Source organism: Flavobacterium sp. P21 (assembly GCF_050632225.1).
Taxonomy (GTDB): Bacteria; Bacteroidota; Bacteroidia; order Flavobacteriales; family Flavobacteriaceae; genus Flavobacterium.
The window spans coordinates 2,074,348-2,132,018 of the sequence record NZ_CP192585.1 but is presented as its reverse complement, the minus strand read 5'-3'; the positions used below and the strand labels follow the sequence as shown (position 1 = coordinate 2,132,018).

Sequence of the window (57,671 nt, the reverse complement as noted above, 5' to 3'; positions counted from 1 at the left end):
AAAAACCTCAAAAAGCAAAATATGATTAAGAAATCCGTTTTATCCGTTTTAGTTGTTTTGGCAACGCTCTTTATTTCCTGCAAACAGGAACCCAAAGAAACTCCTGCACCATTAATTGACGTAAAAACTTTTTTCAAAAATGGAGAAAAAAGCTCTTTCCGAATTTCTCCCGACGGAAATTATTTTAGCTACCGTGCCGATTATAAAGGGAAAACCAATGTTTTTGTTCAAAAAGTTGGTGAAGAAAAATCGGTTCGTGTGACTAACGACACTTTGCGAAGCATTTTTAATTATTTCTGGAAAGGCGACCGAATTGTTTATGCGCAGGATATTGGCGGAGACGAAAATTTCCAACTATTTTCGGTAAAAGCAGATGGAACTGATTTAAAAGCTTTAACGCCTTTTCCGGGCATTAGAAGCGATATCACCGATGCTTTGATTGACATTCCAGGAAAAGAAAAAGAACTGATTGTACAGATTAATAAAAGGGTAAAAGAATACTTTGATCCTTATATTTTGAATGTTGAAACCGGAACTTTGACACTGCTTTACAACAATAAAGAAAACTTTGACGGCTGGGTCACAGACAACAATGGAATTATTCGTCTGGCTTCAAAAACCGATGGCGTAAACATTACTTGGAATTACAGAAATTCGGATAAGGAACCATTTACACCTTTGATTACCACAACTTACAAAGATATTTTTACACCAGCATCTTTTGACAAAGACAATAAAAATATTTATGCACTGAGCAATATCGGGAAAGACAAAGTGGTTTTAGTCGAATATGATCCCGTTGCCAAAAAAACCTAAAAGAATTATATGCTGATAGCAAATATGATTTGGACGGCATTAATTACGACCGAAAAAAACAAACGTTGGTTTCTGTTGACTGGGAAGCTGAAAAGCAAGAAAAACATTTCTTTGATAAAGATTGGGAAGAAATCAACAACAATCTGAAAAAACAAATTGAAGGTTATGAAACCGACATTGTAAGCTACGATGATGCCCGAACAAAAGCCATTGTTTGGGCCGGAAATGACAGAACACCGGGGAAATTTTATTTATATGATTTTAAATCGGCTCAAATTAAAGAAGTTGCAGATCCGTATCCTTGGATCAAGGAAAATCAAATGAGCCACATCAAACCAATTACTTATAAATCAAGAGACGGTTTGGAAATTCACGGTTACTTGACACTTCCGTTAGGAATTGAACCTAAAAATCTTCCCGTAATTATTAATCCGCATGGCGGGCCTTGGGCAAGAGACGGCTGGTATTACAATCCAGAAGTTCAGTTTTTGGCCAATCGTGGTTATGCTGTTCTTCAAATGAACTATAGAGGAAGCACGGGCTACGGAAAGAAATTTTGGGAATCTAGTTTCAAACAATGGGGAAAAACCATGCAAGACGATATTACCGATGGTGTTGAATGGCTCAAAAAGAAGGCATTGCCGATGAAAAACGAATCGCAATTTACGGTGGAAGCTACGGCGGTTATGCAACACTTGCCGGAATTACTTACACGCCCGACTTATATGCGGCAGCAGTGGATTACGTGGGCGTGAGTAATTTGTTTACGTTCATGAATACGATTCCGCCTTATTGGAAACCCTACTTACAGCAAATTCACGAAATGGTGGGCGATCCTAAAAAAGATAGCTTATTGCTTGCCTCTGCATCGCCAGCCTTACATGCCGACAAAATTAAAACACCTTTATTCATTGCACAAGGCGCAAACGATCCAAGAGTAAATAAAGCAGAAAGCGACCAAATGGTTGAAGCACTAAAAAAACGCGGTGTTGTTGTTGAATATATGGTGAAAAATGATGAAGGACATGGTTTCAGAAATCAAAATAATCGTTTTGATTTTTATGGTGCGATGGAAAAATTCTTAGATAAACATTTGAAGCAAAAGAAATAAAGTATACTTAATTTAAATTGAGTTATAAAAAAGTCGCAGGAAAATATTTTCTGCGACTTTTTAAAACTGGACTTTTAAACACATAAAGTTTGGACTTTATAACAAAACAAGTTTGTCACTTTTACACTGAACTTTGCAATATTAAAATTCAGAAAAATGACAAATTCAGAAAAAAGCAAAACGGTTTTGGTTACAGGCGGTTCAGGTTTTATAGCCGTTCATTGTATTTTAAAATTACTTAAAGAGGGTTATTCAGTAAAAACAACCCTTCGTTCGTTAAACAGGCAAGATGAAGTAAAACAAATGCTTAGAGTTGGTGGCATCAATGTGTTTGATAATCTTTCGTTTATTGAAGCCGATCTCTCACACGATAAAAATTGGGATCAAGCAGTTCGCGGTTGCGAATTTGTATTGCATGTTGCCTCTCCTACTCCAGTGATTCAATTTACTCATGAAGACGAATTAATTAATCCCGCCAAAGATGGTGTTTTAAGAGTCCTGAGAGCTTCAAGAAATGCCAATGTAAAACGAGTGGTTCTAACTTCTGCCTTCGGCGCAGTCGGCATGGGACACAAAAACCGCAAAACCCCATATACTGAAGAAGACTGGACAAACATTGACAGTAACATTCATGCTTACCAAAAATCCAAAACCATTGCAGAACAAACTGCTTGGGAGTTTATAAAAAATGAAGGTGGCAATCTTGAACTTTCAGCAGTAAATCCGGTTGGCGTCATGGGACCATTATTGGGCCCAGATTATTCGCATTCGCATCAAATGATCAAACAAATGCTGGAGGGTGATATCAAAGCTTGTCCAAAAATCAGTTCTTGTTATGTTGATGTGCGCGACGTTGCTGATTTACATTTGCTTGCTATGACACATCCTAAAGCAAAAGGGGAACGATTCTTAGCCACTACAGGAGATGTCTTATCAATGCTTGATGTTGCCAAAATTTTAAAAAATAAATTAGGCACTAATGCTGAAAAAGTTCCAACAAAAGAGCTTCCTAATTGGATTTTAAAAGCAAGCGCTTTAAAAAAACCTTCCTTGAAAATGCTGGTAACTTTACTTGAACAATACATGCAGGCAAGCGGAGAAAAAGCAAAAAAAACACTAAATTGGTCTCCTCGTTCAAATGAAGAAGCGATCTTGGCAACAGCTGAAAGTTTATTGAAATTACGTCTAATCAAAAAGTAAAAAGATGAAAGTAATCATAACAGGAGCTACAGGAATGGTTGGTGAAGGTGTTTTATTCGAGTGTTTAGCCAACGAAAATGTAACAGAGGTTTTGATGATAAATCGCAAGCATTACAATCTCGATCATCCTAAATTAAAAGAACTTCTTATTCCTGACTTTTTGCAATTAGAAAATTTCTCAGAACAATTAAAAGGCTATGATGCCTGTTTTTACTGTGCTGGTATAAGTTCTATTGGCATAAAAGAAGAAGAGTTTACCCAAATTACTTATAATACTACACTTTCTTTTGCAGAGCAACTATTCCAGTTGAATCCTGCTACCATTTTCATTTTTGTTTCCGGAAACAGAACAGATAGTTCTGAAGTAGGAAAAGTTATGTGGGCAAGAGTAAAAGGAAAAACAGAAAATGCACTTATGAAATTATATGGCAAAAATCAATATAATTTTCGCCCTGCAATAATGAAAGCAACTAAAGGACAAGTTAACGTAAAAAGGGTTTATAAAATCTTGGCACCAATAATTGCTCCATTTTTTCCTCAAAAGACATTGACACTTCGACAAGTAGGTCGTGCAATGATCAATGTAGTATTGAAAGGATATCCAAAACAAATTTTGGAAGTAGATGATATTGATCAATTGGCAAAACAATAAAATTCCAAAAAATGAAAGAAACTGCTATATCCGCCTGCTATGTGAGTCCTTCACTCAATAACGAGCAATTCGTTCCTGAACATTGTTTTATGTATCTTATTTCGGGTTCGATGTTGGCTTATGACGGAAACAAGGAATATAAAATTAAACCTGGAGATTTTGGTATTGCTAGAAGAAATCATTTGACAAAATATACTAAACAACCAGATAATGGTGAATTTAAAAAAATCTACATTTTGTTTGAACAGGATTTTTTAAGAGAGTTTAATGAAAAATATCAATTCAAAGTCGAAAACGAAAAACCTACAAATGGTATCATAGCTTTAAGCAAAAATGAATTAACTAAAAACTTTATTCAGTCGCTTATTCCATACTTCAATGAAAAAGGCACAATTGATGAACAGTTTTTAAATGTAAAACGCAGTGAGTTACTACTTGTATTATTAAAAGCAAATCCAGAACTGGCCAATATTTTGTTTGATTTTAGCAATCCCGAAAAAATAGACTTGGAAGCCTTTATGATTCGAAATTTCAAATTCAATGTAAGCATAGAACGTTTTGCGTATCTTACAGGGCGAAGTTTATCGGCGTTCAAAAGAGATTTCGAAAAAACATTTAATGCCACTCCTAGTCACTGGCTGGTTCAAAAACGACTCGAAGAAGCCTATCATCTAATTGATAAAAAAAACAGAGACCATCTGACATTTATCTCGATTTGGGCTTTGAGAATTTTTCTCATTTTTCATTCGCTTTCAAAAAATTGTTCGGACATTCGCCAACGCGACTTATTGAAGGAAAAAAGAATGAAAAATAAACAAAGCTTATATTGTTTTTTCTTCCTGCTTTTTATGTCTGTTTAAAATCAACAAAATTGTACCAAAATGGCATTTCTATTTGTAATTTTATTGGGGTTTGCAGTCTACCTATACACTATTAATGTAAAGACATTACTTGATAAAGAAAAGGAACCGCCAATATATCAGTATCGCAAACCTAATCCTGTCTCTTTCAAAAGTGCTGTTAAAAAAATCTACTCCAATTAAAGATTTTTATAAAGATGCCGAGTTTGTAAATAAAAATTGCACTCGTTTAGAAGATTTCATTATAAACGACGAACTTAATGGATACGATTTAAGAAAACTTGCTGACTTAAATGGAATTGATTTACAAATTCAGTCTGGCTGGTATCCTATGACTATTGCACTTCTTAAAGAATTAGACAATGACGGATGGGACAAAACTGTTTCATGCATCAAAGAAAAATATGCAGAGCTCCGATTTTATGCCGACCATAGACACAGAAAAATTCTTAATAAGTACGAAGAAAAATCAAGACGAATTTGTGAAACCTGTGGAAAGAGTGGCGATCAGAGAGGCAGTTCATTTATTTATGTTGCATGTAGAAAACATTATCTCGAAGATAGAGGTCAAATTATTATTGAAAACTCTGGTTTTATTTACAAAGGAACTTCCTATTTGTGGGATGATATTTTAAATATCATTTTTGAAAATAAAGACCATAACGATATGTATAAGTATTTGTTTATTGGATTCAAGAAACCAATTATAAAACATGAACGTGGATATCCCGATAATGTACTTAAAATAAATAATCAAACCGTTGGATTTGGAAATTTATTAAACAACTTACCTTTGACTCTTAAAAGATTTCAATACTATTACCCTTATATTGAAGAGAAATTCAGAAAAGTTGAATTTTGTGAAATTTGCGGTTATAAAGCTGTTTATTCCGACAAATGTGAATGTTGCGAATACACTCCTTGGAAAAGTTATAAAAATCGATGGAATGCGGAAGAAGCAGAAAAAAATGATTATATCTCCAGAAATCAAATTTATTGGATAGTCGACGAAGGAGAAATATTTGAACGAAGACAAAATAATTACATTAAAAATCCAGATCATAAAATTCTTTTTACTGAAAAACAACTAAAAGAGTATGTTGAATATTTGGAAGATGACGAATATTATGATGATTAAACACCTTTGCAACTCTGAACCTTTGCTTCTTTGCCCCCTTTCCAAAAAAATCCCTAATTTCGCTCTCCAACAAGAAATGAAAAATGAAGGTCTGTATTGCTGAGAAACCAAGTGTCGCACGTGAAATCGCATCCGTTTTGGGTGCCAATACCAAGCACGATGGCTACTACGAAGGCAACGGTTATGCAGTGACCTATACTTTCGGGCATTTATGCACCTTAAAAGAACCCAACGATTACAAACCGCACTGGAAAAGCTGGGATTTGAATAATCTCCCGATGCTTCCTGAAAAGTTCGAAACCAAAGTCGTTCAGAATTCGGGAATCCAAAAACAGTTTAAAATCATTAAAAGTCTTTTTGACAAAGCCGAAGTGGTGATAAACTGCGGGGATGCTGGACAAGAAGGAGAATTGATTCAGCGCTGGGTGATGAACGAAGCGCATTACAAAGGCGAAATTCAACGTTTATGGATTTCATCTTTGACAACAGAAGCTATCAAAGAAGGTTTTGAAAACTTAAAACCTTCCTCAAATTACGATAATTTATTTTACGCCGGTTTTTCTAGAGCTATTGGAGATTGGCTTTTAGGCATGAATGCCACGCGTTTGTACACCGTAAAACATGGCGGCTACAAGCAAGTTTTGTCTATTGGTCGTGTACAGACGCCAACATTGGCAATGGTTGTAGATCGTTTTAGAGAAATCGAAAACTTCAAACCTCAACCATATTGGGAATTACAGACTTTATATAGAGAAACACTTTTTAGTTATGAAGAAGGCCGTTTTTTAAATAAAGAAGATGGAGAAATTCTTGCAGAAAAAGTAAAAGAAAGTGATTTCGAAATTGTTTCTGTTGACAAAAAAACGGAAACGAATATGCTCCAAAGCTTTTCGATTTAACAGGATTACAAGTTTATTGCAACCAGAAATTTGGATTTTCGGCAGAAGAAACACTGAAAATCGCACAAACTTTGTATGAGCAAAAAGTAATCACTTATCCCAGAGTTGATACCACTTTTTTACCAGGAGATATTTATCCGAAAGTGCCAGGAATTCTGCAAAAATTAACAAATTATGCCGAATTGACTCAGCCCATTTTAGAGAAAAAATCAAGAAATCGCCAAAGGTTTTCAACGATAAAAAAGTAACCGATCACCATGCAATTATTCCAACCGGAATTCAAAATAATCTTCCATACAATCAACAGCAGGTTTATGATATAATTACAAGACGTTTTATTGCTGTTTTTTATGATGATTGTCTGGTTGCCAACACTACAGTAATTGGAAAAGCGACCGAAGTGACTTTTAAAGCAACTGGAAAAGAAATCTTGAAAAAGGGTTTCCGTGTGGTTTTTGAAGATCCAAACGCAAAGGAAAAAGAACCAGATTTATTGCCGAGTTTTGTTGTGGGCGAAAAAGGGCCGCATGAGCCTTCGTTTCTTCAAAAAGAAACCAAACCGCCAAATCAATTTACGGAAGCAACTTTATTGCGTGCCATGGAAACCGCTGGAAAACAGGTTGACGACGAAGATTTACGTGAATTGATGAAAGAAAACGGAATCGGGCGTCCGTCAACACGCGCGAATATTATTGAAACGCTTTTCAAACGTCAATATATTGTCCGAAATAAAAAACAGGTTTTGCCTACTTTAACCGGAATTCAATTGATTGATACGATTCAAAATGAATTAGTAAAATCTGCTGAACTTACGGGAACTTGGGAAAAACAATTGAAAGATATCGAAAAAGGAACTTTCACAGTCGCTGCGTTTATCCGAAATATGAAAAGAATGGTTGAGGCTTTGGTTTATGAAGTTCGAAGCGAAACCAAGCACGCCAATATTTCACATGCCGCAACAATTCAAAAACCTGTCGCAAAAGCAGAAAAAGAGAAAAAGAAAAGTTCTGGAATTTCGGCAGAAACTTGCCCGAAATGCCAAAAAGGAAATCTGATTAAAGGAAAATCAGCCTTTGGATGCAGTGAATATAAATCGGGCTGTGATTTTGTTTTGCCTTTTGTTTTTCATGACAAAAAAATCACTGAAGCTCAATATTTAAGATTGGTTCAGAAAGGTTCAACCGTAAACATAAAAGGTTTTAAAACCGATTCTGGAACTGTTGAAGGTTTAATTCGTTTTGAGGAAAATTACAAATTGAAATTAGAACCGAAGAAAACAGAAAAAAAGCTGAAACTAAAGAAAGTCCAGATGCTTTGACTTGTCCAAAATGCAAAAAAGGAACCATCCTAAAAGGCAAAACTGCGTACGGTTGCGCTGAATATAAATCGGGTTGCGATTTCAAAGTGACTTTTGACGAGGTTAGAGCAAAACTAAAAGATCAAAAACCTACTAAAGAATTAGTTTACGCTATTTTGAGTGAAAGCATTTAAGTTATTTCGCACAGATTTAAAAAGATTTTTAGTAGCTATTAATAAATTTTAATCTGCTTAATCTGCCAAATCTGCGAGAGACATAAATTATTCTTATTTTCAAATCAATCTCTAAAAATCGGTATTATTCGCGACAAACATTTTTTTCTTATTTTAGTACTTCAATACAAAATCAAAACGAAAGAATATGTTTCAGAAAATTACCCTAATCGCCCTAATTATAGCTTTTGTTTCTTGCCAGAAAAAAGAAACTATTGAAAAAGACAAAATCAAAAAAGCCGATTGGTTGATTGGAAATTGGGAAAATACGTCTGATGAAGGCGTTTTATCTGAAAACTGGCAAAAGCTTAACGACAGTACTTTTAGCGCCTCCTCTTATTTCATTAAAGGAAAAGACACGCTACATTTTGAAACTATTATTTTGGCTCAATTAGGCGAAACCTTAACTTATAAAGCAACTGTGAGAGGTCAGAATGAAGACAAACCTGTTTTTTTCCGTCAACTTCTGAAACAGATCAAAAATTAGTTTTCGAAAATCCGAAACATGATTATCCCCAAAAAATCACTTATACAAAAGGCGCAAACAACACTTTGACTGCTGAGATTTCGGGAAATTTAAATGGAAAACCAAGTTCTGAAAAGTTTGTGATGACTAAAAAATAACATTTTCTAATAAGCCATGATATGAGAATAAAAATCCTACTATTTGTAAGCTTTTTTGCAACATTAACCAGCTTGCAAGCACAAAGCATTATTGCTAAAATAAATTTTCAAAACAAAAATTTAATATTTGGGAGCTTAAATAAAAATTTATATTCCCTGAATATCGATACAAAAAATACAAATTGGATTTTTAATGCCGAAAATGAAATATACAGTCAAGCAGAAATTAAAGAAAATAAGATTTTCATTGGTGATGGAAATGCAATGGTTTATTGCGTTGGAGCTGACGGAAAACAAATCTGGAAAATAAATCTTGGTACTTACAGCCCAATAGCAAATAAACCAACGCTGGTAGATAATAATCTCTATGTAACATCGGCATCTAGTTTGTTTATTCTTGATCCTCGCGATGGTTCAACTCTTGGTAAATTCTATGCTGATGCGCCAATTAGCTCTCCTGTTTCATTTAAGGATAATTCAATTTTTATTGGTGACACAAAAGGAAAAATATACAAACTGAGTTTGCAAGGGGCTTTAGTCGAATCTTACCAATGTGCTTCTGCGGGTATTTTTGGAAAAATAATAGTCGATCAGAACAATCTTTTTTTGGCGACAACGATATGAATTTTTACAAATTCGGTTTAGACGAAAAGAAAGTTGTTGGAAAAACCACAACAAATGAATGGGTTTCTTTAACCCCAGCAATTGATGGAAATTTGATTTTCTTTGGCAATGATGGAGGCTTTTTTACTGTCTTGACAAAACAACAATGGCAACAAAATGGAAGTTTAAGGCAAATGCCAGTATTCGAACAGAATCCCTTGTAATGGGCAATAAAATCTTCTTTGGAAGTGATGACAAAAACCTTTACGTTTTAGATAAAGCTACAGGAAAACTAATCAAAAGATTTCCAACAAAAGACAAAATAAAATCAAGTCCAGTACTGATTGAAAACGCGATTTATTTTGCTGATGAATCTGGTGAAGTTTATAAAATAAGTACTGATTTAGCAACAATCAAATCGGTTTTTAAAACAACAGGAGCGAATTCAGACGCGCCGCCAAAAGTGATTGAAACTGCTAAGAAATAATTTTTCAATTATTATAATCAAATGAAAAAATGTTTCTTTTTAGCTCTATTTTCAATTTTGATAATTAGCTGTAGCAATAAATCCCAAACTATTGTAGAAAATATTATAGACAATTTTTCATTTAATACAACACTCTCAAACAGTACTCAAATAATCATAAAAGCCTACGATTCAACTGCCACATATAAGAGATCTGGCAACATAGAGACTTTTACTCCGACAAAAGAATTTAAAACAAAGAATAGGAAACAAATAGACGATTTTGAAAACATTTTCAAAAATGCCGAAAAAACAGGTTATTGTTGTTGTCCTGTAAGTTCATATTCCATTCATTTTTTTAATAAAAAAGAAGAACTTGGCTTGTTTTATGTCGATACTTTAGATTTTAAAGATAAAGTACGAATTTTTGAAGGGAGTTTTCAATTTTCTTATATCATTGAAAAACAAAAATGGAAAGATTATCTTATCGAATTAGAGAAATAAATCTATTTTTAAGATAAAGAACAAAAGGTTCGTAAAATTTTGTAGGGCCAGATTTTAATCCGGTTTCTGCAAAAATTATCCACAATGCATTTACATAAAGAAATAAAAAACTTAGAACCTCAGCATCTTAGAACCTTAGCAACTTAAAAAAAATCACTCATTCTCCCCGATCTTATTCACCATAAAAATCATCAAAACACCTAAAAGCGCCATAATTAAAAACGCCCATTTCATGCTTAAATATTCAGATATAAAACCAACCATTGGCGGTACAAGCAAGAAACCTAAGTAACCAATTGTAGAGATCGAAGTCAAAGCCGAACCACTGCTTAATTTTGACGATCTTCCAGCAATACTAAAGACTAAAGGAACAACACAAGAAACGCCAAACCCAATCAACATATAACCGAAAATAGTTGGATAAACATAAGGCAGGATAAAACAAATTCCGAAACCGACTGTTATCAATATCCCACTGTAAAGCAGAATTTTTTCGTGCCAAATTTCATTACGCCATAATCCCCAAAAATACGTCCGAGAGTTACTGCAGTTGCAAAAAATACAAATGCGGCACTGGTTAATTTTGGCGAAGCTTTAAGTATATTTTCGAAGTAAATTCCGCTCCAATCGTACATTGTATTTTCGCAAGCCATTGAAACGAAACAAATCAAAGCAAATTTGATCAAGTTTTTTTCTGGCATCGAGAAGAATTTCTTTTTCACCGGAACTGGTTCATTGTGAATACTCATTGGATAAAAACAAGCCGTAAGCGCCATCATAAAAACACTCACGCCCAACAAGTGATGCGAGGGCGCAATATGCTGTGTTACCATCACATAACCTAAACCTGCTCCAGAAAAAACAGCTATACTCCAAACGGCATGAAAACGAGTAATAATAGATTTTGGATATAATTTTTGCACTTCAAGCGATTGCGCATTGATCGACAAATTGAAGATATTTCGGGAAGCTCCAAAAATCAAAAGCACGATTACCAATTGCCAGACAAAAGCCACCAAACCAGGCAAAGCAAGCACAATATTGAACATAATTGCGCCTAAAAGCATAATATAACGACTGCTGTATTTATTCAATAATTTCCCTGTAAACGGCATTGTAAGCATTAATCCGATTGGGAAAGCAAATAAAACGGCTCCAAATTGAGCTTCAGACAAATGTAATTGGGCTTGTATATGTGGAATTCTGGAAACCCATGAAGAATAGCCAATTCCGGAAAGAAAGAAAAAACCGTGTTGGCAATGCGATATCCTTTAGGGGTATTTTGATACTTTTTTAAGAAAGGTAAAATCATGAAGTCTATTTTCTGTCTGCAAAATTAAAGCTTTTTAAACTTTATCTACTACAACTTTCAATAAGAATTCCCTTTAATTACACACAAAACCAACATTTAACAATTTCATCAACAATTGATAAATCATCTTAAAAATAAGCTCTTATGAACATTATTAATATTTATTCTAAATAAAAATTGTAAAACTGATTTTAAGCTTTATATTTGCCTTTAATTCAAAAGGCAGACAAATTGATACTTTTTTCATCAATTTAACCTCCACAAAATTTTCTAAACTATTAATCTTAATCTTAAATATTATGAAATCGAAAACTTTAAAAACAATTGCATTTTTATTTTTAATGTTGGTTGTCAGTCCTCAATTATTTGCTCACGCCCTTTGGATCGAGACTAAAGCGACAGGAACAAAAGGAAAAGCACAGGAAATATCTGTTTACTTTGGAGAGTTTTCAGAAAATGACATTACAAAAGCTGACAAATGGTTTTCAGATTTAAAAGATTTCACTTTAGTAGTTATCAGTCCGTCAAAAAAAGAAACTAAACTTACTTCAAAAGCTTTAGATAACAAATATCAAGCATTCTTTACTCCAGATGAAGATGGCGTTTACACAATTGTAATGCATCACACAGTAAAAGATGTTTACGGAACAATGAAATTAGATTACAACTCCAGTGCAAATGTTGTTGTTGGAAACAAAACTGCCGGAAATAGTATTGCTTCAAACAGCAACAAAATTGCTGTTTTCTCTGAAAATGCCGACACTGCAAAAAAAGACGTAAAAGTATCTGGTGTTGCATCTTATGATGGCGCAATAGCAAAAGAAACAAAAATCAAAGTAATTGCTCCAAACGGCTGGGAAAAAGAATTATGGACAAATGATAAAGGTGAATTTTCGTTCACTCCTATCTGGTCAGGTAATTATATGGTTGAATATGCACACACAGATAAATCATCTGGAGAACATAACGGCAAAAAATATGATGAAATCTGGAAAATGGCAACTTACCAGATTACCGTAAAATAACAATACCCCTTCATTTTTAAATTAGTCTTTAGTAAAAAGCCTTGCTTATTTTAAGCAGGGCTTTTTTTGTTTCAAAATAGCTTCTTTTAATTCAATCTAAATAAGAAACAGAATTAAAAAAAGCAAAATCTTAATCAAATCTTAAGACAATAATAAGAAAACTTTAAGAAATAAAATTCCTCTATAAATTTTGTTAAACCCTATACGTGACCTTATATTTGCAGAAAATTATTTTTATTAAATCTAAATAAGTCACATGAAACATAGTTTACTGCTTGCTTTATCTTTAATAAGTTTTGGAGCTTATAGCCAAGAATTTACAAGTACAGAAAATACCACAACTGTTAGTGATACTGTAAAAAACAAAAAAGGAGAAATCCTAAACGAAGTAGTTGTTACTAAAAACAAAGAGCCTAAACCAGTAACAGCAGTGCGTTCTGGTTTGAAGCCAATGGATAATCCACAATCTATTCAAGTTATTGGTTCAGAAGTTATCGAACAACAACAAGCAATCAGATTAAGCGAAGTTTTAAAAAATGCAAATGGGGTTTATGTAGGTTCTGCTCGTGGTGGTGCTCAAGAGTCATTTTTCTCAAGAGGATACGACATGTCTGCCAACAATATGTTTAAAAATGGTTTCCGCTACAATGCGGGTTCTATTCCAGATGTTTCAGGTTTAGATAAAGTAGAATTCTTAAAAGGAAGTTCGGCTTTATTATTCGGAAACGTTGCTCCCGGTGGAATCTTGAACTTAGTAACTAAAACCCCTCAATTTAAAAGCGGTGGCGAAGTTTCAATGCAATTTGGAAGTTATGCTTACTACAAACCAGCTTTTGACTTTTATGGAGGTTTGACAAAATCAATTGCTTTCAGAATCAATGGTTCTTATGAAAATTCTGAAAGTTTTAGAGATGTTGTAAAAAACGAACGCGTATATGTAAATCCGTCTTTGCTGTTTATTGTTAGTCCAAAAACTCAGATTACAGTACAAGGAGATTATTTAACTGCAGATTGGACTCCAGATTTCGGAACAGGAATCATTGGAAAAGAACTTGTTGATGTGCCACGTAATAACTTCTACGGCGCACTTTGGTCAAACGGACAAACAAAGTCGGCTAGTGCTTCGGTATTAGTAAACCATGATTTCAATAAAAACTGGAAATTGAATTTCAACAGCTCTTTTCAATCGTATGACAGAGCATCAAAATCTACAGCACAATTATCTACTGTTACTACAGCAGGTGACTGGACTAGACCATTGATACAAAATAAAAACTTAGAGACTATTTTAGGTGATCAATTAAGCTTGCAAGGAACCTTCAATACAGGATCTGTAAAACACCAACTATTTACTGGTGTTGATTGGGAAAATTCTTTTGCTACTGCAAATACTTATGTTTTCAATCCTGCAAATTACGATACGATCAATCTTTACAATTTCGATCCGTCAACACAAAGAAATGATATTCCGAATTCGACTCTTACAAGAATCGCTAAAACAGAAACAAACCGTTTTGGAGTATATGCACAAGATTTGATTTCATTTACTGAAAAAATTAAAGTTTTACTTGGAATGCGTTGGTCATGGCAAGAAGCAACTGTTTACACTTATGATGTAACAAAAACGCCAAGTGTAATGACACAAACGGCTCCACGTAAAGATGATGCCTTTTCACCAAAAGTAGGATTGGTTTACCAACCAATGAAAGACATGTCTGTATTTGCAAGTTACTCTAACTCATTTACACCAAATACGGGAACAACTGTTGATTTGCAACCTCTTGAAGCCTCAATTATTGATCAATACGAAGCTGGAATCAAAAAAGAATTCTTTAGTGGCGCTTTAAGCACAAATGTTACCGTTTACCAAATTAAAAACAGCAACTTAGCACAAACTGCAGAATTTAGAGCAGACGGAACTCCAAACACTGATACAACAATTAAAACGTTAGGTGGCGGAACAAAAAGCAAAGGAGTTGAGATTGACATTACTGCAAGACCTTTAGAAGGATTAAGCATCATTGGAGGTTACAGCTATAATGATATGCGTTACGTAAATACATCTGGAACAAACGGAAGTTTTGTTGAAGGAGATCGCGTTGTAAGAACACCGCAAAATACTGCTAACTTAAGCTTCTTCTATACTTTGCCAACAGGAGTCTTGAAAGGCCTTTCTTTTGGAGCAATTGCTAATTACATCGGAGATCGTTTAGCGGGATGGAATGATGATTATGTTTGGACAGAAAACAAACCTTCAACTAATCCAAAAACTTATACAATTACAATTAGAGATCGTGATATTCCATTGGAAGGTTATACTACAATTGATGCATCGCTTGGGTACACTTGGAAAAAATTCTCAATTCTTTGTAAATTATCAAACATTACAAACGAGTTAAACTATACCGTTCACGAAAATTACAGTGTAAATCCTATTGCGCCTCGTCAGTTCATGACAAGCTTGCGATACAAATTCTAAATTTTTGAATTAGATTTTAATTTATTAGAACTTTTTGAGCTCTTTAATTCTAAAAAGTATCAAAAGTTTTGGTTTAAATTTCAGCAAAAACCTCATTTATTGTTAAATGAGGTTTTTTTGTTTTTTCACAAATCACTCATTTTTTAATTACATTTACCCATCAACAACAAAACCCAATTCTATGTCAGATTCCAAACAAAACCAATTAAAAAAAACACTTGGATTAAGCTTTAACATAGCCGTATTAATTGGCGGTACAATTGGAGTTGGGATTTTGCGAACACCGGGATCGATTGCTGGACTGTTAGATAATTATTGGCTAATTCTTTTTCCTGGATTTTTGGCGGATTGTATGTTTTATTAGGAGCAAATTCGTATTCCGAATTAGCAACAATGCTCCCAAAAGCTGGCGGATCATACAATTATATAAAAAGAGCTTTAGGCGAGTATGCTGGTTTTTTATCGGGTTGGTATGATTATATCGTTAATGCAATTCCACCCGCATTTTATTGTATTGTAATTAGCGAATACACTATTATTTTGTTTCCTGAATTGGCTAATTATTCGACTGTAATTTCTATTTCTTTATTAATTGCGTTTGTTTTACTGCACTTAAGTGGTGTAAAAAACGGAAGCGTAATACAACAAATTACAAGTTTGTTAAAAGTGATTTGTTTTGTCGCTTTGGTTGTGGCTTGCTTTATGTATTCTGGAACTGAAATTCCACCAATCAAGACAGATAATTCGGTTTTTCAAATTGGACTAATCTTTGGATTTTTCAAATCATTACAGCTTATTATAGGAACTTATAATGGCTGGAATGCCGTTTGCTTTTTTGCCGAAGAAAATAACGATCCTGGCAAAAACATTCCGAAATCATTATACAGTGGCGTTTTACTTGTTGTGGCCATTTATGTTTTGGTAAATGCCGCATTTTTTCATGTTTTGCCAATTGAAACTTTAGCCAAATCAAATTTAGTCTACGCCGATGTTGCCAAAGTTCTTTTTGGAGAAAAAGGCGCGATAATCGTAACGGTGATTTCAATTTTCTCACTAATCAGCATTTTGAATGCTTTTATGATGATTCCGCCAAGAATCCTTTACGGATTAAGCCGTGACGGTTTTTTTATTGAAAAAGGAACAATGGTAAACAAAGGAGGAACACCAATTGTAGCTCTTTTGGTTTCATCATTTTTCAGCTTGTTTTTAATCTGTATTGGTTCTTTTGAAGTCTTGTTTTCTTTCGTCGCTTTTATCTCCATAATCGTTTGGGGACTTGCCTATTATTCGCTTTTAAAACTAAGAACTACTGAACCAGATTTACCAAGGCCATATCGTTCTTTTTGGTATCCGTGGACAACTATTATTGCCATAATTGCCTCTATCGCTTTACTGGCGGGATTTATTTACAGCGATCCTAAAAGCTTTATTATTATCGTTGGTATTGCAATTGTTTCTTATCCTCTATTTTTGGTTTTGAAAAACAAGAAAAAATAACACATTTTTTTATACAAAAAATACCCCAATATTGTCATTCCGAGGAACGAGGAATCTCCACAAGTAGCTCGACAAAGATTGTCGATTCTGATTGTGGAGTTTCTTACGGAGATTCCCCGTTCCTCGGAATGACAAACTGCATGTACAAAAACAAGAAACCCGACAGGTTTCGAAAACTTGTCGGGTTTGATTTTATAAACTAAGTTTGAGTCTTACTTCAAACCAGCCAAACTTTGCTCGATTGTAGCAATTTTTGCCAAAGCATCAGCCTGTTTTTGTTTTTCTAAATTAAGGACTTTCTCTGGAGCTCCGTTTACGAACTTCTCGTTAGAAAGCTTTGCTTCAACAGATTTCAGGAATCCTTTTGTATAGTTTAATTCTTCTGTAAGTTTTGCGATTTCAGCTTCAACATCGATATTTCCTGTAATCGGAATGAAATATTCATTTGATTTTACACGGAAAGACAATGCACCATCCACTTTTTCAGAAACATATTCGAAAGCCGAAACGTTCCCTAATTTCGTAATAATTGAATCAAAATAAGTAGAAACATTTTCGCTGTTGATTCCTTTTAATTCTATAGCATCTTTAAACGGAATATTTTTGTCTTTTCTGATGGTTCTGATTCCAGAAATTACTTCAATTGAGTTTTCAAAATCTGAAATCAATTTTGCATCAAACGGTTTTAATTCTGGCCAAGTCGAAACGATTAACGCTTTTTCTGGAGTTCTTTCAGCAATTAACTGCCAAATTTCTTCCGTTAAGAAAGGCATAAATGGATGAAGCAATTTCAAGTTGCTTTCTAACATTTCGATCGCTTTCGCGAAAGTAACGCTGTCAATTGGCTGTTGGTATGCCGGCTTAATCATTTCTAAGAACCAAGAACAGAAATCATCCCAAACTAATTTATAAATGGCCATTAATGAATCTGAAATTCTGTATTTCTCAAAATTATCTTCAATGTCAACTAAAGTTTGTTGCAACTTCGCTTCGTACCATTCGATTGCCACTTTTGATGATTCAGGTTGCGCGATAGTTTCTGAAACTTCCCATCCTTTAATCAATTTGAAAGCATTCCAGATTTTGTTAGAAAACGCTTTTCCTTGATTACACAATTCCTCATCAAACATAATATCATTTCCTGCAGAAGCACTTAAAAGCAATCCTACACGAACACCATCAGCACTGAATTTTTCGATTAAGTCTAAAGGATCAGGAGAGTTTCCTAATGATTTAGACATTTTACGACGTTGTTTATCACGAACTAAACCTGTCAAATATACGTTTGTAAATGGTTTTTCACCTGCATATTCGTAACCCGCAATAATCATTCTCGCAACCCAGAAAAATAAAATATCCGGACCTGTTACTAAGTCATTTGTTGGATAATAATATTTGTAATCTGCGCTTTCCGGATCCATAATTCCACCAAAAACAGACATTGGCCATAACCAAGATGAAAACCAAGTATCTAACGCGTCAACATCTTGTTTAAGGCTGTCGGTTGTTAGTTGTTGGTTGTTGGTTTTTTCTTTTGCTAAAACTAAAGCATCTTCGATGTTTTCTGCAACTACGAAATCTTCTTTTCCGTCTCCGTAATAGTATGCAGGAATTTGCTGTCCCCACCATAATTGGCGAGAAATATTCCAGTCTCGAATATTGTTTAACCAGTGTGCATATGTATTTTCGAAACGTTTTGGATGTAATTTAATATCTCCTGTTTCTAAAACTGACTTAATTGCAGGTTTTACCAATTCGTCCATTTTTAGGAACCATTGGTCAGATAATCTTGGTTCGATTACCGCTTTAGTTCTTTCAGAAGTTCCTACTTTATTTAAGTGTGTTTCTGTTTTTGCTAAAGCACCGATCTCTTGAAGTTCTTTTTCAATTTCCTTACGAACCACAAAACGGTCTTTTCCTTGATAGTGTAATCCGAAGCTGTTTAATGTAGCATCTTCGTTAAAAATATCAACGATTTCAAGATTGTGTTTTTCTCCTAAAGTCTTATCGTTCATATCGTGCGCAGGCGTTACTTTCAAACATCCTGTTCCGAATTCAACATCTACATATTCATCTTCGATAATTGGAATAACTCTTCCGCAAATTGGAACGATCGCTTTTTTACCTTTTAAATGTGTAAAACGCTCATCATTCGGATTGATACAGATTGCAGTATCTCCAAAAATAGTTTCCGGACGAGTTGTGGCAATGGTCAAAAATTCCTCAGTTCCTTCGATTTTATATTTTAAGAAAAATAATTTTCCTTGTTGTTCTTCGTAAATAACTTCTTCGTCAGAAAGAGTTGTTTTTGCTTCCGGATCCCAGTTAACCATACGGTATCCTCTGTAGATTAAACCTTTGTTGTATAAGTCTACAAACGATTTAATTACTGATGCCGACATATCCGGATCCATAGTAAATTTAGTACGTTCCCAATCGCATGAAGCTCCTAATTTCTTAAGCTGTTCTAAGATTGTTCCGCCATATTTATCTGTCCATTCCCAAGCATGTTTTAGGAATTCTTCACGAGTTAAATCATTTTTATTGATTCCTTCTGCTTTTAATTTTGCTACCACTTTTGCTTCAGTAGCAATCGATGCGTGATCTGTTCCCGGAACCCAACAAGCGTTGAATCCTTTAAGACGCGCTCGACGAATTAAAACATCCTGAATCGTATTATTCAACATATGCCCCATGTGAAGGACTCCAGTGACGTTTGGCGGTGGGATTACAATTGTATAAGGTGTTCTATGATCAGGTTCTGAATGAAAATAGTTGTTTTTCATCCAATACTCATACCATTTGTTCTCAATCGCTTTAGCGTCAAATTGTGCTGGAATTGTCATTTATATATGTTTAATCGTTTATTTGTTTAACCGTTTAATCGGCTTTGATCATTAGAATGTAAAATTGACTTACTTAATTGTTTTTTCTGCTTAAAAAATATCACTTGCACTCAATCTCAACGATTAAACAAATAAACGATTAAACAGTTAAACAAAACTTTGGTTCAATTTTTGTAATTATAACTGACAGCAAAAGTAAATAATTAAAGACACTATAAAAAGCGAATTATTAATTTGTGTGTTAATTAAAAGAATGTATATTTACTTACAATTAAAAATAATTTCAAATGAAAAATGTTGCCTCTTTTATTGCAATCGTATTGTTTAGTGCAATCGGTTTTGCGCAAAATGGCCCGAAAATCGAATTTTCGGCTCAGGACAATACTATTGATTATGGAAAAATTTCGAAAAGTGATAATGGAGTTCGCTCCTTTGAATTCACTAATACTGGAGATGCACTGCTAATGATCATTGGCGCAGAATCAACAGTGAGTTCTATTGTAGTTACTAAACCTACGTCTGCAATACAGCCTGGAAAAAAGGAAAAATTGATGTAAAATACAACATGGCTTCTGGCCCTATTCGTAAAACAATTACTGTTGAAACCAACGCTGTCAATTATCCTGACGGAAGAGTTGCCTTAAAAATCAAAGGTGAAGTTTTATAAGAATTTTTAAATCTAAAAATAACCAAAGCCGTTTCTTGAATTAGAAACGGCTTTTTTATATCCTTAAAAAATTAGACCCGACAGGTTTTGAAAACCTGTCGGGTCTATTATAAAAATGTCTTTATTTATTTTGCTTCACATTCAACTGCATCAAATTTATATTTCACGCGATCAAAATCAATCGGCTTATCTTTAACCAAATAAGTTACTCCCATTGTCGTCTGCATTGTTCCATTTCCTAAAATAAGCTTTTTATCGCGTTTCAATAATGCCATTGGGTTTTTGAACTTTGCATTGTTATTTGTTCCATCAACAAAAGTATAATCAACGAACAAAGTATCACCATGAAATTCTCCAGCAATTTCACCTTTTTTTAGTGGCGAAGATTCAACTTTCATTGTCATATCTCCAGTTATTTTTCCGTTTTTAAGTGTATTCAATTTCAGATCCAAAGTATCGTTTTCATAAATTGCTTTATAACATTCCGTACTCACAACTTTTTCACCTTCGGCTTTAGGCTGTACTTCAGCTTTTTGTTTTTCCTCATTTTTACAGCTTTGAAGTCCAACAAAAGACAAAAGCATACAAGACAATACTATTTTTTTCATAACTGAATTTTTTAATTTCATATAAAAATAAAAAAAGAAACCAAAAAAAGGCTTCTTGTTGATTTATTTTATGATAAATGTCCACAATGCATGGGACGCGCTGTAGTGTACTTCTGCGGAATATCGAAGCGGTATTAAAATTGTTTTTACAACTTCTTAATTACAAATTCAGATCTTCGGTTCAGCTCATGATCTTCTTCTGAACAAGCATCATCGGTTTTGCATTTGATAATTGGAACCGATTCTCCATAGCCTTTTGCCGAAACTCTGCTTGCGCTAATTCCCGACTGAATTATAAATTCTCTGGTTGAATTTGCTCTTTTTTGAGAAAGTTCTTCATTGAATTTTGCATTTCCGCGAGAGTCTGTATGTGAACCAATTTCTATAACCATTCCTGGGTATTTGTTCATTAAAGCAACCACTCGTCCTAAAACTACTTTTGATTCTTTACGAATGTACCACATGTTGTAATCAAAATAAATAGGATCTGTTTTGATAATTAATCGGTCCTTATCATCTTTTACAACATCTTTTTCTTGTTTTAAAATCTCAGTTTCTTTCTCCTTTTTCTTGATTTCTGTCGCTTTTATTTCATCAGCTTTGGCTTTTTTTGTCGCTTCATTTAGTGCAATAATCGCCAGTGCTTCTTTTTCTTTTTCTCTTGTTCTATCTGAATTTCTTGCTTTCTTCTTTTTTCGGCAATTTGTTGTTCTTCTAGTTTAATTGCCTCTAAAGATCTTAATGCTAATGAACCATCGTTTGTTGCGTTTCTTGTTTTTCCAATTTCAAGCGTTTTAGATTCGTTGGTATATTTTTCTTTGAAAGCGACAATTGTATACGAACTTTCGCAAGCAACAGTAAAACTGAATTTTCCATCGGTCGCGACCGAAATCGTATTTAAAGTCTTTTTAGAAGCGTCTTGAAGCATTACGGTTGCATTTTCAAGAGGCAAATTGGTGTCAACGTCTGTAATTGTTCCTGCAATAAACTGTTTGCAGTCTTCAACAATCAAATCTTTTGTTTCTTTGAATTGGTAAATATCATCGCTCCCTTTACCTCCATCTCTGTTGGAAGCAAAATATCCTTCTTTTGTATCGGAATTAATAGTAAACGAAAAATCATCCAAATTAGAGTTCAAAGGCAATCCAATATTTACAGGTTCTGAATATTCATTTCCTTTGATTTCTGAAACAAAAACATCTAATGATCCGTAACCCAAATGTCCATCAGAAGAAAAATAAAGCTTATTATCTGCCGAAACAAACGGGAATTGTTCTCTTTTATCTGTATTAACAATTGGACCTAAATTCTTTGGAGTATCAAAAGCTCCTTTATTGATGTTTACCGAATAAATATCAAAAGAACCGATAGATCCTGGCATATCTGAAGCAAAATACAACACTTTTTCATCAACGCTAAGTGCAGGATGTTCAACTGAATAATTTGGACTATTGAACGGAAGCGACACCACATTTGTCCATTTCCCATCAATTAATTCTGCCTTAAAAATTTGAAGATTCGAAACCTTCTGATCGTTTGTTTTTCTGGTTTTATTCTTCGAATTATTACGCGTAAAATAAACCGTTTTGCCATCTTTTGTAAAAACAGCATTTGATTCGTGCATTCCGGTTTTTAGTTCCTGAGAAAAATAGTCTATGTTTGGTTCTACAGCATTTACTTCGTTCAAAGGAACCGAAACTAAGTTTAAATACGTTTCATTGTCCCATTTGAATTTTTTATCAAATAACCCAGGTTTTAATTTAACCGTCGCAAACACTAATTTTCCATTGTATGGAATTGCTCCGAATTCAGAATTTGGAGTATTGATTCCCAGATTTTTAATCTCAAATCGATTTCCAATAGCCGAAACATTTTCAAGCTCTTTCAGTTCATTTTTAAAATAAATCGAATCTTTTCCGTTAGTCGATGACGCATAATATTGCTTTAACGATGCATTTGCATCGACATAACTATTTGTCGCTTTTAAAGTCTGCGCATATCTGAAATAATATTCGCGATTCAAATCCTTATTATAATTTTGAAATAAAAGTCGGTAATAGCGTTGCGCTTTTACTAAATTATTAGTGTAATAATACGAATCGGCCAAGTTTTTTATCACTTCCTGCGAAGGTTTTTCTTCGACTAATCTTTCATATAATATAATAGCTTCGCTGTAAAATGTCTTATCGAAGAATCGTTTGGCTCGTGCCAAATCTTTGTCTTGGGCGCTTATAAATTGTATTGAAAATACGAATATAATAACGAGTAGTTTTTTCATATTTTTCATTTTAAAAGAATCTAGGTGATTTATCATATCCTTTTCCTAATAAATCCAAATCAAAAAGAAGCATTATTTCGTGCGTCCCCGAATTAAACTGACCCAAATTTGAAAGTGTATAATCGTAAGCATAACCCACTCTCAGGGATGGCGTTACATTAAAATTAAACAAAGCACTTACCGAATCATCAATTCTATACGCCGCGCCAAATTCAAACTTTTCGTTATACAAAACATTTGCTGTCAAATCAATAGAAACAGGAGTCGCTTTTACAAATCTTGACATAAAGGCAGGTTTTAATTTCAAGTTATCATTAATTTGAAAAACGTATCCTCCGGTAAAAAACATGTGAATTTCTTCGGCTCCAAAAGCATTGACTCCCGATTTTTCTTCGATATATTTAGATTTTATCAAATTTGGAGCAGAAAATCCGATATACAAATTATCTCTAAAATAATACGCTCCAACACCAATATTAGGTTTTGTTGCATTTATGTTTTCCGAAAAAGCAAAATCAGTTGCAGGATCACTAAATTTAAATCCGTTAAAATTAGTCTGCATTGATGACACTCCTGCTTTCAAACCCAGCGAAAGTTTATTTTTTCCTCCTAAATTCAATATGTAAGCAAAATCCGCATAAATATTATTTTCTTTTTTTGCGCCATCGCCAATATCATCAGAAATAAATGAAAGGCCTACTTCAACTTTTTCCGATAAAGCCGTATGCCCAAAAAACGTGAAGGTTTTTGGCGCTCCTACTGCCCCAACCCACTGCGTTCTGTACAGTCCACCAAAATTCATCATCAAAGGAGTTCCAGTTGCATAGGCAGGATTTACGACACTCATATTATACATATAGTGCGTATATTCAGGATCCTGTTGCGCTGAAACAGTCGTAAAGCAGAAGAGAAAAGTTATAAAGAGTATTAATTTTTTCATTTGAAGTATATTAAAATAGTGCAAAAGGAATTATCGGTTTAAATAAAGGCGTCCTTGTATTGGCGGTTTATTGCCTTTATTAAACTGGAGTGTGTAAAAATAAACTCCATTTGGCGCTATTCCATGAGCAAATCCGCCAGTCTGCCAATTTGTACCATCCCAACCTGCTTTGTCTTTAAATCCTTCGTACATTCTATTTCCATATCTGTTGAAAATCTGCAGATAATAGTCCGGAAATAAAAAATCAATATTAGGAATTACAAAAGTGTCATTTACTCCATCGCCATTTGGAGAAAATCCATCAGGAATAAAGAAATCTGGCGGTACATCAGGACAATCTGTTAATGATACTGTCACCTCAAGATAGTCGTAAGAAAGACAGTTTTCACTTGACGAAAAATCAAATCCGTAATATATCCTTTTATCAATTAAAGCTGTTGTTGCTGGCAAAAGAGTTCCGCCTTTTGGTGCATCATACCAAACTACAGACGAAGGCACATTTGTGTTATTTGATAAATCAGCAAGAGTTGGCGCATCTAACCCACAGAAATTTTGCCCATCTGTATTTAATTCCGGAGCGGGAGTATCTCTCAAAGTCACTTTAATCGTCGTCGCCGCAGAGGTACAAGACAAAGTTGTTTCGGTCACATATAACGTTTCATCTTTAAGGACGTATGTATTAGGAAGCGACGTTGTCATTGTTGGTGAATTGTACCATTTAAATTGAGGCCCGCTTGGTGCTAAATTCCCTATAATGGCGCCTTCCGACTTACAAAAAGATTGATCTGTAGATACTGGAGCCGCTGGAATTGGGTTTATTGAAAAATTAGCCGATACTGTAGTTACTGGACTATCGCAACCTGTAATATTGTTTTTTACATTTTCAATTTTAATTGTTGTCGAACCTGTATTTGCTAATAAAGTCGCTGGAATTACAAAACTCGCATTACCACTTACGGGAGACAAAACAATTGTTTGTGTTGGCGCAACATTACTGTTTGAAAGCGAATAAGACAACGTAACATCAGCTAAGGTTCCTAAACCAGAAACCGAAGCCGTTACAGCCGATCCAAAACATACCGTTGGTACTTGTATTCTCAAATTTGTCACATTAGGCAAAGGATTTACGGTAATGTTGCCATCAATGTTTGCCGAATTTGTACAACCCGAAACTGTATGCGTAATCTTTACAATTTTGATTGTACCATTTCCGCTTTGAGAATTTAAAATTGCCGGAATAGTAAATGTTGCATTTCCTGCTGAAAAAATTGCTGTTGCGGTTTGTAATGATGCATTATTGGCACCCGAAACATTATAGAGAATATCATAAGTTCCGTCAACAATTTTTACTGCATCAGTAATTTTGACTTCTGTTGCTGTGTTTTGACAGGCAATTATCGGAGTGATTTTTGCACCAGTCAAATCAGGTATTGGATAGATATTTACAGGCGCAGATAAATCATTGATAATATTCTGACAAGCTCTCTCGCTGTTTGTAGCATATATATTAGTGATTGTTACGGTATAATTACCTACACGCTGAAAATAATCGGATTTTATTGGAAAAATAAAAACGCCGTTAATAAAATTTCCAGGCAACGTTTCAGTACCTCCATTTGGGCCAGAAACGCTAAATGTTACGTTATAATCTCCGTTCGGAATAGCCGCAGGTCCTTTGGTAATGGTCCCTGCATACGTAGCTGTAGCAATATCTGTTTCGCAAATATTATTAGCATCAATTCTAAGTTTTGCTCCGGTAAAATCCAGTTTTGTTTCGAGTCTAATTCTAACAGAAGTTAACGCCGTTGGACAAATCGGATTAGTTGAATTTACTCTATAGCTATAGCTAAAATTGCCTACGCCTTTGCTATTAAAAATTCTTTGAATATTAACATTATGATCCCCTACAAAAGTTAATTCTCCTGTATTACTGTTGTCTACCCATGTCCCACCTGGATCCTGACCTGAGAGCAAATTATTTAAATCGTAATTCGTATAAGCTGATAGTCCATCGCTCGCACACAAACGCAAAACATTACCTGCTCCTGATTCTGGCGCTCTAAAAACGGTAACGATAGCTGTAGATGACATCGCAGGGCAAGTACCTCTAGCTGGCATTGTATAAGTATATTGGTAAGTTCCCTCCATATCGGAAACATTGATCGTAGACGGCACGTTTCTATTCGCAAGATCATCATGCCATTGCCCGTTTGAATGAGGACTTAAAGCAACACCATTAAAAGCAGAAAAAAGGCTAAACTCTCCTACAGCACTACAAACTGAAACATTTGGAGATGTAACTCCAGAATAACCTCCTATAGTTACAGTAACAGTTGCTTCATTATCTGGGCAAAGTCCAATTCCTTCCACTAAATACGTATATCGAAAAACGCCACTCGTACGAATTAACTGCGCATTCAAAATACCAGTATCTATATCAAGACCTCCCGAACTATCAACGTCTGTCCAGACACCACCGTTAAGCGGCGAACCTGTCAATGAATTAAATAAATCAATTGTTTTACTGCTTGAAAGTGTAACATCGCAAACTGTCAAAGCTCCGTCTTCACCTGCACACTGCGCATTAATAGTATTTGGAATTAAAGATAAAAAAACAAAAAACAACGTGATTCGTAAGAATTTAATGTATTTTTCGACCATAAATATGTTTTTTGGAAATAAGCGTTATGATTAGCAATATTAAATGCGTTTAGCAATTTAACAATTATTTTTTCACAAAAGTGTGCTTGCGTTCCAAAAATAGTGAATCTGTTCATTATGACACAAAAAACTTTCTTAAATATCTCAATTACAACTCATCTTCAAGTCTAAACCTAAATTTCAAAACTACACTATCACGTTCTACTTCAAGGGTAATCCAAACATCATCTTCAGATTTCAAAAGGCTATTTATTTGTTGTAGCGAGTATTTGTAAGGCGACGCGTTATTTATACTGATAATGATATCGCCTTTTCTTAAACCACATTTTTCCGTCGCTGATTTTTTTCTGATGTTGACGATTTCATATACTGGTTTTAATGAGAATTTATATTTGAAATTATCATCCTTTTTTGCATCATATCCTACATCAGACATTGAGTTGGCAACTTGAACGGTCTCCATATGTACTGTTTCTTGCACCCATTGTAAACCATTATGTTGTATTGTTATACCACTTTTATTATATGTAAAAGGTTCAGAAAACTTATTATTCTTTTTTAGATAGAGCTTCTGATCTGCATAGTCTAAAACAATCGTAAAGCGTTTCAGGACTTCGCCTCCAATTGAACCAATACGGCCCGGCACCATTTTTACATTTCGAATCGAACTTGAATCAGGAAAAGCGACTATTGGATTTTTAAAATCAAATTCGTCAACTGAAAATTTTGCAATTTTTGCACGATGCCCTTCAATATCTCCGCTAAAACCTTTTCCTAAAAAGTCTGGGAAATTTTTCTTAGGCAATTTTATCTTGTCATTCTCAAATATCCAAAAAGCATCACTATTTCCAATATCTATTAATAATTTAGCCGAAATCTGCACGCTATCTACTACTGCAGTTGTGGTAATATAAGGTTTCGATCTTTCAATCGTAATTGGAACCGCTTTAAATTTTTTGTCCAATCTTTCTTTAATAGCATCAGTGTTTGGATAAACGTAGATTTTTTCTTCGAATAATTTATTTCGACTAAATTATTTTTAAAAAATTTATATCCAATAATCCCATTAACCGGAATTCCGATATGAGACGACAAATTAAAATTTTGATCTAATATTATATAAACCAAATGATTATTTGATTTCAAACCGTGTGTTTCAAAAATATTATTCGTTGATTTTAGACCTTCAATTTCATCTTCACTTCCTAGACCTCTCAGTTTTATTTTAACAACGTTGTTAAAACTGACTTCTTTCTTCTCATCCATACTGAACAAAATTGTTTCTTCTACGCCAGAATCCAATAAGAAATTCAGCTCTATTCCGTTTACTTTAATCGGAATAAAAACAAGATTATTTATCAATTTAAACGGAATGGTAATCTTACTACTGTGGCTGTGAATCAAAAAATCATCTTGAGCCTGAATATTGAAAGATACCAAAAGCCCAAAAAACAACATAAAATATTTTTTCATTGATAATATTTTAATATAAAATTAATAAAAATATTGATAATTGTTACATTTCCACAACACCCCATAATGTTTACGTTAAATTCGAAAAAAATATGCAAATTTGCACTTCAATAATTTATACTCATGCCGACAATTTCACACAAGGGAAGAAACATGCCCGAATCTCCGATACGCAAGCTTGCTCCTTTTGCTGATCTAGCAAAGAAAAAAGGACACAAGGTGTATCACTTAAACATTGGTCAACCGGATATCAAGACACCGGAAGTGGCCATCGAGGCGGTAAAAAATATTGATTTGAGTATTATAGAATATAGTCCGTCTGCCGGATATGAAAGCTATAGAAAAAAATTAGCTCATTTTTACCAGCGCCAAAATGTAAACGTTAACCCAGAAGACATCATTGTTACAACTGGTGGTTCTGAAGCCTTACTTTTTGCACTGGCCACAATTACAGATCCTGGAGATGAAATCATCATCCCGGAACCTTTTTATGCTAATTACCATGCATTCGCTTCTTCTACAAGTGCAACTGTTGTACCTCTTGTTTCTACAATTGAAACCGCATTTGCATTGCCAAGTATTGAAGAAGTTGAAAAACTGATTACTCCAAGAACAAAAGCGATTTTAATTTGTAATCCAGGCAATCCAACTGGTTATTTATATTCTGAAGCAGAAATCAAACAATTAGCGAGCTTGATCAAAAAGCACGATTTGTATTTGATTGCAGATGAAGTTTATCGCGAATTTTTATATGATGGCGTTGATGTACATTTTTCTGTAATGAATTTAGAAGATGTACAACAAAACGTAATTATGGTCGATTCTGTTTCAAAACGATACAGCATGTGTGGCGCTAGAATTGGCTGTTTGGTCACTAAAAACAAAGATGTTTTAGCAACTGTAATGAAATTTGCACAAGCTCGTTTGAGTCCACCAACTATTGAACAAATTGCATGCGAAGCGGCAATCGACACGCCTCAGAGTTATTTTGACGAAGTAATTGGCGAATACAAAGAGCGCCGTGACACTTTAATTGCTGAATTGAATAAAATTGAAGGTGTAATTGTTACCAAACCAAAAGGTGCGTTTTACTGCATCGCGCAATTGCCAATCGCTGATTCTGATGATTTTGCACAATGGCTTTTAGAAAGTTATGATTTAAATGGAGAAACTGTTATGGTTGCTCCTGCAAAAGGATTCTATTCTACGCCAGGAATGGGATTAAATCAAGTAAGAATCGCCTATGTTTTAAACAAAAAAGACTTGATTACAGCAGTAAATATTTTAAAAGAAGCGCTTTTAGTTTATAATAAAAGATAAAAACTAAACTTACTTAATCTAAAATCTGTTTTGACTTATATGTTGAAACAGATTTTTTTGCTCTTTATTTTTTTGAATATTGTCTCTCAATCACAATCATATTAATTCATTATTAGTAATTTAGATACAGATTTAAAGACTTTAAAATGAATAAGTTAATTCCAATATTATTTCTATTTCTACTATCTGCATTTGCGACAAGCAAGAATATCGATAATGATTCTAAAATCAGATTTGCTTTTAATCTCAAAAGTCAAGGCATCGAATATTACCGAAAAGAAATGAATCGCGCTGTTTCATTATTAAAAAAGAAAAAGAAATTTATAGACCTAGAACTCGACACAACCGAAAAAGCACAAATTTTATCTATTCCTTTTCCAGAAATCCTTAGATATGATTCTTATTCTGATTACCTGGAAACGTCTTCAAACAGAATTTTATACGTAAATAATGGAAAAGAAGCATCTGATTTTTCAACTGGTTATTTTCAGATGAAACCTTCATTTTTAGAAAACTTGGAAAATTATGTTGCTAGTACCGAAAGTCTAAAATCTTTTCATTGGATTATCATCCAAAATAAAAATGAAAAAGAAGCTCGAAAAGAAAGAATAACCCGATTAGAAAATTTTCAATGGCAATTACGATATCTAAAAGTATTTTGGTTTGTCGCTGAATATAAATATCAAAATATTGCTTTCAAAACCACACAAGACAAAATCAGATTTTATGCAACAGCATATAATTACGGCTTTACAAGTCCAGAAAGCGAAATAACAAAATATCAGTCTGCGAAAAAATTTCCTCCTGGAGAAACCAACTCTACTCACAAATTTGCATTTGCAGATTTTTCAATTGATTTCATACGTACTTATGCCATTTTTTTCAATTAATAAAAATGTATAGAGAAAAACGTTGGACCAAAACACATTTAAACCGCATTAATTTAGATTATATCCAAAAAGGATCGATTAAATAATAAAAACCATAGAAAAGGTTTCCTATTTATTAATTATCTTTACCGCCTTAAAAAGATATACCCATTATAATAGTAGTTTTTAATGATAAACAACGAAGATTTTTTAGACGAAATAGGTGACAGTCATTTCAGCAGTAATGCAAAAAACCCTTTAAGAGCGGACGCTTTTGACATAACTGATGAAGAAAAAATAGAAAAAATTAAAAAAGATGTTGAAAGCATTCTGCAAACTCTTGGAATGGATTTAACAGACGACAGCATAAAAGGAACTCCAAACCGAGTTGCTAAAATGTTTGTAAAAGAAATTTTTGGCGGTTTAAACCCTGCAAAACAGCCAAAAGCCTCAACTTTTGACAACAATTACAAATATGGAGAAATGTTGGTAGAAAAAAACATCACGGTTTATTCTACTTGCGAACATCATTTATTGCCAATCATTGGGCGTGCTCACGTAGCTTATATCTCAAGCGGACGCGTGATTGGTTTATCAAAAATGAACCGTATCGTTGAATATTATGCAAAAAGACCTCAAGTCCAAGAGCGTTTAACAATGCAGATTGTTCAAGAACTTCAAAAAGCTTTAGGAACAGAAGATGTGGCTTGTGTTATCGACGCAAAACACCTTTGCGTAAATTCAAGAGGAATTAAAGATATCGAAAGCAGTACAGTAACATCTGAATTCGGTGGAAAATTCAAAGAGCCACAAACAAAAAGAGAATTTTTGGATTACATTAAACTGGATACTCAGTTCTAATTTTTTTACGATTATTTCTATTATATTTATGAACTAGCCCTGATAGAAGCGGCATCCTTTTATGGCGGGGTTCGCCATAAAAGATATAGCGGATAGCAGGATTAGCTCCTAAAAAACATCAATAAACTTAATATGCCATTATATACATCACAACCGCTTAAAATATACAATTCACTTTCGGGTGAAAAAGAAGATTTCAAACCAATCCATGAAGGAAATGTTGGAATGTATGTTTGTGGACCTACAGTATATAGCAATGTTCACTTAGGAAATGTGAGAACTTTTATGTCTTTCGACGTGATTTTCAGATACTTTCTTCATTTGGATTATAAAGTGCGTTACGTACGTAATATTACAGACGTTGGACATATTGTAGATGATGTTGATGAAGGTGAAGATAAAATTGCAAAAAAAGCACGTTTAGAGCAATTAGAGCCAATGGAAGTTGTGCAACGCTACACTGTCGACTTTCATGATATTCTAAAAGCTTTCAACTTTTTACCACCAAGCATCGAACCAACTGCAACTGGACATATTATTGAGCAAATCGAAATCATCAAAAAAATTATTGATAAAGGAATTGGCTACGTTGCCAACGGATCAGTTTATTTTGATGTTGTAAAATACAACGAAACTAATAATTACGGAATCTTAAGTGGCCGTAATATTGAAGATATGCTTGCCAACACGCGCGATCTTGACGGACAATCTGACAAGAGAAATCCTCAGGATTTTGCACTTTGGAAAAAAGCTGAACCTGAACATATCATGAGATGGCCTTCACCTTGGAGCGACGGTTTCCCAGGCTGGCACTTAGAATGTACTGCAATGAGTACAAAATATCTAGGAAATCATTTTGACATTCATGGAGGCGGAATGGATTTAAAATTTCCTCACCACGAATGCGAAATTGCCCAAAACGAAGCTTGCACAGGACAATCTCCGGTAAATTACTGGATGCACGCCAACATGCTTACCTTAAACGGAAAGAAAATGGCTAAATCTACTGGAAACAATATTTTGCCAGGCGAAATTTTAAGCGGTGATAACACAATTCTAAGTAAAGCATTTTCAGCATCTGTGACTCGTTTTTTCATGTTGCAAGCACATTATAGAAGTATTTTGGATTTTTCAGACGATGCTATTACTGCGGCTGAAAAAGGCTATAAAAGATTAATGGAAGCGCTTGATGCATTGCCAAATATTGTTGCAGGAAATTCAAGTTCTATTGATGTTGAAGCTTGGAAACAATTGTGCTACGACGCCATGAACGACGACTTCAACACACCAATTTTAATTGCTCAATTATTCGAAGGCGTTCGTTATATTAATTTATTGAAAGACGGAAAAGAAACTATTTCTGCCGAAGACCTACAAACATTCGCAAAAGCCATCAATGCTTTTGTTTTTGACGTTTTAGGCTTAAGTGACGAAAAAGGTTCCGACAGCAATAACGACAAATTAGAAGGCGTTGTAAATATGCTAATTGCAATGAGAAATCAAGCGAGAGCAGACAAAAACTTCGCACTTTCTGACCAAATTCGTGATCAATTGATCGCTTTAGGCATTCAATTGAAAGACGGAAAAGAAGGCACCAGCTTTTCTATCTAAAAAAGTCATTTCATAAAACCATGAAAGCAATCACTCCATTTGTTTTATTAGTGCGCTTTTACCAAACCGCCATTTCGCCCTTCACACCAGCGTCTTGCCGATTTGAGCCGACATGTTCCAGCTACATGATCGAAGCCCTTCAAAAACACGGATTATTTTATGGAGGTTATCTCGGAATGAAGCGTATTTTGAGCTGTCATCCTTGGGGAAGAACTGGTTATGATCCCGTTCCAGAAAAGAAATGTTCACACAAACATTAACTTTTTATAAAGAGGAACTCTGCTTTAAATATTTATTTTTACAATTAATAAAAAACACAATATTACATGACACACGCCTTAAACATGGTTTGGAATCCTTCAGAAGGAATCGATTTAGGATTTTTTATGGTTCGTTATTACAGTTTAATGTTCGTAATTGCTTTTGGTTTAGGATGGTACCTAATGAAAAAGATTTTTGAACGCGAAAACGAATCACTTGACAAACTGGATTCTTTATTTGTTTGGACGGTTTTAGCAACCTTAGCCGGCGCGCGTTTAGGACATGTTTTCTTTTACGACTGGGAATATTTCAGAAACCATTTGCTAGAAATCATTCTTCCTTTCCGATTTGAACCAAAATTTGAATTCACAGGTTATCAAGGCTTAGCAAGTCATGGAGCGACAATTTCAATCATTGTAGCAATGTATTTCTATAGCAAAATGATTTTAAAGCGTCCATTATTATGGATTTTAGATCGTGTTGTTATTCCAGTTGCGAGCGGTGCTATTTTTGTTCGTTTAGGAAACTTTTTTAATTCTGAAATCATCGGACACGAAACAACATCTGCTTTCGGAATTCGTTTTCTACACGATACATTCACTAAAAACGATGCTGTACAAAATACCGGAATTGCTAACCCAAAAGATGCTTACAACGCAATCGCACATGATCCAAAATTTGCCGATTTATTAGCTCAAGTTCCAGCAAAACACCCAACCCAATTATACGAAGCATTCTGCTACATTTTTGTATTTGCAATTTTATACTTCTTATATTGGAAAACAAACGCAAGGCTTAAATCAGGCTATCTTTTTGGATTGTTTTTAGTTCTTTTGTTTGTTGTACGTTTTATTGTTGAATTCGTAAAAGAGAGCCAAGGCGGTTTTGAGAGCGAATTAGGCTATTTCTCAACCGGGCAATGGCTAAGCATACCTTTTATTGTTATCGGCCTTTTCTTCATCATTAGAGCACAAAGAAATCCTTTAGCAACACCTTAAAGAATCAAATAATTACAAAAAGCCCAATATTTAAAATATTGGGCTTTTTTTGCAATGAGGTTTTCCATTCAAAAAAACATATCATTCTAAACGCCTTAGCAATTTCTCTTACTTACCGAATTATTTAGAAGCAGAAATTTATCTTTTCAAAAGAAGTATTGTCCCGTCCCGATAGCTATCGGGACTATATCTTTTTATCCGCAAAAAAAGCGGATAAAAAGGATGCTCGCTTCCATCGGGGCTAGACTAGAAGTTTTTGTTTTCAAAAGCTCTTATTGCCAAACCGCATTCAAACGTTTGATCAAATCCAATTTAAACTGGAAACGAAGAAAAACAAATCTCTTTTAGTGAGATTTTAATCTAAACTTACAGATACAATTCTACTTAAAAACAAAAGACTCAAATATTATATTATGGCACAAAAAAAGATCCAGTTTTCACTGGATCTTTTTCTATTTAAAAACAAGGTTTTAATTAAGCCTTATTGTGTTTGTCTTCAATTGTGTGTTTATCTTCACTTGAAATCGTATCAACCAATACTGGCGTCGCGATAAATAATGAAGAATAAGTACCTACAATAATACCAATCAACATAGCGAAGATAAATCCTCTAATTGACTCACCACCAAAAACGAACATTGTCAACAATACAATAATCATCATTAATGACGTATTCAATGTTCTAGATAATGTAGTATTAATCGAAGCGTTTACGATATCTTCAAAACTTCCTTTACGGTTTCCGATGATAAATTCTCTAATTCTGTCAAATACAATTACAGTATCGTTCATAGAGTAACCAATTACCGTAAGAATCGCGACGATAAAGTGCTGATCCATTTCCATGTGGAAAGGCATGAATTTATAGCATAAAGAGTAAATTCCTAATACAAAGATTACGTCATGCGCAACAGCCGCAATTGCACCTAATGAATATTGCCATTTACGGAAAGAAACCATTAAGTATAAGAAAATAACTGCCATTGCACCAAGAACTGCCCAGTAAGAGTTAGTTTTGATATCTTCAGAAATAGAAGCTCCAACTTTAGAAGCTTGCAATACTCCTACTTTTTTACCATCAAAAGAGTTGATGAATTTATCATAAGTAGTATTTGGGAAATATTTCTGTAATCCAGCGTATAATTTTTGGTTTACTTCCTCATCGATAGCAACACCATCTTCTTTAATTTTATATTTAGTTGTGATTTTCAATTGATCATCATCACCTAAAACTTTAGCTTCAACCGGAGTTCCGAAAGCCGCAGACAATTCATCTGAAACTGCCGTTGCATCAATTGGTTTTTCGAATTTAACTTGGAAAGTTCTACCTCCAACAAAATCAACACCTTCATCTAATCCGTTAACGAAGAAGATAGAAACTAAACTTACTACAACTACAATTGAAGAGAAGATATAAGTGAATTTTTTGATTTTGATAAAATCAAAGTGGAAATTAGTAAACCAGTTTTTAGTAATATTTGTGCAGAAAGTCAAATCAGCTTTTCCAGCAATGTTTCTGTCAATAAAAATTCTAGCAATAAAGATAGATGTAAACAATGAAGTTACGATACCAATCAATAATGTCAATGCAAAACCTTTAATAGGCCCTGTTCCAAAGATGAACAAGATAGCTCCAGTTAAAACGTGAGTTACGTTAGCATCGATAATCGAACGCATAGCACCATGCCATCCGTAAGAAGCTTGAACAGCTTCAGAAAGTGATTTTCCTTCGCGTAATTCTTCTTTTGCTCTTTCATATATAATGATGTTCGCATCTACCGCAGTACCTAATGTCAATACGATACCTGCAATACCTGGTAATGTCAATACAAAACCAAAACTTGCCATAATTCCGAATAAGAATAGTAAGTTCAATAATAATGCAAGGTTTGCATACCAACCAGCTTTACCATAATAGAATACCATCCAAACACAAACTAATAAAAACCCAATTACAGAAGACATTGTACCAGCATCAATTGCGGCCTGACCTAAAGATGGTCCAACAACAGTTGATTGAATAATATCTGCAGAAGCTGGTAATTTACCTGCATTTAATACGTTAGCTAAATCTTTAGTTTCAGCAACATCAAAAGAACCTGTAATTTCAGATCTTCCTCCAGCGATTGGTCCGCTAGTAACACCTGGAGCAGAATAAACAATATCATCTAATACAATAGCGATATAACCTTTTTGAGCGAAAGCTCTTCCAGTCAATTCTTCCCAAACTTTAGCACCTTGGCTGTTCATTTGCATAGAAACAGCTGGTTTTCCTAATTGATCAAAAGTATCTTTTGCATCAGTTACAACACCTCCGCTCATAGCTGGTGTGTTATCTCTGTTTCCTTTTAAAGCATACAATTCAACTGCTTCAACTTCTTTACCTTTAGCATCTTTTAAAGTAGTTGGCTTGCTCCATACAAATTTTGCATAATGTTGGTCAGCACCCAATAAAACTCTGATATCTGATCTTTTGAAATATGCATTAACAGTAGCAGTATCTTTAGGAGCAAAATATCCTAAAACTGGTCCACCACCTTGACCAATCATTTTGTCAAATAATGGATTGTTTCCTTTTTTAGTATCTACAGAATCTTTGGCATCAGTCAATAAAGCGTTCAATGAATCTTTAGCAACAGCTTTAGTTTCTGTTTTCTTAATTTCAGTTTTCTTCAAAGCCTCGTTAGAAGCTACTAAGAAGTTTCCGATTTCTTCAATTTTGAAAGTTTCCCAAAACTCTAATTGAGCTTTTCCACCCAATAATTTTTTGATTCTATCAACATCCTTAGCACCTGGAAGCTCAACTAAGATTCTTCCTGTTTCTCCTAATTTTTGAATGTTTGGCTGTGTTACACCAAATTTGTCGATACGCTCTCTTAATACTTTATAAGCACTTTCTACAGACTCGTCAACTTTTCTTTTAATTACTTTTTGAGCTTGCGCATCAGTCATCTGAAAATCAATTCCACCTTCTCCTTGCAAACTTCTGTTTGCGAAAATATCTGGCGAAGCTAACTTCACAGTTCCGTTTGAATTTGCTTCAAAAGCTTCAAAAAACTTATTTAAATAGGTTTTATTTCCTTCTAAGTTCGCAGTTGCATCAGCTAATGATTTATTAAATACTGGATTTTTAGAGTTATTTGATAAACCTTTTAAAACGTCTTTAATAGAAATTTGAAGAATTACGTTGATTCCTCCTTCTAAGTCAAGACCTTTATTAAGTTGCTTGTTTTTTACTTCATTATAAGTATAATCAGTAAAACCAAGATCAAATACTTTCTCTTTACCAATAGAATCTAAATATTTTAGCTCTTTATCAGGATTATCTCCTGCAAAAGCTTTAGCCTCACCTTTGACATTATTTGCCACAAAAGTGAAAGAAAGTTGGTAAATACTTACCAATGCAAATAGAATTGCGAAAAATTTAATAAGTCCTTTATTCTGCATTATTACTAAAAATTAATTAAGTTTTATTATTTGTTTTTGTTTTAAATTCCTGATAAAATAAGCCCTGACATGATTTTTTAAAACAAAAATACGAGATCACGAATTACCAATTTTTTTTAAACCGAGCAAATATATAATTAACGAAAATATTAACCAATTAATTTATTAATTAAATCTCAAAAAAAAGACTGCAAAAGTGCGACCTTTTCTTTTTTTATCGTTTTTATTATACTAATATCGTCTTTAAGGCATCATTCATGCTACGAACCGCATCTGCACTTTTTGCAAATAACGCCTTTTCTTGCTCGTTTAAATTGATGTCAACTATTTCTTCAACACCGTTTTTACCAATTATGCAAGGTACTCCTATACAAATATCGTTTTGCCCATACTCACCTTCTACAAAAACAGAGCATGCAATCATTTTTTTCTGATCGTTTAAGATACTATCTACCAGATAAGCTACAGAAGCTCCCGGAGCATACCAAGCTGACGTTCCAAGTAAACCTGTAAGAGTCGCTCCTCCAACCATAGTATCAGCGACTACTTTTTGAAGCACTTCTTCTGAAAGAAACTGAGAAACTGGTATGCCATTATAAGAAGCTAAACGAGTTAACGGAATCATAGTAGTGTCACCGTGACCACCAATCACCATTGCTGAAATATCATTTGCAGGTTTATCTAAGGCCAAAGAAAGATACGTTCTAAAACGAGAACTATCTAAAGCGCCACCCATACCAATTATTCTGTTTTTTGGCAAGCCTGTCGCTTTTAAAGCCAAATAGGTCATTGTATCCATTGGGTTAGAAACAACAACAATTATAGTATTAGGGGAATATTTCAGCACATTTTCAGCAACTGTTTTTACAATCCCTGCATTTATACCTATCAATTCTTCTCTTGTCATTCCTGGTTTTCTTGGAATTCCTGATGTAATCACTACGACATCACTTCCAGCAGTTTTAGAATAATCGTTGGTAACACCAGAAACTTTGGTATTAAAACCTGTATTTGTGGCACATTGCATAATATCCAACGCTTTACCCTCGGCAAAACCCTCTTTAATATCCAACAGCACTACTTCGCTTGCAATTCCTCTATAAGAAATAACATCCGCACAGGTAGCTCCAACATTTCCTGCTCCTACAATGGCAACTTTCATATTTTTTTACTTTATCGGTTATTAATATTTGTCTATTCCTTAAAAAGACAATTCGTTTAATTGTCTAGTAAATTTAAACAATTAAACGAATTGGAATTATTAATTTTTCATTTTATGCATCAATATTTGCATAAACTGCATTTTTCTCGATAAACTCTCTACGAGGCGGTACTTCATCACCCATCAACATAGAGAAAACTTGATCAGCTTCCGCAAGACTTTCAATATTTACTTGGCGTAGTGTTCTGAAGTTCGGATCCATTGTAGTTTCCCATAACTGCTCCGCGTTCATCTCTCCAAGACCTTTATAACGTTGAATATTGGCACTTCCTCCCATTCTTTCGTTCGCTTGATCACGCCGCACGTCATTCCATGCATATTCTTTTTTATTACCTTTCTTAACTAGGTATAAAGGTGGTGCAGACAATGTAAACGTGACCTTCTTCAATTAACTCTTTCATGAAACGGAAGAAGAACGTTAATATTAAGGTAGAAATGTGGCTACCATCGACATCGGCATCACACATGATGATTACTTTATGATATCTTAGTTTTTCAAGATTTAACGCTTTACTGTCTTCTGCAGTTCCAACTGTAACTCCCAACGCAGTAAAGATATTTCTAATCTCTTCGTTTTCGAATACTTTATGATGCATCGCTTTCTCCACGTTCAAGATTTTACCACGCAAAGGCAAAATCGCTTGAAAGTTACGATCACGTCCTTGTTTTGCTGTTCCACCAGCCGAATCTCCCTCGACAAGGTAAACTTCACATCTTGCAGGATCTTGCTCAGAACAGTCAGATAATTTTCCTGGCAATCCTCCACCGCCCATAACGGTTTTACGCTGTACCATTTCACGCGCCTTTTTCGGCGCGTGTCGTGCCTGAGCCGCTAAGATTACTTTTTGGATAATTACTTTAGCATCATTTGGATTTTCTTCCAAATAATTCTCCAGCATCTCTCCTACTGCTTGAGAAACTGGAGAAACTACTTCTCTGTTTCCAAGTTTAGTTTTTGTTTGTCCTTCGAACTGAGGCTCCGCAACTTTTACCGAAATAATAGCCGTCAATCCTTCACGGAAGTCATCTCCCGAAATTTCGAATTTCAATTTATCCAACATTCCAGAAGCATCGGCATATTTTTTAAGTGTTCTTGTCAAACCACTTCTAAAACCTTGTAAATGCGTACCTCCTTCGTGCGTGTTAATGTTATTTACGTAAGAGAAAATATTCTCAGTATAACTTGTATTATAGATCAAAGCAACCTCAACTGGGATTTCACCTTTTTCGTGATCCATACTGATTACGTGAGAAATAATTGGCTCACGGTTTCCATCTAAATAACGGATATATTCCTTAAGACCTTCGTCAGAATGAAAGACCTCACTTCTGAATTCTCCCTTTTCATTAACTTCTCTTTTATCGGTAAACGTTATTGTGATTCCTTTATTTAAAAAAGAAAGCTCACGCATACGAGCTGAAAGCGTATCGTATGAAAACTCAGTAGTCTGCTGAAAAATAGTATCATCTGGAAAGAAAGTCTGGCGTGTACCTCTTTTCTCTGTTTCACCGATTTGTTTTACAGGATATAAGGCTTTTCCTCTTTCATATTCTTGTTCGTAGATTTTTCCTTCTCTAAAAACAGTAGATTTCATATGAACAGAAAGGGCGTTTACAACCGAAACCCCAACTCCGTGAAGACCTCCTGAAACTTTATATGAATCTTTGTCGAATTTACCACCGGCCCCAATTTTCGTCATTACAACCTCAAGTGCCGAAACTCCTTCTTTTTTATGTAAATCTACTGGAATACCACGTCCGTTATCTTCAACTGTTACCGAACCGTCTTCGTTTATTGCAACACTGATCGTATCACAATGTCCTCCCATCGCCTCATCAATAGAGTTATCAACAACTTCATAAACCAAATGATGTAGCCCTCGAACCCCCACATCTCCAATATACATCGACGGACGCATTCTTACGTGCTCCATTCCCTCTAATGCCTGAATACTATCTGCTGAATAATTGTTCTTCTTGATTTCTTCGCTCATATAATTTATTCTAAAAAATGTAATTATTGTCTAACACGCAAATATATAAAAACGCAAACTATATATCCGTTAAAATCCCATTTAAAGCGCTTAAGTTATTAACACAATTGTCTGAAAAATCAAAAAATCGGGACAAAAAGTCAATTTTAAATTTCAACTTCACAAATTCTAATTACTAAAATTCCAAATACCATACTTTAGAATAAAAAAATCCAAATTCCAATTTTAAAATTGAAATTTGGATTTTAGCTTTTTGGAATTTTCTGTTTTTATTTTTTATTAAAATCTCCTGCGTAGATTGAAGTCATTTTATCTAGCGAAAGATATTTCCTTAAAACACTATTTACTTCCTCAACTTTTAGCGCTTTAACTTTAGTTTCAAGATCATCATAATCTTCCAAAGGAATTCCGTATTGCAAGTAAGTATTTGTCAGTTCCATCAAAGTATAATCAGTTCCTAATCTGGTTTTTCTTTCGTTTTGCCAGCTTACTAAATTTGATTTTAATTCTTCGGCTGTAAATCCGTCTTTCAATGCTTTAGCAATTTCTTCTTTTGCGACACTTTCAACAGCATTCTTTTTCGTCGGATTTAAGAACGCATAATAACTCCAAGCCGCAACATCGTTTGTAATTGGCACATCGATAAACGAACCTGCACCGTAGCTAATACCTTCTTTTTCTCTTAAACGCATCGGGATTCTAGCACTTAAAAATCCTCCGCTTCCTAATATTTCATTTGCCATTACAAATGCAGGATAATCGGCACTATTTCTTTTCATTTTAAAGCTTATTCTACCTAGAGCAACGGCATTTTCTTTATCTGGCGTTATGATATCTTTATCCTCTTTGGCTGTTTCAAAATAAGTTGGCAATGCAAGTTCATATTTCGATTTAGAATTCCATTTTCCAAAAGTACTTTCGAGAATTTCTCCTGTAGTTTTTGGATCTAGGTCACCAACTACACTTCCAATACCATTGTTTCCACCTAAAATATTCGTATAAAAATCAACAATTTCTGATTGCTTGATCTTCTTAAAAGCGTCCATTTGTTCCTGAATAGTTGGTGTATAGAAAATACTTTCTTTTGGATATTTTGTAGTCTGCCTATTAACTTCAGTAAATGCAACTGACTGTGGATCATTTAAATTAGCCTCTAAATACGTGTTATATTCAGCTATCGTTTTAGTCAATTCATTTTCTGGAAAAGTTGAATTAGCTAATAAATCAGATACGATTCCCATTACTTCTTTAAAGCTTTCTTTGTAAGTACTAATATTTAAAGATAAAGTTTGTCTTGAAAAATTAAAATTAACAGAAGATTTCAATTTATCTAAACGATCTTGAATTTGCTCTTTAGTTTGCGTTTTTGTCCCTGTTTTTAGCAATTGAGCAAGAATTCCCCCAACATCACTTTTGCCAGCTAAATCTTTCTCATTACTAACCGGAAATTTAAAACTTGCGTTAACTTTTCCACCTTTAATTTCCTTTTTTATTACCCCGTATTTTATTCCGTTTGTCAGTTTTCCTTCTGTCAAATTCTGTTTTAAATTTTTGATTGAAGCTTCAAAAGACGCAACTTCTTTTTCTAAAGCTTTTCCTTTGTAATCTTTAGTAAGTGCAACAATTTGCTCATCAGTATATTCTACAGGTTTTAATCTTTGCTCATCTTTTGACGGAATAAAAATACCAACTGTTCTATTGTTGCTTCTAAAATACTTTTCGGCAACGCGCTGAATATCTTCTTTTGTCAATTTTTCGACAGCATCTCGATATAGATACCCTAATCTATAATCTCCAGAGCCTATAATTTCAGTCAAATTGATTGCAAATGAAATGGTGTTATTTTTAATAGCGTCTATTTGCTTAATAATTTTTGCCTGAGCTCTGCTTACATCCTGATCTGTGTATTTTGTCGTAACAATTTTATCCAGTTCTGCCCTTACAATATCTTGCGTTGCCTTAATATCCTTATCATTTGCTACAGCAAATCCAAAATACATATAACTTGCATCTCTAACTGTTGGTTGCCAAAAATACAAACTAGAAACTTTTTGAGTTTCAACCAATGATTTATATAAATATCCAGATGGATCTGCAGTCAAAATTTCACCTAAAGCATCTAGCGCGAGCATAATCTTTATCGGCATAAGAAACTGTGTGGTACAATGCCCCTACATTCTTGCTTTCTCCAGCTCTTTTTAATTCTACAAACTTCTCTCCATCTTGTGCTGGCTCAATTGTATAGGTTTTATCCAAAACTCTTTTCGGCCTTGGGACAGCACCAAAATACTGACCAATATACTGCAATGTTTTTTGCTCGTCAAATTTACCAGCAACAATTAGTGTAGCGTTATCTGGCTGATAATATTTTTCATAAAAAACTCTAAGCGTATTTGCTTTTACACGCTCAATGTCTTCTTTGCTTCCAATAGTACTATTTCCGTAATTGTGCCACAAATAAGCAGTCGATACAATTCTTTCCTGCAAAATGCGGTCTGGATCATTTTCTCCAATTTCAAATTCGTTTCTAACAACAGAAAATTCTTTATCAAGATCAGTTTGCAAAATAGTAGCATTTACCATTCTATCTGCTTCCATTTGAATACTCCACTTTAGATTTTCATCATTTGAAGGGAAAACTTCATAATAATTTGTTCGGTCATACCAAGTAGTACCATTAGCATTTCCGCCTTTATCCGAAAGCATTTTTTTAATGTCTCCGAGATTTTTTGTGCTTTTAAAAAGCATATGTTCCAACAAATGCGCCATTCCCTTTTCACCATAACCCTCATTTCTAGAACCTACATTGTAAACAATGTTAACCACCATATTGCTTTGAGAAGCATCTGGAATCAACAAAACTTTTAATCCGTTTTTTAAAGAATATTCTTTGACACCTTCGACATTCGTAATAAATTTAGGCGTCTCTTTAGGCGCCGCCGGTTTTTGTGCGTAAACTGAACTCAACGAAATTAATGAGCGAGCATAAAATTCCACTTAGTAATAGGTTTTTCATAAATTGTTAAATGGTTTGAATTTATATTATTCTTGGTAACCAAATATAATATTTTTCTTAAACAGAAAACCCTTATTAACTTACTTTTAATATTTTACGGAATCACGTAAAACACTCATTTATAAACAATAAAAATTAGAACAAAAAAAACCGAGACAATTTTACGTTGTCTCGGTTTTAAAGAATTATAGTTTTAAAATTTCTTTTAAATTGAAATTTAAGATTTCAAAAGTTCAACTCCAGGCACTTTTACGTGTGCGGCATTTGCTCTTCCGCTTGGATCGAGATTGTCTTGCCATTTCGGAATCCATTTTCTCACCGTTTGAGCTGGCGCTTACTTGTGGATAGAATTTATGAAAAATAGATCTGTACAAATACGCCTCTTTTGTTGTTGGCGAATTGTATGGAAACTCTGTACTTGCACCAGCCAATTGCTCGTCTGTCACTTGTGTTGCACAGTATTCAATCAATTCGTCAACCCATTTGTAGCCTACTCCATCAGAAAATTGTTCTTTTTGACGCCATAAAACTTCGGCTGGCAAATATGGATCTTCTGGAGTATCAAATGCTTTTCTTAAAATATATTTTTCGATGCCGTCATATGTTTTTGGCTGTTTTTCTTCCGGCTTGATTCGGATGGCAACATCTAAAAATGATGTGTCTAAAAACGGAACTCTCGCTTCTAAACCATGTGCCATTGTCGTTTTGTCTACACGTAATAAATCGGCAGTAAAAAGCTTTTGTACTCTTTCTATAGTCTCATCCTGAAATGCTTCTGTAGATGGAGCATTTCTAAAATATAAATGTCCACCAAAAATTTCATCGGCACCTTCACCAGAAAGCGACACTTTTATTCCTTGATCTGCAATTGCCTTTGACAATAAATACATTGGAACACTAGAGCGAACAGAAATAATATCGTAAGTCTCAATATAATAGATCACTTTTTCCAAAACCTGAACTCCTTCTTCTAAAGAAAAATGAATTTCATGATGATCTGTTCCTAAAAATGCGGTAGCTTTTCTTGCGACAATATTATCTGGTGCATCGGCATTTAGTCCAATCGAAAATGTATGTAATTTTTCTCCTTTTTCTTTCAAAAGTTTTGAAGCAATCGAAGAAATCAAAGAAGTATCCAAACCGCCAGATAAGATAGCTCCTAATGGAACATTGCTAAGCAGACGCTTGCGAACAGATTCAATCAAACTCTCACGAATTAAGCCTAAATCTAAGCTTTCAACAGCTTTTTTATGATCTTCGCACTCTGGCTGGTAATATTTTACAAAGCCAGTTTTTGCTGTATAATAGTGTCCTGGAGGAAAAGTTGAAAACGATTTACACTGATCTGCAATTGATTTCATTTCAGAAGAAAAATAAATCCTTCCTCTTTCATCCAATCCATAATATAATGGTTTTACTCCAATAGGATCTCTTCCTGCGATATAATCGTCTCCATCGATTACCACAAAAGCAAAATCTCCATCAAGTTTATTACAGAAGTTATATCCAAATTCTTCATACAAATGCACAATCACCTCTGAATCTGAATTGGTTCTGAATGTGTGATCTTTTAAAACAGTGTTTTTTAATTCCTCATAATTATAAATCTCACCATCGTGAATCACCCATGCACGATTTGTTCCCTGAATAGGCTGTTTGCCTGTTTGCAAATCAACAATTGATAAACTTTCGTGGCAAAGCACGCTTCCGTTATCCATAATATGAACGTCACTCTCATCAGGGCCTCGATGTGACATTCTCGCTGAAAGCTCTTTTACGAGTTTAGGATCTTTTCCTTTGCCTATAACGGCCAATAATCCAGACATATTCTAATTTTTTTACTTAATATTTTCTTCAAACTCACTATATGAAGCCAATTAGTCGCAAAAACGATTATACCTTATAATCTGTCGCAAAACTAAATATTATTTTCTGTTCTTTCTTTACAATCTTATTATAATATCAGGCATTTAACTTTATTTCGGCGAATGCCAAATATAAAAAAGAAAGCCAAATAATTGTCAAAAAACAAAGCGTAACTATCTGAAATATTACAACTTAAATTTAAGACAAGAAAAACGTCCTCTGAATTGAGAACGTTTTTCGAAAAAATATATACTAAATCTAATAAATTAACTTGTTTATGCTTTCACATAAGCGTCATCGTGAACGTTTGCAACCGCTCTTCCTGATGGATCGTTTAAGTTTTTGAAAGCTTCATCCCACTCCAAAGCGATTTTTGTACTACATGCTACACTTGCTTCCTGAGGAACACATAATGCCGCCGCATCACTTGGGAAATGTTCTGTAAAGATTGAACGATAGTAATACTCTTCTTTTGAAGTTGGTGTCTGCAATGGGAATTTGAATCTAGCATTTGCCAATTGCTCATCCGAAACTTCTCTTGCAACCACTTCTTTCAAAGTATCGATCCAGCTGTATCCTACTCCATCAGAAAACTGCTCTTTTTGTCTCCATGCAACACTTTCTGGAAGCATATCTTCAAAAGCTTTACGAACAACCCATTTTTCCATCGGGTGTTCTTTGTTGATCATTTTATCTTGTGGGTTGATGCGCATTGCAACATCCATAAACTCTTTATCTAAGAATGGCACACGACCTTCAATTCCCCAAGCGACTAAACTTTTGTTTGCACGCAAGCAGTCGTACATATGAAGTTTCCCTAATTTACGAACGTTTTCTTCGTGGAATTCTTTTGCGTTTGGCGCTTTGTGGAAATATAAATATCCTCCAAATAACTCATCTGCTCCTTCTCCTGAAAGAACCATTTTGATTCCCATAGACTTGATCACTCTCGCCATTAACCACATTGGAGTTGAAGCTCTTACAGTAGTTACATCATAAGTTTCAAGGTTATAAATTACATCACGAACAGCATCTAAACCTTCTTGGATTGTAAATTTGATTTCGTGGTGAATTGTTCCAATATGATCTGCTACTTTTCTTGCTGCACGCTAAATCAGGTGAACCTTCTAAACCAACTGAAAAAGAGTGCAATTGTGGATACCAAGCATCTGTAGTATCATCTGATTCAATACGTTTTTGAGCGAATTTTTTAGCTACAGCTGAAGTGATAGAAGAATCTAAACCTCCAGAAAGTAAAACTCCGTAAGGAACATCACTCATTAATTGTCTGTGAACTGTCGCTTCAAGCGCTTTTCTGATTTCAGGAATGCTTGTTTCGTTATCTTTTACTGCATCATACTCTGTCCAATCTCTTTTGTACCATTGTACAAATTCTCCATCTTTGCTTGACAAATAGTGTCCTGGAGGAAATAATTCGATTTTTGTACAATATCCTTCTAAAGCTTTTAACTCAGAAGCTACGTAGAAAGTTCCATGTTGATCCCAACCAATGTACAATGGAATAATTCCCATGTGGTCACGAGCAACAAAATATTCATCTTTATCAACGTCATAAATCGCAAATCCGAAGATTCCGTTTAATTCATCAACAAAACTTACTCCTTTTTCTCTGTATAATGCTAAGATAACTTCGCAGTCACTTTCTGTTTGAAAGTTATATTTTCCTTCAAATTGCTTGCGAAGATCTCTGTGATTGTAAATTTCGCCATTTGCGACCAAAACCAACTTTTTATCTTCTGTAAATAAAGGTTGTTTTCCTGAAGCTGGATCTACAATTGCCAAACGCTCATGCGAAAGAATTGCTTTATCATTACTGTAAATACCGCTCCAGTCTGGTCCACGATGACGAATGATTTTAGACATTTCTAATACTTGAGGTCTTAAAATTTCGGCTTTTTGTTTTAGATCAAAGGCACATACGATTCCGCACATAATTCTATATTTTAATATTTTTATTCTGAAATTTTATTTTGATAGGGCAAAGATGAAATATTAGTTACAATTGAAAAACACAATTCATTATTTCAATTACATTTTATAACCATATTTTTGTTTTTACATACAAAATGTAAAATTTTAACATTAAAAAAAGCCTTAAACTTGAAATTTTCAATTTTGAGCCAAAAACTGCTTTAAAATTGAAAGTTTAATCTAATTTTTTGAATTAAATTTTGAGTTATTCAAATATCCATGAAAGATTCGCAAGCAAAACCCAAAAAGGTGTTCAGATATTATTCTATGTTCAATCTTGTCATTTCTGTAAAGGTTAGATATTTCGGTAACAAAATTTAAATTTAATAAATTTTGTTACGATGAGAAATAATAGTCAAGATTGTACATTAGAGAGGAACTATTTAGAGAAATATCGTTTCTTGATAAAAGAATATGAGCAGGTGAAAAACAAAACTCATCCACTTTATAAAAAGGCGATGGATTTTTACACAGCAAATGACACGTGCAGAAAAAGTTTCTTAAAGTATTATAATCGCTATAAACAGAGTGGGAAATCTCAGGATCTATTGCCTCAAAAGCGAGGTCCAAAATATAAAACCCGACGTCCTTTGCCTTTTATAGAACAAAAAGTAATCGAATTAAGAGAAAAAGGAAACAACAAATATGAAATTGTTAGTATCTTAAATCCCAAATTAGGAAAACATGCACCATCATATTCTGGAGTTTATAATATTTTAAAAAGGCATAAAATAAATAGATTAACTCCGAAGATTAAAAAGAATCATCAGAAAATAATCAAGGAAAGAATGGGACAGCTGGGTCATATTGATTGTCATTATTTAAGTAAAAGCATAATTCGTGGAGAAAATAAAAAACTCTATTTAGTCTGTGTAATTGATGATTACAGCCGGATTGCCTGGGCAGAATTAGTTCCAGACATTACCAGTTTAACAGTGATGTTTGCGTCATTAAAATGCTTAAACATCCTAAGCAGTCATTATGAAATAAAATTTGAAGAGATATTATCTGATAATGGAGCTGAATTTGGACCTAAAACAAGCAAAGTCAAAAATAACCATCCATTTGAAAGAATGCTGATGGAATTAGGAATCGTGCACCGATATACAAAACCTTACCGTCCACAGACAAATGGTAAAGTAGAGCGGTTTTGGAGAACTCTGGAAGACGATTTATTAAGAGACACGGATTTTGATTCTCAAGAAGAGCTAAAAGAAGAATTATTACAATATTTATATTATTATAATCACGAAAGACCACATCAGGGAATCGATGGAAAAAAGCCAATTGAAATGATAAATCCGTTACCGAAATAAGTGACTTTTACAATTTCGATCCCGAAGTCTCAGGAGAGAAATCAAACTTGAGATTCGACAAAGATTGGCGAATTTGTATGCAGAATTACCAGTACGGTTTTCTGTCTTTAAAATAACAAAGACGTAGTGGATTTAGTCCCTACAGGACAATTGTATTGGGTTGCTTATATTTCTACCAATATTTGATCTCTACGAGATATGTTTTTTTAACTATATATGTGACTTTTTATAATTAATGATTTTTTGGGTAGTATTTAATTTCTTCAATTGGTACTCCGTTAGGAGTTAAATATTGGTAGAAAAACATATTCGCATAAAAATTGTCCCGTAGGGACTATACCTTGAGTCCCTACGGGACAATTGCATTGGGTTGCTTATGTTTCTACCGACATTAAACTCCTAACGGAGTGCACTCGAAGACAAAAGCAGGTTTTTATTTAAATCTTAAAAATCATATCTCGTAGAGATTAAATATTGGCAGAAAAAAACACGCACAAAGTAAAATTGTCCCGTAGGGACTATACTTGAGAAATAAATTACTCAACACTCTCAATAGTATAATGCGTCTTATTAATCTCAAACTGAAACCCAACTTTATTTCCCATTAAGCGATTTCCTAATGGAGATTGCGGAGAAAGCGCAATGACATTAATTCCGTCAATTGCAATTTTTGGAAGCGCTACACTTACGTACAAATAGATTCCGTTTGCTTTTACCAAGCTTCCTAAAACTATATTTTCGGTAATTTTTGATGGATCTATTTTATCTAAAATTCCTTTTTGATCAATTGCTTCTTTTAATTTATTGGTCAATTTTTCCTGTTCGATGTGCATCATCGATAAAGCCGTTTCATGCTTATCACCAGCAGATCCTTTAGCATCATTTTTTGAATCTTCGGTCAATCCCGAAATCATGTCTTTAAAAACATCAATTCGATCCTGAACCATTTGGGTGTAATGTGTATATATTTTTTCTTTGAAAATCATCTTTTAAAAGGTACTGAGGTTCTAAGGTGCAAAGGTGCAAAGGTTTTTGTTCTTTGTCTAAATTTTTATTCGAAAAAAGCACTTGGGTAAACTACTTCTCCGCTTACATTGCTTAAACCATCTTCTGTCAAACTAATAACCATACAATTTTCTGCAGGAACCTCGAAAGGCATTTTTATATTATATTTTTTGCAGAGTTCATACCCAAATCTCGGATAATAATCCTGATGACCAAGCAAAATAACAGATTTATAACCTAACTTTTTTGCAATTTCATGTCCGTGGAATATAAGTTTCGAACCAATTCCTTTTCCATGAAATTCTGGCAAAACAGAAACTGGAGCCAATGCTAATGAATGAAAAGTTTGTGATTCATTTTTTATTTGCAGTTTAGTAAATAAAATATGCCCAATAATTTTGTTTTCAGTTTCGGCCACAATTGACAATTCTGGGATAAAAGCTTCGGATTTCCTCAATCTTTCTACCAAAAATTGCTCTTTGTGATCGCTGTATTCCTCTTTTTCAAAGGCTTTTTCTATCAATTGAAAAACACTTTCAAAATCGTCTTTTCTTTCTTGTCTTATTTTAATATCCATAAAAATAAAATTATAAAAAATTAGCCATGAAAACACGAGTTTACTCCAAAAAACTCATGAAATCATGGCTAAAAAGTCCCAGAGTTAAAGTGAGTCTGGGGCTGAGTGCCTTTACGGCAAAATCTTCCTAAAAGTCAAATTTGTAATTTCCTCCAACTAAAACTTGGACTCCCTGAACCGGGTAATTCAGCCATCTTTCGTAGGCCTGATTTCCAATATTATTTAGTTTTAAAAAGAAAGTCAGACGTTCATTGTATTTGTATCCTAAATGTGCATTGGCATCAAAATAGCTTTTCAAAGTCACCACAGATGGAGCAACACCCAAATCTAGATTAGTCTGCATGTCTTTTCGTTCTCCAACATAAAACACATTAAGACCTGCATACCATTGTTTAGTAATAGTAACGTCAAGATTTGAACTTAATTTCATTGAAGGTAAATTCCATGCTTCTAATCCGTCTGTTTTGTAGCTATTGAATGTTCCATTAATTCCAAAAGAAACATTTTGCGAAAAATCGGCTTTTAATTCTCCGTAGAAACGGAAAGTTCTCACATCATCATACACGACGTCAAAAGAGTTTCCGAAAGCATAGTTTTGGTTCGAAAAATCTTCTGTATAATCATGACTTTTGAACAACGCTTTATCTTTTTCATTCAAATAAGAACCTGTCAAATTATAGCTCACATTGTTTGCTAATTTCCCTTTTAATCCAGCAAAAACAGTATATTGATTGCTTGTTGGCCTCATATTTAAAGTTGGAGACAAAAATGGATTTTCGCTCACAAAATCAGCATAGGAATTTTGATTTAAGCTTCCGTTTGCCCCCGTATAGAAAATCATTAAATCGCCAACTAGTTTATATGATGCATTGATTTTTGGATAAACAAAAAATTTGTTTCCACTATTTTCAGAATCTAAACCATAAAACAATCCAGCTCCCAATTCTAATGTCCATTCGTTTTCATGAATCACAAAACTTGGTTCAATTCCAAAATTGGTCAAACTATATTTTAATGGCTCAGTATTATCTCTCGCATAATTATGCTCAAACGAACCGCTCACGTGATCTACAATAACATTTGTAGTTATGGCTTGATCCATTACATCAACTTTGAAAGTTGGCTTCAAGTAAAAACGATTTTCTGAAGAAGAAAAACTATCTGAAAAATGCGTAAATCGAGTTGCTATTTTACTGAAAATTCCCTCTGTAAATTCAGCATTTCCACCAAGTGAAATCGTATTATACGAATGATTCGGATTAATTCCTCTAATCAAATCTTCCTGTGTTTGAGGTGGCAAAGTCATTCCAAAATCCGCTGGAAGACCATACCAGTTGTAAAGCTGATTTTGATATCCTAAATCAACTCCCCAAGACATATCGCGATTGATTACACCATAACCTACATTTAAAGCTGTATCATAAAACTCATCATTTAAGTTTACATCCTTAATTCCGCCTTGCGATGAATGATGGCGCAACATTCCAGCCACATAATCATTATTTCCTAAATCTTGCGTTACAAACAATTCTGCATTTAGAGTTCCATAATTTCCAACACCCAAAGTTGCATAATTATTGAACAAACGTTCTTTTTAGATTTATCTACTGCTTGCGCATTTCCTTTTGAAGGCGTAAAAGTCGAAGCAACCGGAACCGACAAAATACTATATTTAATAGTTTCTTTTGGCTGATTGCCGCTGTCGTCAAGCGAAGGCGTTTCTTTCACTTTAAAAGCATCTGATACTGTTGGCGAATAAGGTTTTACTACATTAACTGTTTCAGTTCCGATGTTTTCATTTTTTTCTGAGAAAACGAAAGCTGGCAAGCAAACAACAGCAGTAAAACGATGATTTTATTATGGCAGTTTAATTTCATATTTCTTTTATTTTGTAAAATGCGAGTTGTAAAATGTCAGATGCTTTACAACTTACTTTTTACTTTTCCTATTTAACATCTTACTTTATCTAATTTTCTAATTATCTCAATTCTCTAATTATTATGCTTCCCACTCTCCTTTGGCAACAAACTGGGCTTTTCCTCCTATTTTGATATCAAATTGTTCTCCAGATAATTTTCCTTTAAAATAAATTTCAGATGGACGATTAATGTAATCTCCTTGATAATTTGTCAATTCGATTTCCGGCTTATGATATTTCAGTAAAAAAGCTTGCAGACAAGTACTTGCGCTTCCCGTAGCAAGCATCTTCAACCAACTGATTATGTTCTATACAAAGCATTCGACTGAACAGTTTTTCTCCTTCTAAATAGTAGAAATACAAACCTCGGTGATCTGTTTTGCAATTATTTTTGAGCCATTTGTCTGTTTTGTCTTTATCCAAAACCAAATTTTCCAATGCTCTTTTGCTCGCTTAATCCAACCATTACAAAAGCACTTCCTGTTGTCACTTCCTGAATTGGAAACTGATTTTCAAAATCACTTAATGTCAGATTGCTAAAAGTCGAGAAGTCTTCTTTCGAAAAAATATCCCAAAATTTTGGTCGCGCTGCTTTTAACCAAATCAAATCGTCTGATTTATGAATCGCGATTGGTCCAATCGGAACTTCCAATTTGATTTCTTCAGGTGAATTATTAAAAATCTTATTCATCAAAACCCATGAAGTGCCAATTATCGGATGTCCTGCAAATTGCATTTCATGCGCCGGAGTAAATATTCTGATTTCGGCTTTATTATTTTCTTTATCTAATTTGGTCACAAAAGTGCTTTCGGCAAAATTAATTTCACGAGCTATATTTTGCATTTCTGTCTGCACTCAAATTTCCTGCATCCAAAAAAACTGCCAATTGATTTCCGGCATATTTTTTATCGGCAAAAACATCAACTATATAAAAAGGTAAACTCATTTCTTTCTTTTTTCTTAAGAATCAAGAAGAAAGAGACAAGACTTTCATAAATCTTGCTTCTTGCTTCTTTTTTCTACATTATCTTTACTTACTGATAGACGAATTCGTTTTTGATTCTTCTAATTTTATCGCTGTCAATTCTCTTTTTGCTTCTTCAACCACATCCGGAAAATCCGTAAAGTTGTTGATCACGTTGTCAAGAATATAAGTAGCCTGATAACTATCCTTTAATCCGTAGAAATTTTTCGCCATTAAAACCAATCCTTTTGCTCCATAATATTTGTATGCCGAATAATTTTTTGCCAGTTTTTGAACTGCAACATTCGAAGCATCAAATTTTCCTTCTTTAGTTTTAAAATAAGCATCATAATACAAAGCTTCTGCCGCTAATTCTCCTTTTGAAGTTGTCGAAAGTTTTGCATAAGCCGCTTTTGCCTTGTCTTCATTTCCTGTTTGCATCATGCGCGCGAGCTACAATAATTTGCGCATCGGCTTTTACGCCAGCATCTGCTTTTGGATTTTCTAACACTTTATCAGCAAGCAATAACCGAATTGTCATAATCTTTTTTGTCATAATAACATTTCATCAGATTAGCTTGCGCGAAGTTTTTATTTTGAGAATTATCTGCTTCATTTTCCAAACGCACTAAAACCGGAATCGCCTTATCGCAATCTTTTGTTTTTAAATAAATCTGCGCCAATTTGTTTAATGATTGTTCGCTAAATTCATTTCGTGGCTGTCCGATTACATATTGATAATTTGAAATCGATTTTGTCTCTAGACCATCAGCATAATACAATTGAGCCAAGTAGAAATTTGCTTCTAAAGCATGCAATCCCGAAGGAAATTTGCTTACATAACCTGCAAAACCTGTAATCGCGCCTTTGCTGTTGCTTTGGCTGTATTGTTTGTAAGCGAGCATCATAAGTATCATTATCCAATTCTGCATCTGTAACCGAAACGAAATCCAAAGTTCGCACCCAAGTCGCATATTCATCTACTTTCCCAGAATCAACATAAATCAATCTTGCTGTTGAAACTGCCTCTAAGGCTTCTGGCGTTTTAGGAAAATCAGCCGCAACTTTTTTGAATTTGGCCAAAGCCAATTCATCACGATCTGAATTGTAATAAATCAAACCTTGCTTTAAGATTGATTTTGAAGTAAACAAACCATTTGGATATTCTGAAATCAGCTGATCATAGGTTTTAATTGCCAAATCATTTTTCTTATCGGCAACATAAGTATTTCCTAATTCAAACAAAACATCATCACGATATTCTGATTTTTTATACATTTTCAAAAAGTTGTTCAACTCATTGATTTTTTGATCATTTTTTGACATAAAACCATAAGAAAGTGCTTTTTGAAACTGCGCATAATCAGCATCAACTCCTTTTGCATCAATTGCTTTTCCGTATGCTTCCATTGCTTGAGAATATTTTGAATTCACAAAACGAGAATCTCCCAAACGCAAATACGAATCAGTTAAACGCGATTTATCAGAAGGCGAATTATCAATCTGAGCTTGAAATGAACTTGCCGCCGAATCGTATTCTTTCAATTTGAAATAGGTATATCCAATATTGTAATTGATGTTTTTATATTCATCAGTAGATTTTGTCTGCAGACAAGGCCGGCAAACTGTTTATAAGTCAATAAAGCATTTTTAAAATCATCTGAAAGATATTCTGTTTCAGCTTTCCAGAAAGTAGCACGTGCCGTAAATTCTGGCGTTTTTTGTTCGCTCATAGCACTTTTAAACATCTTTCCTGCTTCTGTATAATTCGATTCATTATACAGCTCCAAACCTCTATAAAACAGAACTTTCTGATATGCGGCTTTATTTTCGGCTGTTCTGTTTTTTTCCAATAAAGCCAAAGCTTCTTTGTAGTTTTTTGTCGAAATATACGAGTCAACCAAAAGTTTTTCAACTTCAGCTCTGCTAGAATTATTTGGATATTTTTTTAAGAAATCAAGCAAAATTCCAGGAACAGTTTGATACGCATTTCCAATATCATAACTCAATTTAGCATAATTCAACAGCGCATCTTCTTGGATTTGAGCATTAAATTCCATTTCAGAAGCATTTTTAAACGCGTTCAAAGCTTCTTGTTTTTTGCCAGTATTCAAATAACTTAAACCTAAATGGTAATAAGCATTTTGAGCCACGAAATCTTTTCCTTCAATAATTTTGTTGAACTGAGAAATCGCTTTTTCGTAATCTTTTTGCTCGTAATAAGCATAACCCAATTGATAAAAATCGGTATTATTCCATTTTCCTTTTTTACCTGCGTAAAGTTCTAGATACGGAATCGCTTTGCCATATTGCTTTAAATTGAAATAACTTTCTCCGATTATTTTATTCAGTTCCGATTTTTCCATTTCATTAGATTTTGCCATCGCTTTTTGGCCTAAATCAATTGCTTTTTGGAAATTTCCTAGCTTGAAATTCATATCAGCTTGATAATACGAAAGCTTTTCTTTGTATTTTTCTTCGCCTGAAACTTCATCAAAATATTTGGTTGCTTCTTTGTAATCGTCGCCTTCATAAGCCATGAATCCTAAATAATATTTGGCTTGAGAACCATATTCAGGAGAATTTACGACTTTATTAAAATACGTTGTCGCTTCTTTTTCTTTTTAGCATTAAAAAAGCTGTATCCTTTTTGGAAATTAAATTTATCTGAATCAGCTTTGCTCATATAACTTTCATCCACTTTGTCAAACCATTGCAAAGCTTTTGGATAATTTGCTTGTTCGAAGAAATATTGAGCCACTTCAATATATGCCTGATTTTGTTTAGTGCTTGTTGGATAATCATCCACAAACTTTTCCATCAATGCATCCGCATTTGGCTGATTGGTTCTGATAGCACAATTTGCGATATAATAAGCGCAATCTGATTTTACTTCTTCAGTTGGCGCCGTATTATTTTTTACATATTCAAAAATATGTTGTGCCGATGCATATTGTTTGTCATTGTATAAAGCCACTGCTTTATCAAAATCCTTTAATTCGTAAGTATATATAGCTGATTTTTGTGCCGAAACCGTGGTCGAAATAAGAATAATTTGGAGTAAAAAGAACCAGGAAAGTCTACGCATTTTAGTTTTATTTAGTATTCAAATTTATCATTTTATACCGTTTATAACGAAACGTTTCCGGCTTTTATTATAAACAAATCTTTAACAGAGCATATTTTAGAACACAATAAAAAACGATTTTTAACCATATAAGTTATATAAGTTATTATAAGCTAGGTGGTTTTCGTAGACGAACCAAAATGAACTTCCATTACTTATATGGTGCAAATTTTCATTTCATTTTTTAGAATTTTTCTTAAGAAATGATTGAAATTTATTTTGAATCCAATCGTTATCTTATTACTTTTACCAATCAAATCAATTTTATTATGTCACAAACCGTACTATCTCTTAAAGAAGTCACTATATATCAAGAAGGAAGAAAAATTATATCTCATATTAATTTAGATGTTCAACATGGTGAATTTATCTACATCATTGGAAAAACAGGTTCTGGAAAAAGTAGTTTCTTAAAAACTTTATATGCAGATTTGCCTTTAATTGAAGGTGAAGGCCACATTGTAGAATTTGATTTAGCAACTTTAAAAGAAAATGATATTCCGTATTTGAGACGTAAAATCGGGATTGTGTTTCAGGATTTCAAATTGCTTCCAGACCGTTCTGTAAAAGACAATATGATTTTTGTTTTAAAAGCAACCGGATGGACAGAAAAGGAAGCAATGGAGCACAAAATCGACGAGGTTTTGAATAAAGTTGGAATGAAAGATTTCCTAAATAAAATGCCTCACCAGCTTTCTGGAGGTGAACAACAGCGTGTTGCGATTGCAAGAGCTTTGCTTAACGATCCAGAATTTATCCTTGCTGATGAACCTACAGGAAACCTTGATCCTCAAACAAGTTCAGAGGTTTTAGAAGTATTAAAAAACATCAACGCTCTTGGCAAAACAGTTATCATGGCAACGCACGATTATGCTTTATTGATGAAATTCCCATCAAAAACATTGAAATGCGAAGATGAAAGAATCTTCGAAGTAGTGCAAAGAAGCGTGTAATGCTTTCCATTTTAATTCCGGTTTTTAATTATAATGTTTTACCGCTCGTTAACGAACTCGTAAAGCGATGCAACTCGTGCGGAATTACTTTTGAAATTCTTTGTCAGGACGATGCATCACAATCAGAATTACACATTCAAAACCAAGAAATTAATTCTTTTCTG

The 57,671-nt window shown here is 34.1% G+C and carries 41 protein-coding genes and 8 pseudogenes (1 of these 49 running past the window's edge); 25 read left to right on the top strand and 24 right to left on the bottom strand.

From position 1 onward, the window contains the following. Window positions 1-21: 21 nt before the first annotated feature. From ACQ9BO_RS10535 to ACQ9BO_RS10480, 12 genes and pseudogenes are all read left to right on the top strand, one after another. Complete coding sequence (locus ACQ9BO_RS10535; protein ID WP_431244660.1) at window positions 22-816, top strand: TolB family protein; 795 nt, start codon at window positions 22-24, stop codon at window positions 814-816. A 320-nt stretch (window positions 817-1,136) separates the two neighbouring features. Continuing rightward, a pseudogene (locus tag ACQ9BO_RS10530) lies at window positions 1,137-1,927 on the top strand (alpha/beta hydrolase family protein). 156 nt (window positions 1,928-2,083) lie between these two features. Continuing rightward, a complete protein-coding gene (locus ACQ9BO_RS10525; RefSeq protein WP_431244659.1) occupies window positions 2,084-3,127 on the top strand; it encodes an SDR family oxidoreductase in 1,044 nt (347 codons plus the stop codon). Between the two features lie 4 nt (window positions 3,128-3,131). After that, the gene (locus ACQ9BO_RS10520; protein ID WP_431244658.1) at window positions 3,132-3,779 is read left to right on the top strand and encodes an NAD-dependent epimerase/dehydratase family protein; all 648 of its coding nucleotides are present in this window, start codon (window positions 3,132-3,134) and stop codon (window positions 3,777-3,779) included. Window positions 3,780-3,790: 11 nt separating this feature from the next. Next, window positions 3,791-4,639: an AraC family ligand binding domain-containing protein gene (locus ACQ9BO_RS10515; RefSeq protein WP_431244657.1), complete on the top strand. Its 849-nt coding sequence runs from the start codon at window positions 3,791-3,793 to the stop codon at window positions 4,637-4,639. 154 nt (window positions 4,640-4,793) lie between these two features. After that, the gene (locus ACQ9BO_RS10510) at window positions 4,794-5,777 is read left to right on the top strand and encodes a hypothetical protein (protein ID WP_431244656.1); all 984 of its coding nucleotides are present in this window, start codon (window positions 4,794-4,796) and stop codon (window positions 5,775-5,777) included. Window positions 5,778-5,860: 83 nt separating this feature from the next. Beyond that, window positions 5,861-8,167: pseudogene (locus tag ACQ9BO_RS10505) on the top strand (DNA topoisomerase 3). Window positions 8,168-8,354: 187 nt separating this feature from the next. Beyond that, window positions 8,355-8,693, top strand: a complete 339-nt coding sequence (locus ACQ9BO_RS10500) for a DUF6265 family protein (RefSeq protein WP_431244655.1) — start codon at window positions 8,355-8,357, stop codon at window positions 8,691-8,693. Between the two features lie 158 nt (window positions 8,694-8,851). Then, a complete protein-coding gene (locus tag ACQ9BO_RS10495; RefSeq protein ID WP_431244654.1) occupies window positions 8,852-9,454 on the top strand; it encodes a PQQ-binding-like beta-propeller repeat protein in 603 nt (200 codons plus the stop codon). Continuing rightward, window positions 9,451-9,657 carry a hypothetical protein gene (locus ACQ9BO_RS10490; RefSeq protein ID WP_431244653.1) on the top strand — a complete coding sequence of 69 codons (207 nt, stop codon included), beginning with the start codon at window positions 9,451-9,453 and terminating at the stop codon, window positions 9,655-9,657. The genes ACQ9BO_RS10495 and ACQ9BO_RS10490 overlap by 4 nt, the downstream gene beginning before the upstream one ends. Then, window positions 9,600-9,920 carry a PQQ-binding-like beta-propeller repeat protein gene (locus ACQ9BO_RS10485; protein ID WP_431244652.1) on the top strand — a complete coding sequence of 107 codons (321 nt, stop codon included), beginning with the start codon at window positions 9,600-9,602 and terminating at the stop codon, window positions 9,918-9,920. The genes ACQ9BO_RS10490 and ACQ9BO_RS10485 overlap by 58 nt, the downstream gene beginning before the upstream one ends. A gap of 57 nt (window positions 9,921-9,977) precedes the next feature. Then, the gene (locus ACQ9BO_RS10480) at window positions 9,978-10,403 is read left to right on the top strand and encodes a hypothetical protein (RefSeq protein ID WP_431244651.1); all 426 of its coding nucleotides are present in this window, start codon (window positions 9,978-9,980) and stop codon (window positions 10,401-10,403) included. 153 nt (window positions 10,404-10,556) lie between these two features. On the opposite strand, the gene ACQ9BO_RS10475 is transcribed toward ACQ9BO_RS10480, so the two are convergent. Both ACQ9BO_RS10475 and ACQ9BO_RS10470 read right to left on the bottom strand, forming a co-directional pair. Further along, window positions 10,557-10,871, bottom strand: a complete 315-nt coding sequence (locus ACQ9BO_RS10475) for a hypothetical protein (RefSeq protein ID WP_431244650.1) — start codon at window positions 10,869-10,871, stop codon at window positions 10,557-10,559. Continuing rightward, window positions 10,868-11,596: an MFS transporter gene (locus ACQ9BO_RS10470; protein ID WP_431245101.1), complete on the bottom strand. Its 729-nt coding sequence runs from the start codon at window positions 11,594-11,596 to the stop codon at window positions 10,868-10,870. Before ACQ9BO_RS10470 ends, ACQ9BO_RS10475 begins: the two co-directional genes overlap by 4 nt. Window positions 11,597-12,014: 418 nt before the next feature. Here ACQ9BO_RS10470 and ACQ9BO_RS10465 point away from each other — a divergent pair, with 418 nt between their 5' ends. The 3 genes from ACQ9BO_RS10465 (at window position 12,015) to ACQ9BO_RS10455 (ending at window position 16,716) form a co-directional block, all read left to right on the top strand. Continuing rightward, window positions 12,015-12,740, top strand: a complete 726-nt coding sequence (locus tag ACQ9BO_RS10465) for a hypothetical protein (protein WP_431244649.1) — start codon at window positions 12,015-12,017, stop codon at window positions 12,738-12,740. A gap of 256 nt (window positions 12,741-12,996) precedes the next feature. Next, a complete protein-coding gene (locus ACQ9BO_RS10460) occupies window positions 12,997-15,219 on the top strand; it encodes a TonB-dependent siderophore receptor (protein ID WP_431244648.1) in 2,223 nt (740 codons plus the stop codon). 315 nt (window positions 15,220-15,534) lie between these two features. Beyond that, window positions 15,535-16,716: an APC family permease gene (locus ACQ9BO_RS10455; protein ID WP_431244647.1), complete on the top strand. Its 1,182-nt coding sequence runs from the start codon at window positions 15,535-15,537 to the stop codon at window positions 16,714-16,716. 212 nt (window positions 16,717-16,928) lie between these two features. Here ACQ9BO_RS10455 and ACQ9BO_RS10450 read toward each other — a convergent pair whose 3' ends face one another. Next, the gene (locus tag ACQ9BO_RS10450; RefSeq protein ID WP_431244646.1) at window positions 16,929-19,562 is read right to left on the bottom strand and encodes a valine--tRNA ligase; all 2,634 of its coding nucleotides are present in this window, start codon (window positions 19,560-19,562) and stop codon (window positions 16,929-16,931) included. Window positions 19,563-19,849: 287 nt separating this feature from the next. Here ACQ9BO_RS10450 and ACQ9BO_RS10445 point away from each other — a divergent pair. Next, a pseudogene (locus ACQ9BO_RS10445) lies at window positions 19,850-20,229 on the top strand (DUF1573 domain-containing protein). 125 nt (window positions 20,230-20,354) lie between these two features. Here ACQ9BO_RS10445 and ACQ9BO_RS10440 read toward each other — a convergent pair. The 7 genes from ACQ9BO_RS10440 to ACQ9BO_RS10410 form a co-directional block, all read right to left on the bottom strand. Further along, a complete protein-coding gene (locus tag ACQ9BO_RS10440) occupies window positions 20,355-20,837 on the bottom strand; it encodes a hypothetical protein (protein ID WP_431244645.1) in 483 nt (160 codons plus the stop codon). Between the two features lie 146 nt (window positions 20,838-20,983). After that, window positions 20,984-21,301, bottom strand: coding sequence for an OmpA family protein (locus tag ACQ9BO_RS10435; RefSeq protein ID WP_431244644.1), 318 nt, complete (start codon window positions 21,299-21,301; stop codon window positions 20,984-20,986). A gap of 158 nt (window positions 21,302-21,459) precedes the next feature. Beyond that, entirely contained in the window at window positions 21,460-23,115 is a 1,656-nt protein-coding gene (locus ACQ9BO_RS10430) for a carboxypeptidase regulatory-like domain-containing protein (protein WP_431244643.1), read from the bottom strand. Between the two features lie 10 nt (window positions 23,116-23,125). Beyond that, the gene (locus ACQ9BO_RS10425; RefSeq protein WP_431244642.1) at window positions 23,126-24,055 is read right to left on the bottom strand and encodes a PorP/SprF family type IX secretion system membrane protein; all 930 of its coding nucleotides are present in this window, start codon (window positions 24,053-24,055) and stop codon (window positions 23,126-23,128) included. 30 nt (window positions 24,056-24,085) lie between these two features. Further along, the gene (locus ACQ9BO_RS10420) at window positions 24,086-26,716 is read right to left on the bottom strand and encodes a gliding motility-associated C-terminal domain-containing protein (RefSeq protein ID WP_431244641.1); all 2,631 of its coding nucleotides are present in this window, start codon (window positions 26,714-26,716) and stop codon (window positions 24,086-24,088) included. Window positions 26,717-26,864: 148 nt separating this feature from the next. Next, on the bottom strand, window positions 26,865-27,680 hold the full coding sequence (locus tag ACQ9BO_RS10415; protein WP_431244640.1) for a PDZ domain-containing protein: 816 nt from the start codon (window positions 27,678-27,680) through the stop codon (window positions 26,865-26,867). Next, window positions 27,608-28,189, bottom strand: a complete 582-nt coding sequence (locus ACQ9BO_RS10410; protein WP_431244639.1) for a hypothetical protein — start codon at window positions 28,187-28,189, stop codon at window positions 27,608-27,610. Before ACQ9BO_RS10410 ends, ACQ9BO_RS10415 begins: the two co-directional genes overlap by 73 nt. A gap of 123 nt (window positions 28,190-28,312) precedes the next feature. Between ACQ9BO_RS10410 and ACQ9BO_RS10405 the strand changes: the two genes are divergently transcribed. The 6 genes from ACQ9BO_RS10405 (at window position 28,313) to lgt (ending at window position 34,109) form a co-directional block, all read left to right on the top strand. Then, window positions 28,313-29,509 (top strand): pyridoxal phosphate-dependent aminotransferase, encoded by a 1,197-nt coding sequence (locus tag ACQ9BO_RS10405; protein ID WP_431244638.1) that lies wholly within the window; start codon window positions 28,313-28,315, stop codon window positions 29,507-29,509. 146 nt (window positions 29,510-29,655) lie between these two features. Then, window positions 29,656-30,399, top strand: a complete 744-nt coding sequence (locus tag ACQ9BO_RS10400) for a hypothetical protein (protein ID WP_431244637.1) — start codon at window positions 29,656-29,658, stop codon at window positions 30,397-30,399. Window positions 30,400-30,567: 168 nt separating this feature from the next. Beyond that, window positions 30,568-31,239: a GTP cyclohydrolase I FolE gene (gene folE, locus ACQ9BO_RS10395; protein WP_431244636.1), complete on the top strand. Its 672-nt coding sequence runs from the start codon at window positions 30,568-30,570 to the stop codon at window positions 31,237-31,239. Between the two features lie 132 nt (window positions 31,240-31,371). Beyond that, window positions 31,372-32,850, top strand: a complete 1,479-nt coding sequence (cysS, locus tag ACQ9BO_RS10390; RefSeq protein WP_431244635.1) for a cysteine--tRNA ligase — start codon at window positions 31,372-31,374, stop codon at window positions 32,848-32,850. Window positions 32,851-32,870: 20 nt separating this feature from the next. Further along, window positions 32,871-33,110, top strand: coding sequence for a membrane protein insertion efficiency factor YidD (gene yidD / locus ACQ9BO_RS10385; RefSeq protein WP_035649040.1), 240 nt, complete (start codon window positions 32,871-32,873; stop codon window positions 33,108-33,110). Window positions 33,111-33,176: 66 nt separating this feature from the next. After that, window positions 33,177-34,109, top strand: a complete 933-nt coding sequence (gene lgt, locus ACQ9BO_RS10380; protein WP_431244634.1) for a prolipoprotein diacylglyceryl transferase — start codon at window positions 33,177-33,179, stop codon at window positions 34,107-34,109. Between the two features lie 474 nt (window positions 34,110-34,583). On the opposite strand, the gene secDF is transcribed toward lgt, so the two are convergent. The 7 genes and pseudogenes from secDF to asnB (ACQ9BO_RS10345) form a co-directional block, all read right to left on the bottom strand. Continuing rightward, window positions 34,584-37,556 carry a protein translocase subunit SecDF gene (gene secDF, locus ACQ9BO_RS10375; RefSeq protein WP_431244633.1) on the bottom strand — a complete coding sequence of 991 codons (2,973 nt, stop codon included), beginning with the start codon at window positions 37,554-37,556 and terminating at the stop codon, window positions 34,584-34,586. Window positions 37,557-37,782: 226 nt separating this feature from the next. Next, the gene (mdh, locus tag ACQ9BO_RS10370) at window positions 37,783-38,718 is read right to left on the bottom strand and encodes a malate dehydrogenase (protein ID WP_431244632.1); all 936 of its coding nucleotides are present in this window, start codon (window positions 38,716-38,718) and stop codon (window positions 37,783-37,785) included. 112 nt (window positions 38,719-38,830) lie between these two features. Next, window positions 38,831-40,772: pseudogene (gene gyrB / locus ACQ9BO_RS10365) on the bottom strand (DNA topoisomerase (ATP-hydrolyzing) subunit B). Window positions 40,773-41,041: 269 nt separating this feature from the next. Continuing rightward, window positions 41,042-42,904 (bottom strand): M16 family metallopeptidase, encoded by a 1,863-nt coding sequence (locus ACQ9BO_RS10360; protein WP_431244631.1) that lies wholly within the window; start codon window positions 42,902-42,904, stop codon window positions 41,042-41,044. Continuing rightward, entirely contained in the window at window positions 42,879-43,769 is an 891-nt protein-coding gene (locus tag ACQ9BO_RS10355) for a M16 family metallopeptidase (RefSeq protein ID WP_431244630.1), read from the bottom strand. The genes ACQ9BO_RS10360 and ACQ9BO_RS10355 overlap by 26 nt, the downstream gene beginning before the upstream one ends. A gap of 236 nt (window positions 43,770-44,005) precedes the next feature. After that, window positions 44,006-45,614: pseudogene (gene asnB, locus ACQ9BO_RS10350) on the bottom strand (asparagine synthase B). A gap of 315 nt (window positions 45,615-45,929) precedes the next feature. Next, window positions 45,930-47,607, bottom strand: a pseudogene (asnB, locus tag ACQ9BO_RS10345) (asparagine synthase B). Window positions 47,608-47,987: 380 nt separating this feature from the next. Here asnB (ACQ9BO_RS10345) and ACQ9BO_RS10340 point away from each other — a divergent pair. Beyond that, the gene (locus ACQ9BO_RS10340; protein WP_431241922.1) at window positions 47,988-48,962 is read left to right on the top strand and encodes an integrase core domain-containing protein; all 975 of its coding nucleotides are present in this window, start codon (window positions 47,988-47,990) and stop codon (window positions 48,960-48,962) included. A 536-nt stretch (window positions 48,963-49,498) separates the two neighbouring features. Here the strand turns inward: ACQ9BO_RS10340 and ACQ9BO_RS10335 are convergent. The 7 genes and pseudogenes from ACQ9BO_RS10335 to ACQ9BO_RS10305 all read right to left on the bottom strand — a co-directional run bounded on the left by ACQ9BO_RS10335 (window position 49,499) and on the right by ACQ9BO_RS10305 (window position 56,515). Beyond that, the gene (locus tag ACQ9BO_RS10335) at window positions 49,499-49,948 is read right to left on the bottom strand and encodes a hypothetical protein (RefSeq protein WP_431244629.1); all 450 of its coding nucleotides are present in this window, start codon (window positions 49,946-49,948) and stop codon (window positions 49,499-49,501) included. Window positions 49,949-50,013: 65 nt separating this feature from the next. Then, complete coding sequence (locus tag ACQ9BO_RS10330) at window positions 50,014-50,544, bottom strand: GNAT family N-acetyltransferase (RefSeq protein WP_431244628.1); 531 nt, start codon at window positions 50,542-50,544, stop codon at window positions 50,014-50,016. A gap of 127 nt (window positions 50,545-50,671) precedes the next feature. After that, window positions 50,672-52,421, bottom strand: a pseudogene (locus ACQ9BO_RS10325) (TonB-dependent receptor). 121 nt (window positions 52,422-52,542) lie between these two features. Next, window positions 52,543-52,755, bottom strand: coding sequence for a hypothetical protein (locus tag ACQ9BO_RS10320; protein WP_431244627.1), 213 nt, complete (start codon window positions 52,753-52,755; stop codon window positions 52,543-52,545). Between the two features lie 122 nt (window positions 52,756-52,877). Further along, on the bottom strand, window positions 52,878-53,306 hold the full coding sequence (locus tag ACQ9BO_RS10315) for a PhzF family phenazine biosynthesis isomerase (RefSeq protein ID WP_431244626.1): 429 nt from the start codon (window positions 53,304-53,306) through the stop codon (window positions 52,878-52,880). Then, complete coding sequence (locus ACQ9BO_RS10310) at window positions 53,287-53,409, bottom strand: hypothetical protein (protein ID WP_431244625.1); 123 nt, start codon at window positions 53,407-53,409, stop codon at window positions 53,287-53,289. Before ACQ9BO_RS10310 ends, ACQ9BO_RS10315 begins: the two co-directional genes overlap by 20 nt. A gap of 84 nt (window positions 53,410-53,493) precedes the next feature. Beyond that, a pseudogene (locus ACQ9BO_RS10305) lies at window positions 53,494-56,515 on the bottom strand (tetratricopeptide repeat protein). 308 nt (window positions 56,516-56,823) lie between these two features. Here ACQ9BO_RS10305 and ACQ9BO_RS10300 point away from each other — a divergent pair. Continuing rightward, on the top strand, window positions 56,824-57,507 hold the full coding sequence (locus tag ACQ9BO_RS10300; protein WP_431245100.1) for a cell division ATP-binding protein FtsE: 684 nt from the start codon (window positions 56,824-56,826) through the stop codon (window positions 57,505-57,507). Further along, window positions 57,507-57,671 carry the 5' end (the start) of a glycosyltransferase family 2 protein gene (locus ACQ9BO_RS10295; protein ID WP_431244624.1) on the top strand. The gene runs 717 nt beyond the window's last position, so only the first 165 of its 882 coding nucleotides appear in the window; its start codon is at window positions 57,507-57,509; its stop codon lies off the right edge, out of view. Before ACQ9BO_RS10300 ends, ACQ9BO_RS10295 begins: the two co-directional genes overlap by 1 nt.

Coding starts and splice junctions, on each gene's coding strand:
- cysS (WP_431244635.1), top strand. CDS start 31,372: ATGCCATTATATACATCACAACCGCTTAAAATATACAATTCACTTTCG.
- lgt (WP_431244634.1), top strand. CDS start 33,177: ATGACACACGCCTTAAACATGGTTTGGAATCCTTCAGAAGGAATCGAT.
- ACQ9BO_RS10490 (WP_431244653.1), top strand. CDS start 9,451: ATGAATTTTTACAAATTCGGTTTAGACGAAAAGAAAGTTGTTGGAAAA.
- ACQ9BO_RS10420 (WP_431244641.1), bottom strand. CDS start 26,716: ATGGTCGAAAAATACATTAAATTCTTACGAATCACGTTGTTTTTTGTT.
- yidD (WP_035649040.1), top strand. CDS start 32,871: ATGAAAGCAATCACTCCATTTGTTTTATTAGTGCGCTTTTACCAAACC.
- ACQ9BO_RS10430 (WP_431244643.1), bottom strand. CDS start 23,115: ATGAAAAAACTACTCGTTATTATATTCGTATTTTCAATACAATTTATA.
- ACQ9BO_RS10310 (WP_431244625.1), bottom strand. CDS start 53,409: ATGAGTTTACCTTTTTATATAGTTGATGTTTTTGCCGATAAAAAATAT.
- ACQ9BO_RS10520 (WP_431244658.1), top strand. CDS start 3,132: ATGAAAGTAATCATAACAGGAGCTACAGGAATGGTTGGTGAAGGTGTT.
- ACQ9BO_RS10485 (WP_431244652.1), top strand. CDS start 9,600: ATGGCAACAAAATGGAAGTTTAAGGCAAATGCCAGTATTCGAACAGAA.
- ACQ9BO_RS10525 (WP_431244659.1), top strand. CDS start 2,084: ATGACAAATTCAGAAAAAAGCAAAACGGTTTTGGTTACAGGCGGTTCA.
- ACQ9BO_RS10500 (WP_431244655.1), top strand. CDS start 8,355: ATGTTTCAGAAAATTACCCTAATCGCCCTAATTATAGCTTTTGTTTCT.
- ACQ9BO_RS10450 (WP_431244646.1), bottom strand. CDS start 19,562: ATGACAATTCCAGCACAATTTGACGCTAAAGCGATTGAGAACAAATGG.
- ACQ9BO_RS10315 (WP_431244626.1), bottom strand. CDS start 53,306: ATGCAAAATATAGCTCGTGAAATTAATTTTGCCGAAAGCACTTTTGTG.
- ACQ9BO_RS10340 (WP_431241922.1), top strand. CDS start 47,988: ATGAGAAATAATAGTCAAGATTGTACATTAGAGAGGAACTATTTAGAG.
- ACQ9BO_RS10405 (WP_431244638.1), top strand. CDS start 28,313: ATGCCGACAATTTCACACAAGGGAAGAAACATGCCCGAATCTCCGATA.
- mdh (WP_431244632.1), bottom strand. CDS start 38,718: ATGAAAGTTGCCATTGTAGGAGCAGGAAATGTTGGAGCTACCTGTGCG.
- ACQ9BO_RS10440 (WP_431244645.1), bottom strand. CDS start 20,837: ATGAAAAAAATAGTATTGTCTTGTATGCTTTTGTCTTTTGTTGGACTT.
- ACQ9BO_RS10335 (WP_431244629.1), bottom strand. CDS start 49,948: ATGATTTTCAAAGAAAAAATATATACACATTACACCCAAATGGTTCAG.
- secDF (WP_431244633.1), bottom strand. CDS start 37,556: ATGCAGAATAAAGGACTTATTAAATTTTTCGCAATTCTATTTGCATTG.
- folE (WP_431244636.1), top strand. CDS start 30,568: ATGATAAACAACGAAGATTTTTTAGACGAAATAGGTGACAGTCATTTC.
- ACQ9BO_RS10495 (WP_431244654.1), top strand. CDS start 8,852: ATGAGAATAAAAATCCTACTATTTGTAAGCTTTTTTGCAACATTAACC.
- ACQ9BO_RS10435 (WP_431244644.1), bottom strand. CDS start 21,301: ATGTGGTACATTCGTAAAGAATCAAAAGTAGTTTTAGGACGAGTGGTT.
- ACQ9BO_RS10330 (WP_431244628.1), bottom strand. CDS start 50,544: ATGGATATTAAAATAAGACAAGAAAGAAAAGACGATTTTGAAAGTGTT.
- ACQ9BO_RS10400 (WP_431244637.1), top strand. CDS start 29,656: ATGAATAAGTTAATTCCAATATTATTTCTATTTCTACTATCTGCATTT.
- ACQ9BO_RS10535 (WP_431244660.1), top strand. CDS start 22: ATGATTAAGAAATCCGTTTTATCCGTTTTAGTTGTTTTGGCAACGCTC.
- ACQ9BO_RS10410 (WP_431244639.1), bottom strand. CDS start 28,189: ATGAAAAAATATTTTATGTTGTTTTTTGGGCTTTTGGTATCTTTCAAT.
- ACQ9BO_RS10460 (WP_431244648.1), top strand. CDS start 12,997: ATGAAACATAGTTTACTGCTTGCTTTATCTTTAATAAGTTTTGGAGCT.
- ACQ9BO_RS10360 (WP_431244631.1), bottom strand. CDS start 42,904: ATGCTCGCGCTAGATGCTTTAGGTGAAATTTTGACTGCAGATCCATCT.
- ACQ9BO_RS10425 (WP_431244642.1), bottom strand. CDS start 24,055: ATGAAAAAATTAATACTCTTTATAACTTTTCTCTTCTGCTTTACGACT.
- ACQ9BO_RS10515 (WP_431244657.1), top strand. CDS start 3,791: ATGAAAGAAACTGCTATATCCGCCTGCTATGTGAGTCCTTCACTCAAT.
- ACQ9BO_RS10465 (WP_431244649.1), top strand. CDS start 12,015: ATGAAATCGAAAACTTTAAAAACAATTGCATTTTTATTTTTAATGTTG.
- ACQ9BO_RS10300 (WP_431245100.1), top strand. CDS start 56,824: ATGTCACAAACCGTACTATCTCTTAAAGAAGTCACTATATATCAAGAA.